Here is a 57,671-nt window from a genome sequence, read left to right as displayed (position 1 = left end):
AATCCGGTGCGCTGCCCCGGCGACGCCTGACCAGCTACCGCAAGCTGAGCCGGGAGAACGACTGGCTGGCGTCCCGCAGCGATGCTCGGGCGCGCGCCGAGCGCACCAAGGTGTGGAAGCAGATCAACAAGGACCAGCGCCGCATGTACAAGGAGCGGGGCGGCAAGCAACGCTGATCCGACCGGACCCCGTGCCACCTCACCCTGACCGAGGTGGCACGGGCCGATGGGTACCAACGAGCGGTCAGTAGGTTGGTGGGATGAATGCGAACCCGCTACCGACGCGCGGCCCCGGTGCCGCGCTGCGGTGGGTCGCGAACCAGGTGCGGGCGCTGCCGGGGGCGGTGGCCTATCTGCTGGTCGGAGGCCTGACAGCGGCGGCATCGATGTTCGCGATCGTCGGGTTGCTGCTCGTGGCCGGGGCCAGCTTCGGAGGCGTGGGCATTCCCGCGATCCCCGAGTACCTGCGGTTGATCCGGCCGCTCATCGACTTCGAACGGCGGCGGGCGGGCCAACGACTGGGTGCGCCCATCATGGTGGTGTATCGGCCGATGACCGGCGGGCTGCGGCAGCGGCTGCGGGCCGCCTTCGGCGACCCGGCGAACGGCCGGGACATCGCCTGGCTGTGCGTGCACGCGCTGCCCGGCATGGTGGTCGCGCTGTTCGCGCTCGGGTTGCCGCTGGGCATGCTGAATCAGCTGGCGATTCCGGTGTACTGGCGGTTGGTGCCGCCAGGCTCCCCAGTGGACAGCTTCGGATTCGTCGTCGATTCCTGGCCACTGGCCGCGTGCAGCGCCCTCATCGCGATTCCCTTGGCCGCCTTGGTACTCCGATTGCCCGCCGTGGCCCGCTGGCAGGCGCTGCTGGCACGCACCCTGCTCGGACCGGCCTCGGGCGCCGAACTCGCGGTCCGGGTGGCGGAATTGACCGCGACGCGCGCGGCCGCCCTGGATGCGCACGGCGCGGAGTTGCGGCGGATCGAACGGGACCTGCACGACGGTGCACAAGCGCGTATCGCGGCGGTGATCATGCAGCTGGGGCTGGCCGACCAACTGCGGCAACGGGATCCGGCCGCGGCCGACGATCTGGTCCGCAAGGCGCAGGAGACCGCGGAGGCCGCGTTGTCGGAACTGCGTGACGTCGTGCGCAGCGTGTATCCGCCGGTTCTCGCGGATCGTGGTCTGACCAGTGCGATTTCGGCGCTGGCAGCCCGATCCCCGATTCCGGTTGAACTCTTGGTCGGCGATGCCGAGTCGCACACCCCGCCGGTCGGCAGACGGCCGGCCGCGGTCGAGGCGGCCGCCTACTTCGTGATCACCGAGGCGATCACCAACGCCACGAAACATTCCGGGGCGCAGCACCTTCGGGTAGCGATCGGAGGCGAGCCGGACCTGCTCACCGTGGTCATATCGGATGACGGAATCGGCGGGGCTCGGGAGATCGATGGTGGCGGTCTGGCGGGGATTCGGCGGCGGGCCGAAGCGTTGGACGGGCAAATGACGCTGAGCAGCCCGGCGGGCGGGCCGACCATATTGCGAGTGGAGTTGCCGTGTGGATCGTGAGGGAATCGGTGGATGAGGTGGTGACATCATGCGGGTGGTGATCGCCGAGGACGATGCCCTGCTGCGCGAGGGGCTGGCGCTCTTGCTGAAGACCGCGGGCATCGAGGTGGTCGCGGCGGTCGACAATGCCGACGACTTCCTGCGGATCGTCACCGCCGACCGGCCCGATGCGGTGGTCGTGGATGTGCGGATGCCGCCCACGTTCACCGATGACGGGTTGCGGGCGGCGGTGCGGGCCAGGGAGATTCATCCCGGGCTGCCGGTGCTGGTGCTGTCGGCGTGGGTGGAGGACAGCTATGCGGCCGAACTGCTCGGGGACGGGGCGGGCGGGATCGGATATCTGCTCAAGGAGCGGGTCGGGAAGGTGGATCGGTTCCTGGATTCGCTGCGGCGGGTCGCCGAGGGCGGGACGGCCATGGATCCCGAGGTGATCTCGCAGCTGCTGGTGCGGCGCAAGACCGATGATCCGCTGGCGGCACTGACCCCGCGCGAGCGGGAGGTGCTGGCGTTGATGGCCGAGGGGCTCGACAATGGCACCATTGCCGAGCGCCTCGTGGTGTCCGAAGGCGCTGTGCTCAAACACATTCGGAGCATCTTCGCCAAGCTGGGGTTGTTCGCCGACGAGGTGGGGCATCGCCGGGTACTGGCCGTGCTCGCCTATCTCAATGCCGGATGATCCGGATGATCACTCGTCGCGGCAGGTGACGTCCGCGGCGGGCAGGGTGCCGTCGGCCAGGTAGGTGTTGAAGGCGTCGTAGACACAGGTGTTCGGGTAGCGGCCCAGGATCGAGTGGATGGCGACGTCCTGCAGTGTCACCATGCGGGAACCGGTGAGCACCTTGTGCATAGCGAGTGCGCCGCCGTAATTGGTGCGGGTGTCGCCGGTGGCCTGGATGATCAGATTCGGCACCGAATTCGCCAGGGCCGTGGGTGTTTCGATGGGCGGAGCCCAGAACGCGCAGGGCGTGATGTTGTCGGCCAGCGCGCCGAAGACCGGCTGGGTGGCGCGGGACGCCTCGAGATTGCGCCAGTACCAGGCGGGGTCGCGGGGCGCGTCGACATCGCCGCACAGGATCGCCATCTGCGGTGACAGGTCGCGAGGCTGGGAGCGCAGCATGATGCCCAACTTGCCCGTCAGATCCTGGTCCGGCTGCACCGGTTTGCCATCGGCGGCATCCGCCAGTTCCCGGATCTGCTGGGCGGCAAGGCCGTAGCCGTGCGGCGAATCGAAGGCGATGTACAGCACCAGCGGCAGCATGTGGGCGTTCACCTCGAAGTCGCCGATCCGGATCGGCTGGGCGGCAGCATGTTCGATCAACCGCTGCACCGATCCGCGCACCTCGGCGACGGTCGCGCCGAGGTGGTACTCACCGTCGCGCTCCGCGGTCCAGGCCGCCCAGGCGTCGAGCGCGGCCTCATTGGGCGCGCCCATGTCCTGCACCATGCCGACCGCACCGTAGCGATGCGGGTCCACGGTGCCGTCGAGCACCATGCGGTCGGAGCGTTCGGGGAACATCTGCATGTAGACCGCACCCAGGTAGGTGCCATACGACGTGCCGACATAGCTGATCTTGTCCTGGCCCAGCACCGCGCGGATGACATCCATGTCCCGGGCCGTGTTACGAGTCGTGAAGTGCGGCAGGCGATCCCCCTCCGCGGCGACGCAGCGCGCCGCCAGATCGGCCTGATCGGCGACGGATTCGGCGAAACTCTTGGCATCGGGTCCGGCGAACTGCAGCCCGAATCCGTGCGGCCAGTGGCAGTTCACCGCCGACGAGCGCCCGACGCCGCGCGGATCCATGCCGATCAGGTCGTAGCGGGCCCGCACCTCGGGAGTCATGGCCTTGCTGGTCTCGACGAAGTAGTCCAGGCCCGCGCCGCCGGGTCCGCCCGGGTTGGAGAGCACCACGCCACGCCGTTGCGCCGGATCGGTGGCCGGAATACGGGAGATGGCGACGGTGATCGTGCGGCCCTGTGGCTCGGCGTAATTCAGCGGCACGGTGACGTCGGCGCACTGCGCGCCCATGCCGTCCAGGCCGGGATCATCACAGGACTTCCAGGCGAGTTGCTGGTGGTTGTAGCGGTCCAGCGGTTCGGCCGCGCCCGCGTGATCGGACACGGCGGTCGTGGTGAACGCCACGGCGGCGATCAGCCCGGTGACGGCGACCGCGGTCAGGGCGCCGCGGGCGGGGGTCAGCTTTCGGAACACGGACAATCCCCTCATCGTGAGCAGAGCGCGGTGTCGAAGACCTCGAACACCGCATCGGAGCCGGCCTTGTCGGACGGGAGCTGATTGACGGTCACCACGACCGCGGTGCCGTCGGCGGCCACGGCATTGCGGGTCTCGAATCCGGGGATGCTGCCGCCGTGTCCCCACACCTCCGCACCGCAGGAGACGGGGTGCCGGATCAGGCCCAGGCCGTATCCGGCGCCGGGTTCGCGATCGAACGGGACCGTCTGCTTCATCTGTGCGAGCTGGGCGGCGGGCAGCAGCTTGCCGCCCAGCAGGGCGGTGAAGAAGCGATTCAGATCCGCCGGGGTGGCGACCATGGCTCCGGCGGTATCGCCCCAGGACGGGTCCAGCTCGGTGACATCGATGCGCTTGCCGTCGGCGGCTTCATATCCGCGCGGATGCGGGCCGCGGATGCCGGTCTCGCGGGCATCCGGAAAGTAGGTGTCGCGCAGGCCCAGCGGCTCCAGGATGCGGGCGCCGATCTCGGCCTCGGCCGATCGGCCGGTGACCTGTTCGATCAGCATGCCGAGCAGGATGTAGTTGGTGTTCGTGTAGACAGATCGTGTACCCGGCTCGAATTGCGGTGGCATGGCCATGGCGACGCGCACCAGGTCCGCGGGTTCGTAATGGGCCCAGCGGATTTCCTCGAGGTCGGCCTTCAGCTGCGGAGTGTCCGGTTTCGCGGTGAGTTCGGGGTCGCCGCTCGCGAGATAGTCGGGCACGCCGCTGGTGTGCTGCAACAACTGGTGGACGGTGATGCGATTGCCGTCATTGCCGTTGCCGCGCACCACATTCGGTAGGTAGCGCTCGATCGGCGCCTCCAGATCGATCTTGTCCTCGGCCACCAGTTGCATGATCACCGTGGCGACGAATGTCTTGGTATTGCTGCCGATTCGGACCCGATCACCGTCGGCGATCGGCGCACCGGTCGCGGTGTCGCCCGCCCCGGCGGTCAGCACCCGATGGCCGCCCGGCCCGTCGATGGTCACCTGCGCACCCGGGAATCCGTGCCGGTGCACGAGATCGTCGAGCAGCCGGGTCAGCCGCGGACCCACGCCGCCGGGCTGATCGTTCGACACGTCGTGGGTCGCGCAGCCCTGGACGACGAGCAGCGCCGCCAGCCCGATCCCGGCCGCCGCGGTCCGCGCACGATAGCGCCGCAATGCGCTCATGGAAGGCATTCCTCCTGTTCAGGCCGGGTTCTCCGGCCCTTCCAAGGCTAGGAAGACGGCAGCGCGCGGCCCATGCCCCGCACGCCCGAATCGTGGTGGCGTCCGCGACCGCGTCGGAGGTAGTGCCAGCACTACCCTATGCACCTTGTTGCATAGCGTGCATTTCTGGCCTACTGTCCGAGATGCGAGAGTTTCCGCCCCGCCGGGTCATCCGGGCGCGGATGATCGGATTCGGGGCGACCACAACGGAACGGGAGCGGAGCCATGACCGAAGCACCGAAGCAGCTGGCGGGCCGGACCATGATCATGTCGGGCGGGAGCCGCGGTATCGGCCTCGAGATCGCCAAGCGGGCGGCGGCCGACGGCGCCAACATCACCCTCATCGCGAAAACCGATGCGCCACATCCCAAATTGCCCGGCACCATCCACACCGCGGCGGCCGAACTGGAGCAGGCGGGCGGCACCGTGCTCAAGTACCTCGGCGATGTGCGCGACGACGAGGCGGTGGCGGACGCGGTGCGGCAGACCATCGAGCGCTTCGGCGGCATCGACATGGTGGTCAACAATGCCTCGGCCATCGACATCTCCCCCACCGAGCTGCTGCCGATGAAGAAGTACGACCTCATGCAGGACATCAACTGCCGCGGCAGCTTCCTGCTCTCCAAGCTCTGCATCCCGGCCCTCAAGGAATCCGCGGAGTCCGGGCGCAACCCGCACATCCTGACCCTGTCGCCGCCGCTGAACCTGGACCCGAAATGGGCGGGCATGGCGCTGGGCTACACCATCGCCAAGTACGGAATGTCGCTCACCACACTGGGTTTGAGCGAGGAACTGCGCAAGTACGGCATCGGCGTGAACTCGCTGTGGCCGCGCACCACGATCGCGACCGCGGCGGTCAAGAACCTGCTGGGCGGCGAGGAAATGATCGCCACCTCCCGCACCCCCGACATCTACGCCGACGCGGCCTACCTGGTCCTCACCTCCCCCGCCAAGGACACCACCGGCAACTTCTTCATCGACGACGATGTCCTTGCCGCACACGGCATCACCGACCTGGACAAGTACCGCGTGGTCCCCGGCGACGGCGAGCTCACCACCGACCTGTTCCTCTGAACCGCACCATCGCGTCGTCGACCCGGATTGGCGGACACGGGAATACGTGACGCCGATTCGGGTTGACCGCTCGCATGAGCATTGCCCTTGTCACAGGCGCGAATCAGGGATTGGGACGGGCGGTGGCGGCGCTGCTGGCGCGGCGGCTGGAGACCGGGTCCACCGTTTACGTCACCGGACGCAACGCCGAGCGGGTCGCTGAGGCGGCGAGCGCCATTCCGGGTGCGGAGCCGCTGGTTCTGGATGTTCGCGATGACGAGAGCGTCGCGGCCGCGGCTCGGCTGATCGAGGAGCGGCACGGCGGACTCGATCTCGTCGTCTCGAACGCGGCGGCCCGGCGCGACCCGGAACGCACCGACGCGGAGACGATTCGGGAATTCGTCGACACCAACAATCTCGGAACCACCCGGATGATTCGCGAATTCGGGCCGCTGGTCCGGCCCGGCGGGCGGTTCCTCGTGGTGGCCAGCGCGTTCGGCAGTCTGCGGTATCTGGACCCGAGCCTGCATCACCTGTTCGACACCGAGACACAGGATCTCGCGGATATCGACCGGGTCATGCTGGACTTCGCCGACCTGGTCGAGGCCGGGAAGGACCGGGATGCCGGGTGGCCCGCCTCCATCAACTACCCGTCCAAGATCGGGCAGGTCGCCTCGATGCGGATCTTCGCCCGCACGGACGGTGAACGGCGCGGCATCTTCATCGGGGCCGTGTGCCCGGGGCTGGTCGACACCGCGGCCTCCCGGCCGTATTTCGCCGACATGTCGCAGGCGCAGACGCCCGAAGCGGCTGCGGTGGACGTGGTTTCGGTGGCCGTGGATCCAATCGTGCCCGCCTTCGCGGGGCAGTTGGTGCAGCACCTACAGGTGATCGGCTGGACCGCCGAGGACGACGGCGGACCGGATCAGCCGCGACGCCGCTGAACGAAACATGGCCCGGGACACGGAGTCCCGGGCCATGATCAGGCGAATATCGCGCCCTCTAGTCGATTCCGTAGAGGCGTTCCCAGTTCTCGCGGCTGGTCAGCTCCGGCATGGCGGCGCGCCAGCGCTGCTGCAGGCTCGGCAGGTCCTTGCGCAGCTGCTTCAGTACGCGGTAGGCGCGCAGCAGCAGCTTGCGAGCGGTTTCCTTGTCCCGCACGCGGACTCGCACACCGGACTGCGAGGCATCGGTGACGACCACCTGGTTGAACAGGCCGACGTGCCACCAGTGGGCGTCCTCGCGGGTGACCGCAACCGGGCCCGGGATGACCCGGCCGAGCCACTGGTTCAGCGCGCGCTTGTAGAGCACCAGCAGCGGGTGGCTGGGCTCCCCGCCCGCCCGGCGAACGTGCAGGTGCGCGTTGGGAACCGGGGACGTGGCGGCCGGATGCTTGATGGTCTCCGGGTAGTCCGAGCGCGAGCCGCGGGCCTTGGCCAGCGCCTCGATACCGCCGTCGCGCAGGATCTCCGGGCCGCGCAGGTAGTCCTCGATGCCCTGCAGGGTGGTGTGCGCCAGGCCGTACTGCATGCCGACCAGGTACTCGCCGATCTCCCGGAAAAGCTGGCGGGTAACCGCTTTCGGGTCCAGATCGTGGTGCAGGGAGGACACGATGAGCGAGTTGCGCGAGGAGAAGTAGCGCGCCCAGTCGTCGAAGTCCTTCCAGTAGAAGTCGGCGTGCCACACCGCGGCGTTCGGGAGGGTGACGGTGACGAAACCGTTCTCCCGGGCGCGCAGGCCGTATTCGACGTCGTCCCACTGGAAGAAGATCGGCACCGGCAGCCCGATCCGCTTGACCACCTCGGCCGGGATCAGGCAGGTCCACCAGGCCTGGTAGCCGGCGTCCACCCGGCGTTCCTGGTGCTTCTTGAGCATGGAGGTGTTGCGCAGCGCCTTGGCCACCTTCTGGCCGTGGCGCAGCTTGCCCAGATTCGTCTCCTCCGCACCGACATTGAGGTAGTCGGGGTTGAACAGGAACAGCATCTGCGCGCCCACCAGGGTGGGTTCCACGGTCAGGTTGGCGAAGGCGTTGAGCCGCAACACGGTTTCGGGCTCGCACAGGATGTCGTCGTCCATGAGGATGACGTCGGCGTGCTCGTTGGCCGCGGACACCTCGTAGAGGCCGCGCGTGAAACCGCCCGCGCCACCGAGATTCGGCTGCCGGATGTAGCGCAGCTTGTCACCGAAGCGCGGCTGCGTCCGGGTGAACAGCTCCTGATCCTGCACCAGATCGGTGCCCTGGTCGACGACGTACACGGCGTCGATGAGCGACAGCACCGTCGGGTCCGAGGCCAGGGCCGCAACGGTATTCGCGCAATCCTGGGCCCGGTTGAAGGTGCAGATGGCGATGGCCACCGGGCGCACCTGCTCGGGTGCGGCCGCGGTCCACGCCAGATCGCTGACCACGGCCTCGCCGCCCAGCGCCTCGATCTCGAGCCAGATCGCCCCGCCGTCGACGTACATGTCCAGCGGCGCGCGCAGCACCACCCGGCCGGTCTCCTTCACCACGGCGGTGTCGACCACCCGGCGATGCCCCGCGATATCGGAGGCCGCCAGCCGGATCCGCACCTTGCCGGCCACCTCGAGGGTCATGCCCACCTCGACCTCGGTGACGCTGGTCCAGCGCTGCCAGTAGGCGGCGGCGAAGCGGCCGAAGTAGGTGTTGGTGTGGACCGACGCGCCCTTCTCCAGGCGCAGGGTCTGCCGTTCCCGGGTGACCTTGCCCTTGGCCACCGCGTACAGATCGTCACTGATCTTCGGCGCGGGTCCGGTGAAGATGCCGCGCGCCAGCACCAGCCGTTCCGGCGCGGCATGTTCCGCGCGCAGGGTCGCGGGCGCTTCCGCGTTCTCGATCGCCTTCGACTCAGCGCTCTTGCGGTCCTCGGTTTCGGTCACGGCCTGCCCAGCCGACGCATCCATGAATCCCTCGACATCCTTTGAATACTTAGACACCGGCTCATCCGACGTGGTCGCACCGCCACTGTCACGCTCGGCGGCCCGACAATATCAGTGTCAGGCGTTATTCGTTCCCGAGGCCGCATTGGTGAAGACGAATTTCCCGTACGCCCAGAATCGGAAGCCCATGGCCACCGCCTGACCGATGAGCGTGCCGGAAACGTTGTCCGCCAAGGGACTGTCCAGTCCGAGTACATAACGAGAGAATCCGAGGCACCCCAGCTGCAGCCCGATGGCCATCACATTCAGCGCCGCGTAGATCAGGATGTGCCGGGCCCCGGTCTCGCCGTCGTGGTCGGAGTAGGTCCACCACTTGTTGCCGAAATAGGTGACCACGGTGGCCACGCCGATCGAGATGATCTTGGCCAGCAGCGGCCGGTGGAACAGCGGGCCCTCACCGCCCAGGAAGACCAGCAGGTTGTAGGTGCCCGCGTCCACGACGAACCCGATCGCGCCGACCACCAGGAACGCGCCGCCACGCTGCAGCAGAGCCCTGATCTTGCCGGTCAAAGACGCATTCGGCGCGGATTCGTTCACCGCCGTGGACTCGTTCGCAGACACCGGCCGACGGTACCCCAACCCGCCGCACCCATATACCCGTGAAGGTCGGGTACCCTCCCGGTGTTCATATTCGCCTCCGATCAGAGGATTGACCGGGTGGACTCCACCGAGCTTCGTATTGCCGCCATTGTGCCGTGCCACAACGAAGAGGCCGCCGTCGCGAAGGTCGTCACCGACCTCCAGGCCGCCGTCCCGGGCATTGTCGTCTACGTCTACGACAACCTGAGCACCGATGCCACGGCCGAGAAGGCGCGCGCGGCCGGAGCGATCGTGCGCACCGAGAACCGCAAGGGCAAGGGCAATGTGGTGCGCCGCGCCTTCGCCGATATCGAGGCCGATGTCTACCTCATGGTCGACGGCGACGACACCTACGACGCGGCCGCGGCCCCCGAGATGATCCGGACCCTGCTCGAGGGTCCCTACGACCACGTGCTGGGCGTGCGCCGCGAGGTCGAGGCCGGGTCGGCGTACCGCGCGGGCCACGAGACCGGCAACAAGGTGCTCAACGGCGTGGTGGGCAAGGTCTTCGGCGAGAACGTCGAGGACATGCTCAGTGGCTACCGGGTCTTCTCGCGGCGTTTCGTGAAGTCCTTCCCGGCGGTGTCGCGGGAGTTCGAGATCGAGACCGAGCTGACCGTGCACTCGCAGCACCTGGGCGTCCCGCAGACGTCGGTGCCGGTCGGTTTCCGGGATCGGCCCGCGGGCAGCGAATCCAAGCTGCGCACCTACAGCGACGGCTTCAAGATCCTGCGCCTGATCATCGGCCTGGCCCGGCACGAGCGGCCGGTCGCCTTCTACGGCCTGTTCGGCACGCTGGCCTGGCTGGTATCGGTCATCCTGATCACGCCGATAGTGGTCGAGTTCTATCAGACCCACACCGTCCCGCGCTTCCCGACGTTATTCCTCGGCTTCACGCTGCTGCTGCTCGGCAGCCTGGCGTGGACCGCCGGCCTGATCCTGGACGGCATCCGCCGCTCCCGGCACGAGGCGGCCCGGCTGATGTACCTGCGTTACTCCGCGGTCGGCGAGGGCGACGCGGCCGGTTCGACGCGATGACCGTGGGGCTTGCCGGACAGAACCCCAACGGCAAAGCAGAATCGGACACCGTGGTTACCGAAGCGAACGAGAAACCGGATATCGCCGCGCCGGAGAAGATCCCGGCGCCCGAGCCCGAGCGCAAAGCCGGACTGCGGCGCGCGGTGATCGGCGTGGAACGGCGATTCGGTTCGGCCGCACTGGTTTTCATGCTGGTCGCGGGCATCTTCGGCGCGGTGTGGTCGGTGCTGACGCCGCCGTTCTGGGGCCACGACGAGATCACCCAGTTCGGCCGGGCCTATCAGGTCGCGCACGGCGGCTTCCTGCCGGAGAAGATCCACGACGATCGCGGGCCCGCGTGGGGCGGCGACGTGCCGGTCAGCATCGACGCGCTGATGAGCTACGCCTTCCACGACTACCAGGACAATCCGGATGAGCCGGAACCCATGGTCGAGGACCCGCACGCCTACGACATGCTGGGCGGCCTGGCGGTATCCGACCAGACCAAGCAGGTGTGGTTCACCAATACCGCCGCCTACTCCCCGATTCCGTACCTGCCGCCCGCCGCGGGCATTCGCCTCGCCGAGGCCCTCGACCTGAATGTCGGCGGCATGGTGCTGGCCACCCGCTGGGCCGGACTGCTGGCCTACCTGGTGATCGTCGGCTTCGCGCTGCGCGTGCTGCGCGGGCACCGGGTGCAGTGGCTGGCCTTCACCGTGGCGGTGCTGCCGATCGCGCTGTTCCAGGCCGGGACCGTCACCGCCGACACCGTCACCAACGCGCTCGCGCTGCTGCTGTCGGCGCTGGTGGTGAAGGGCCTGTTCCTCGGTCAGCGGCTGTCCAAGCCGGAGACCGTGGCCGCGCTGGCCACCACCATCCTGCTGCCCGTCTGCAAGCCGACCTACGTGCTGATCGCCATGCTGATCGTGCTGATTCCGGCGCGCCGCTTCGGATTCGGCGCCGCCGAGGGCACCGAGGGACGCGCACGCGTCGCGCCCTGGCAGCGCGTGCTGCCGTGGGCGGCCGCGGGCATCGGCGCGGTGTCGTTCGCGCTGTGGATGAAGATCGCCGCCCCGACCGGTGACGGTATGAGCCTGATGCGGCCCCGGAAGGATTGGGGCAGTGTGCGTCCGGGCGATCAGCTGCACGGCATCCTCACCGATCCGGTGCATTTCGTGCGCGTGTTCGGCGACAGCATCGCCCGCCGCGACCAGCACTGGTTCGTCCAGTTCTTCGGCGAGCTCGGCTTCTCCTACGTGGAGGTGCCCGCCCTCACCATCCTGGCCGGCCTGCTGGCATTCACCGTGAGTATCGGTACGGCCGAACGCTTCTCGCCGCGCGGCGCGAACCGGCTGAGCACCTGGCTGGTGCTGGCGACCGTGGCCGCCAGCGTGGCCATGATCTACGTGACGCTGTACATGTCCTTCACGCCGGTCGGATATTTCATCATCGACGGCGTGCAGGGCCGCTATTTCGTACCGCTGGCGGTGCTGGGATTGGCGGTGGTGCTGCGGTGGATGCCGCTGCGCCTCACCGATGCCGCCGGCCGGATTCCGGTGCGCGGCGCGGCGATCACCGTGGTGGCGGCGACCTCGGTCGCGCTGATCGCCGCGGTGGTCAAATACTCCACCCTGGTGTGGGGCTGACGGTCAGATGACCTTCTCGCCCGCCGCGGCATAAGCGGATTCGGTGGCGGCCTTCTTCGGCCGCCACCAGGATTCATTGTCGCGGTACCAATCGATGGTGGCCTCGAGGCCGCGGCGGAAATCGCGATAACGCGGTTCCCAGCCGAGTTCGGTGCGCAGCAGCGAGGGATCGATGGCATAGCGCAGATCGTGGCCCGGACGATCGGTGACGTGGTCGAAATCGTCGGGGGCGCGGCCGAACGCCTCCAGAATCAGCTCGATCACCGACTTGTTGTCGCGCTCACCGTCCGCGCCGATCAGATACGTCTGACCAATTCGACCGCGCTCCAGGATTTCCCACACCGCGCTGTTGTGGTCGTCCACATGGATCCAATCGCGCACCTGATGTCCGCTGCCGTAGAGCCGCGGCCGCACCCCGTCGATCAGATTGGTGATCTGCCGCGGAATGAACTTCTCCACATGCTGGTAGGGGCCGTAGTTGTTGGAGCAGTTGGAGATTGTGGCCCGCACCCCGAATGAGCGCACCCAGGCGCGGACCAACATGTCACTGGAGGCCTTGCTGGCCGAATAGGGACTCGACGGGTTGTAGGGCGTGCTCTCGTCGAATGCCTTGGGCGCGTCCAGTTCCAGGTCGCCGTACACCTCGTCGGTGGAGATGTGGTGGTAGCGCACCTGATGGCGGCGCACCGCCTGGAGCAGCGAGTATGTGCCGACAATATTGGTCTGGACAAAGGGCCACGGGTCGGCCAGCGAATTGTCGTTGTGTGATTCGGCGGCGAAATGCACGACCGCGTCCACCCCGCCGACCAGGCGGTCCACCAGTGCGGTGTCGGCGATGTCGCCGTGCACGAACTCGATTCGGTCCGCGACCGGGTCGAGCGAGGCGCGGTTGCCCGCATAGGTGAGTTTGTCCAGCACGGTCACTTGCACACCCGGACGCGAAGTCACGGTCTGGTGCACGAAGTTCGAGCCGATGAATCCGGCACCGCCGGTTACGAGCAGTCGCACACGCAAACCCTACGTGGGCCGGGCCGGGCACCGACGCAGGGTCGGCGAAGTTGCCTTCTCTACACCACCGAGGCCGTTGTTGTGCGCGGAATCGGACACGCGGCTGAAACATACGTACTTAATTGAAAGGCGGACGCTCGGTCCAAATGTCGGAATTTTGTGGCCTTACCGCGACATTCACTCGCAAATGGTCACGACTTTCCCTGCATTCAGTGTGACCTTCATCACACAATGGCGCACAAGTGACGGCGGCAGGGTTCATATATCTGCGCCAAAACCTTTACTACGCAGCGGATTTCCCCTAGCTTGCAAACCGCACGACCGGGATGGTGAACAAAATTTGAACGGACGGTCACGATGGGTTCACCGCTCGTTAGCTGTTCTCCATTTCGATTCGTGTTGTCCCCCCGAGCTCTTCGATGAGGTTTCAAGCAATGCTGATGAGGAAGTTCGCCGCCACCGCGGCACTGGTGACCGCCGCTCTGGCCGTCACCGCCGGCACCGTGAACGCGGCCCCCACCGCCGATGCAGACGCGCCGATCAACTACACCGCCACGAACAACGAGACCAACACCGTCATCCGCACGGATGCCGGCTCCATGGTCGTCGAGAACGGCAACTTCGAGATCAAGGCCGCCAACGGCAACATCGTCGCGGGTATCCCGCTGAAGATGCAGGTGGACGACTTCACCTTCCCGATCGCCGCGGAGATCTCGGGTCACACCGCGACCCTGACCCCGCAGATGGACATGGAGCACGCGGTCTACACCCCGTCCGATGTCAAGGACGTCGCGCTGCCGTACGAGGACCAGGCTCCCTGGAAGTCGGATTACGACCGTGAGCAGGCCGCCTGGAACCGCATGAAGGACACCATCGCCCTGGGCGCCACCGTCGGCACCCTGGTCGGCGGCCTCGGTGGCGCTGCCCTCGGCTGCTTGGTCGGTGGCACCGTCGGCGCCTCGCTGATCACCATCGGCTCGGCGGGCATCCTGGCCGCCATGTTCGTGCCGCTGCTGGGCGCCGCGGGCGCGGGCTGCCTCATCGGCGCGGGCGCCGTCGGCTTCATCGGCACCCTTGCCGGCCAGCTGTTCGTGACCGCCCCGGTCGCCATCGCCGCGACGATCCAGTACTTCATCACCATCAACCAGCCGCACATCGCTCCGGCTCCGGCCAAGTAAACAGCGCGCTGTACGTCGAAACCCCCGCCCGGATCATCCGGGCGGGGGTTTCGCTTTGTACCGGAACGGATTACGCCGTCCGCGCGATCTGCGCCGCCTCCAGCCGCTCGCGAACGAACCGGGCCACGTGAGCCAGCGCCGCGCGGCTCTCCGGCATGTTCGGGAAGATCGCCGGGAACGCATGCACCTGCCCGCGCCAGATCTCGAGGGTGGCGGGTACGCCCGACTGGGCCAGGCGCTGGGCCATGATCTCGCTGTCGCGGCGCAGCACCTCGTGTTCGGCGATGATCAGCAGGGCGGGCGGCAGACCGGCGAGCACATGGTTGACCGGCGACATCAGCGGATCCAGTCGGCCGTCGACCTCCGCGCCGAGCTTCACCACGGATTCCAAGGCGGACAAGGGAATCAGGGCGTCCCGACGGTAGTTGGGGTGGGCCCGCTTCTCGGCGCAGTCCAGATCGAGCGCGGGACTCAGCCCGACCAGCCCGGCGGGGACGGGGAGGCCGTTGTCGCGGGCGCGCAGGGCGGTGGCGAAGGTCATGTAGCCGCCCGCGGAGTCACCGGCGAACACCACGCGCGAGGCCGGAACACCATGTGCCAGTAGCCATTTGTAGGCGGTCAGGCAGTCGTCGACGGATCCGTTGATATCGGTCTTCGGCAGCTGCCGGTATTCCACGCTCACCACCGGCAGTCCGGTGCGCCGGGCCAGGGCGGCGACGACCGGGCGGTGGGTGTCGAGCCCGCACAGGAAGAAGCCGCCGCCGTGCATGTAGAGCACCGCGCCGTCGCGCAGTGACTTGCTCGCGCCGGCGGGGCGCACGATCTCGATGCGGAAGCCCTTGAGCCGCACTTCCTCCCGTTCCACGCCGCGCGGCATCGGGCGCAGTTTGGCGAGGCTGTTGATGACGGCGTTGACCACCGGCATGGAGCCCACCGTGACCGTCGCCCGGTCACCGGCGGGCCGGATCACGGTGCGGGAGAAGACTGTCAGGCTGCGCGCGGCGGCGCTGGTCCGGTCGGGGTTCTGGACGGGCGTGTCGTGAGTCATCGCGCACCTACCTCGTTGTTGGCGCGCCGAACCGTTCGTCCGGAGCATTCGAAACGCGGTTCGGCACCCGGCGCGCGAGAGTCGGCGCTGACATCTCACATAGCGTCATTTCAGAACACCATGAGAACGTGACCTACGCAACAGAAATCGCCAGATCGGTCCACCGGTAAACAGGCGTGATCGATTCGAGGTCCACTCGGAACCTGACCGCCGCGCTCCGCGATCGAACTGGCAGACTCTCGTGACATGCGCGGAATCATCCTGGCCGGGGGCACCGGATCGCGGTTGCACCCGATCACGCGCGGGGTGAGCAAACAGCTGGTCCCGGTGTACGACAAACCGATGGTGTACTACCCCCTGTCCACCCTCATGCTGGCGGGGATCCGGGACATCCTGGTGATCACCACCCCCGAGGACAGCGACGCCTTCGCCCGGCTGCTCGGCGACGGCAGCCAGTTCGGCGTCTCCATCTCCTATGTGGTGCAGCCGGAACCGGACGGGCTGGCCCGCGCCTTCGTGCTGGGGGCCGATCACATCGGCACCGACAGCGCGGCACTGGTGCTGGGCGACAATATCTTCCACGGCCCGGGCCTGGGCACGGGGCTGCAGAACTTCCACGATCTCGACGGCGGCGCGGTCTTCGCCTACCGCGTCTCCGATCCGACCGCCTACGGCGTGGTCGAATTCGCCGACGGCCGGGCCATTTCCATCGAGGAGAAGCCCGCCAAGCCGCGCTCCAACTACGCGATTCCCGGGCTGTACTTCTACGACAACGACGTGCTCGCCATCGCCCGCGATCTGAAGCCCTCCGACCGCGGCGAATACGAGATCACCGATATCAACCGCGCCTATCTGGAGCACGGCCGCTTGCACGTACAGGTGCTGGCCCGCGGTACCGCCTGGCTCGATACCGGCACCTTCGACTCCCTGCTGGACGCCGCCAATTACGTGCGCACCATCGAGGAGCGGCAGGGCCTCAAGATCGGTGTGCCCGAAGAGGTGGCCTGGCGGCTCGGCTTCATCGACGACGATCAACTCACCCGGCTGGCCGAACCGCTGGTGCGCTCGGGTTACGGCAACTACCTGCTGGGTCTGCTCGACCACGGCCGAACCTGGGAGTAGGGCATGCGGATTCGGGAACTGTCGGTGCCCGGCGCGTGGGAGTTCACCCCCGTGCTGCGCGGAGACGACCGCGGCGTCTTCTACGAGTCGTTCAAGGCCTCGGAGTTCGAGAAGGCCGTCGGGCGGCCCTTCGACCTGCTGCAGGTCAATATCTCCACCTCGGCGGCGGGCGTGCTGCGCGGCGTCCACTACACCGAGAACCCGCCCGGCCAGGCCAAATACGTGACCTGCGTGCGCGGGGCCTTCCTGGACGTGGTGGTGGATCTGCGCCGCGACTCCCCGACCTTCGGGAAGTGGGACGCGGTCGTCATCGACGATGTGGAGCGCAAGGCGGTGTATCTGGCCGAGGGCCTGGGCCACGCGCTGCTGTCGCTCGAGGACGATTCGACCGTCAACTATCTGTGCTCGCTGGAGTACTCGCCCGAATTCGACCGGGATCTGGACGCTTTCGATCCGGACCTGGCCATCGAGTGGCCGACCGTCGGCCGCAATGGTGAACCGCTCACCTTCATCCGCTCGGAGAAGGACGCCGCGGCCCCGCGCCTGGCGGATCTGAAGCTGCCGCGCTGATCCCGTGAACAACTGAGGCGCACCGCGATCCGCGGTGCGCCTCAGCGTCTTTCGGAAACCGGCCGGGCCCGTGTGAGCGGCAGGCCCGGCCGGTGGGTTCTCAGCCGACCAGTTCGACCTCCGGCTCGCGAACCTCCTGGCGGCGGGTCCGCAGCTTGGGGAGGAACACGGTGAGGGCGACCAGGGCTCCGACAATCGACACGCCGGCGGCGAATTCCAGGCCGGGACGGTAGGTGTCGAGCATGGTCTGCGGAGTCGGGTGGCTCGGCACGCTGGAGGTGACGATGGCGGTGGTCACCGCGAGCACGATGGCCGCGCCGACCTGCATGGCGGTCTGCAGCACACCGGCCGCCAGGCCCTGCTCGTCATCCTCGATACCGCTGGTGGCCTGAATATTGATGGCCGGGAAGCCGACCCAGCCGATGCCGACCAGCAGCACCGCGGGCAGCAGCACGGTCAGGTAGGCCGGGGCGGTGTCGATGCGCAGGTACAGCAAGTAGCCGACGGCCATGACCACCATGGTGATCGCGATGATCGGGCCGGTGCCGAAGCGGTCCACGAGCTTGTCGGAGACGAAGGCCGAGGCGACCACCAGCAGACCCACCGGCAGCAGCGCCATGGACAGCTTCAGCGGCGACCAGCCCAGGGTGTCCTGCAGGTACAGCGTGGTGATGAACTGCCAGCTGAAGTACGAACCGGCGACCGCGATGATGGCCAGGCTGGCCCGGACCAGACTGGGCTTGCGGAGGATGCCGAGGCGGACGAGCGGGTAGCGGACCTTGGTCTCGGTGTAGACGAACGCCGCGCCCAGCACCGCCACCGCGAGGAACGATCCGATGGTGCGGGCCGAACCCCAGCCGGCTTCCGGCGCGGAGACCACGGTGTAGACCAGCAGCAGCATGGTGGCGGTGGACAGCAGCGCGCCGAGCAGATCGTGGCCGCCCTCCTCGGCCGGCTTGTCCTTGGGGACCAGGAAGTACGCGGAGACCAGTGCGGCCAGGGCCACCGGCACCGGGAGCAGGAAGGTCCAGCGCCAGCCGAGGCCGGTCATCAGGCCGCCGAAGAGCAGGCCCATGGAGTAGCCGCCGGCGCCGAAGACGGTGTAGATGGACAGCGCCTTGTTGCGGGCCGGTCCCTCGGCGAAGTTCGTGGTGATGATGGACAGACCGGTGGGCGCGGTGAACGCGGCGGCCAGGCCCTTGATGAAGCGGGTCAGGATGAGCAGGGCCGGTGAGCTCACCAATGCGCCTGCGAGAGAGGCCAATGCGAAGACGGCCAGGGCGATCAGGAAGACCTTGCGGCGGCCCAGCAGGTCGGCGGTGCGGCCGCCCAGCAGCAGCAGGCCGCCGTAGCCGAGCACGTAACCGCTGACCAGCCACTGCAGGGTCGAGGTCTGGATGTCGAGTTCGGTGCCGATGGACGGCAGCGCGACGCCGATCATCGACACGTCGAGGCCGTCCAGGAACAGCACGATGCACAGGGTGATGAGCATGCCCCAGAGCCGGCCGGTCCACTGGGTGGAGTCGGCCGCATTGCTCACTGCGGGGCGGATCTCGGTGGAAGTCACGAGAAGCGACATTACATGCACGCGCATCAAATGCACAAGCATTTAATGCGGTTGCATGGTTCTGTCGAACGGACTAGGATGACCGCATGCCGAAGCCGACAGCGCCTGTCGACCGGCCCGTGAAGACGTCCTTCGAAACGTCTGGGCTGGTGGGGGAATGGCGCGATCTGCTGGCCCGGCACGCGACGACCTCGTGCGCTCTGGAAAAGGAGCTGCAGGGCCGCCACCACATCGGGCTCAGCGAATTCGAAACCCTCGACCGTCTCGTCGAAGCGGGTAGCGACAGCTACAAGATGAGCGATCTCGCCAATGACATCTACCTGAGTCAGAGCGCGCTCTCGCGCACCGTGGCCAGGCTCGAGCGCGACGGGCTCGTCGACCGCTCCCTGTGTACCGAGGATCGCCGCGCGATCTTCGTGTGCCTCACGGAAAAAGGGCGCGAACTGCATCAGCAGGCCGCGCCCACGCACCGGGAAGTGCTCGCCCAGAATCTGGGCTGATCGTCATCCCGGCATGCTTTTGGCCGGGATCCACAGCGAGCAGGGTGGATTCCGGCCAAAAGCGCGCCGGAATGACGGGGTTAGACGGCCGCGCGCAGCGTGTCGATCACCGGAAGTGCGTCCGTCGCTACGGAATTCACCGCGGCGATGGCGTCGCGGTAGCGCTCCACCTCGTGCTCCTTGTCCAGATACGAGGAGCCGGTGAGGGATTCCACGTACACCACCGGCGGTTCGGTGGGTTCGCCTGCGGCGGTGGGGAATTCGAGCAGGACGAAGCGCCCGGCATCCATGCCGTGGTGGTATCCGCACTCGGCGGGCAGCACGCGCAGCCGGACATTGGGCAGCTCGCCCAGTTTGCGCAGCCGGTCGAGCTGGCCGCGGGTCACGTCGTCACCGCCGATGCGATGCCACAGCACCGCCTCGGCGATCACCACATCCACCTGCAGCGGCGATCGGTCGCGGGTGAGCAGGGACTGCCGCGCCAGGCGCACCCGCACCCGGCGGTCCATCTGCTCGGCCGAGATGCCCGGGTAGGCCCCCGCGAACACGGCGCGCATGTACTGCTCGGTCTGCAAAAGGCCCGGCACCAGCTCGTTCTCATAGCTGGTGAACCGCGCCGCGGCCTCCTCCAGGCCGATGTAGACCTCGTAACCCTCGTCGATCACATCGCTGAATTCCGTCCACCAGCCGCGGGCCTTGGTCTCGCGGGCCAGCGAGGTGAGCGGTTCGATGGAGTCCTCGGGAGCGCCGTAGATCCGGCACATGGCCTCGACATCGAGGCTGCGCAGCGAGGTCTGCCCGGTTTCGATGCGCCAGATCTTGGCCTCGGACCATTCCAGTCGCTGTGCGGCCACCCGGGTCGTCATCCGCGCGCGATTGCGCAGGTCGCGCAGGTGTCGGCCGAGCTGCCGCCGCGGCACGGTCGATCCGGTAATCCCCTGCGGTAGAGCCATTCGTCCCCCTATACCAGTGTTGCGATCGCATTGTTGCACAGGAAAACTCAGCGATCCATGGACGCGGGACGCGGCCACCTGGATAGGATGTCCGCTCTCAGCCAGGCTACTTCCTCGACGACCGCTTGCGGAAGCGCCAGAACTGAACGGCCTGAACGTCTTTCGAGAGCTGATTGACCGGTTCGGCCACATCGGAGAGCGCCTGGAAGAGGTCGTCGGCCATATCGGAGATATGGGAGACCCGCGCGGCCAGCCGGGACGCGTTGAGCACGAATTCCAGCAGCAGGCGCACCGTCGCGGCGATGACCAGACCGAGTGGAAGGGCGAACACCACCGCGAACACGATGCCCAGCCAGGCCGAAATCCGCCACAGCCCTACGGTTCCCACGATCGGAATGGCGAACGCGCCCGCCAGGCCCAGCAGATACGCCAGCGGCAGCAGGGTGCGGGTGGCCGCGCGATGGAACTGCACGTCCAGCAGGGCGCGGGCGGCGTCCACGCTCCAGGAGCCGAAAGCGCTTGGGCTGGCGAACGGTTCGACCGGCTCCTCGGCTTCCTCCTCCTCGGCGATGCGACGGGACATCCGCCGGGTGGCGGACTCCTTGAAGGCGGCCCAGCGGCCCTCGGTGATGATCTCGTCGAACTCGTCGAATTCCTCGAGTTCGGCTGTGTTCCCACCCGATTGGTCGGTCATGCCGACGATCTCCTCTCCCGCAGACCTTTTCGGCGGATCCAGTGTCTCCGGTAACACCGGGGAAGGGCAGTGCGAGACAGTGTGGTGTAGAACACGTCATACCGGTGAGCGGCCGACCGCCCGGAAACGGGCCGCCAGCGCCCTTGACGATGTTGTCGCTGGCAGGACACGGTGCCGGACCTCCGGGTCACTTTCGGGCCATGGTCGTCAATGGGTCAAAACAGACTGGACACCCGCCGTCTGGGCACACAACCGGACTCGAGGTGAAAAAGAGGATGTAACGACCCGAACACCTCGTGCCGATACCCCGCACAGAGCAGGAACGAGATCTACCGGGGAATGGAGAATCCAGTGCGTACGACGTTTTCGTCAGCCGTTGCAGAATCTGCGCAGGACTACATCCGGCGTGGCTGGACGGTCGCCGAAACCGCCAATGGCATCTGCCTGGTCACCGACGAGGAAATTTCGGGCATCGAGGTCACCGGCGACACCGCCGCGTTCGTCCGCCGCTACCTGCGCGCCAACGGCCTGACCGGCCCGGTCATCGAGTTCCCGGGCGCCGAGCGCCGCGAGATCCACCTCGTGACCGGCCTGCGCAAGGCCGCCCGCGCCATCGAGGCGCTGCGCGAGTCGGGTGTCACCGTCTACACCGACGGCGCGGGCATCCCGCTGCCGCCGAGCAAGCTGTCGGCCGGTGCGGCCTGCTGGGGCGTCGCCCCGCACGAGGCCCGCTGGGTCCCGCCGGTGGTCGCCATCGCCGCGGCCGTGCGCGCCGCGGCCAAGGGTGCGCCGCAGGCCGCCCGCATCGCCTCCTGACAGCGACCGAATAAACGATCGGAAACCCGCGAGTGCATCCCCGGTGCTCGCGGGTTTCGCCGTATCCAGCTCGGAACGTTGCAAATTCAGAGAGAGCGGACATAAACGCTCGTCATTCCGGCATGCTTTTGGCCGGAATCCACAGCGCAAGGCGAGATCCCGGCCAAAAGCATGCCGGGATGACTGTGATCGGTGTTTCGCCGAATGCGGCCGCGGGCGATCATTGGGTATGACCCATGTCACGGACAGCCCCCGGACACTGCTACGCACCTGCCCGCTCTGCGAGGCCGTGTGCGGCCTCGAAATCACTTTGGACAGCGACGACCGCATCGCCTCGGTGCGCGGTGATCACGCCGACCCCTTCAGCAAGGGCTTCATCTGCCCCAAGGGCGCGACCCTCGGCCATCTCGACTCCGATCCGGATCGCCTGACCGCGCCCATGATTCGCGATCGCGCCACCGATACCTGGCGGGCGGCGAGCTGGGACGAGGCGTTCGGGGTGATCCGGGAGCGGCTGCCGCAGGTATCGGCGGCCCACGGCAACCAGGCGGTCGGGCTGTATCTCGGCAATCCCAATGCCCACACCGTGGCCGGGGCGCTGTACGTGCCACTGCTCATCCGGGCGCTGGCCACCCGCAGCCTGTTCTCCGCCAGCACCGCCGACCAGATGCCCAAGCAGGTGTCGAGCGGGCTCATGTTCGGCGATCCGCTCACCGTCGCGGTACCGGACCTGGACCGCACCGACTATCTGCTCATGCTGGGCGCGAATCCGCTGGAATCGAACGGATCACTGTGCACCGCACCGGATTTCCCGGGCCGGTTGAAGGCGCTGCGGCAGCGCGGCGGGCGGTTCGTGGTGGTGGATCCGCGCCGCACCCGCACCGCCAAGCTGGCCGACGAGCACCTGTTCGTGCGGCCCGGCAGCGACGCCTACCTGCTGTTCGGGATCGTGCACACGCTCTTCGCCGAGGATCTCGTGGATGTCCGCGTCGAGGTGAACGGGCTCGACGAGGTACGCGCCGCCGCGGCCGATTTCACGCCGGAGCTGGTCGCCGGGCGCACCGGGGTGCCGGCCGAGACGATCGTGCGGATCGCGCGCGAGCTGGCCGCCGCGCCGACCGCGGCCGTGTACGCCCGGATCGGCACCTGCACGGCCGAATTCGGGACGCTCACGCAGTGGCTGGTGGATGTCGTCAATGTGCTGACCGGCAATCTGGACGCGCCCGGCGGGGCCATGTTCGCCACCGGGGCGGCGCTGGGCATCGTGCGGTCGCGGCCGTTCCGGACCGCGCGCTGGGGCAGCCGGGTGCGCGGATTGCCCGAGGCCATGGGCGAATTGCCGGTCGCCACGCTCGCCGACGAGATCCTCACGCCCGGCGAGGGGCAGATCCGAGCCATGGTGACGGTCGCCGGCAATCCGGTGCTGTCCGCGCCGAGCGGTGCGCGCCTGGACGCCGCCTTCGCCGGACTCGAATTCATGGTGAGCGTGGACCGCTACCTCAACGAGACCACCCGCCACGCCGATGTCATCCTGCCGCCGCCGCGCATCGCCCAGTCCCCGCACTATGACTTCGCGCTGCTCAACTTCGCCGTGCACAACTACGCCCGGTACTCCCGGCCGCTGGTGCCGCTGGGCGACGGCGAGATGTCCGAGGCCGAGGTGATGGCGCGGCTGGCGCTGGCGGTCTCGGGTCAGGAACCGCAGCCGGGGCTGGATCCGCTCACCGTGGTCGACGAGATCGTTATCGCCGGGACGCTGCACAAGGCGGGCATGGCGGATCGGCGCGGGGAACTGCTCGGCGAGAACACCACCGAGCAGCGCTTGGACCTGATGCTGCGGCTCGGGCCGTTCGGTGAATGGGCTTCCGAGCCCGACGCAGCCGAGGAGTGGCGCGGTAAGCTGAATCTGCAAGTGCTGCTGGACAATCCACACGGCCTCGACCTCGGGCCGTTGCGGCCGCGGCTGCCCGGTGTCCTACGCACCGCGTCCCGGAAGGTGGAACTCGCTCCCGTGCAGTTGCTTTCGGATGTGACCCGGCTGCGGGAGCGGCTGGACGCCCAGGCGCCGGAGATGGTGCTGGTGGGTCGGCGGCAGCTGCGCTCCAACAACAGCTGGCTGCACAATGTGACGCCGCTGGTGGGCGGGTCGAACCGCTGCACGCTGCAGATCAATCCGGCGGACGCGACCCGGCTGGGACTCAACGGCCGCGCGGTGGTGAAGTCGGCGGCGGGCACGCTGACGGTGGAGGTCGAGCAAACCGACGACATCATGCCGGGCGTGGTGAGCCTGCCGCACGGCTGGGGACACGAGGACAGCGCGCAGTCGGTGGCGCGGGCGCACGCGGGCGTGAACGCCAATGCGCTGACCGATGATTCGCTGGTGGACGCGCCGTCCGGGAATGCCGTGTTCAACGGCGTGCCCGTGACGCTCACGCGGGCCTGACGCCGGTAGTCGAATGTCGGTCATCCGGGTCCTGCTGTGGCTGGTGCACGTCGGGCTGCCCGCGGCGGGACTCTGGCTGCTGGTCACCCGCCCGCAACTGGATCACCTCTATCTGCACAACGCGTTCCACTTCTGGCTGATCCTGGGCGCGGCCGCGCTCTCGCTGGGGCTGGGCGTGCTGCTGCTGCGGGCGGCGCGCGCCCACCGGGACATGCGGCTGGTGCTGGTTTCGCTGGTGTTCCAATTGAATTCGGGATTCCTCGGGCTGCACGCGCTGGCCACGCCCGGGGTCATCCTGTCCACGCCCAATGTGGGATTCACCGTGGCGGTGCCGGTGGGCATGGTGCTGGGCGGGCTGGCGGCGCTGGCGTCGGTGCCCGAGTACGGGCCGACCGCGCGGGCACACCGGTTCACCGAAGTGTTCGCGGCGCTGCCGATCACGATCATGGCGGCGTGGGCGCTGCTCTCGCTGACCCGGGTGCCGCCGTTCGACACCGTGCCCGATCCGTCCGAGGCGCAGGGGCCGCTGGTGGCGCTGGCCTTCGTCGGCGCGGCCTGTTATCTGGTCGCGGCGGGCGCCTACGCCTACCGGTATCTGCGCACCCGGGGCAGCCTGCTGCTCAGCGTGCTGACCGCGTTCGTGCTGCTGGCCGAGGCGCTGTTCGCGGTCGGATTCGGCCGCAGCTGGCGGGTGTCGTGGTGGGAATGGCATGTGCTGCTGGGCATCGCGTTCCTGCTGATCGCGGTGAGCGCGCACCGGAACTTCCGGCGTGAGGGGTCGGCGCGCGGGCTGTTCGACAGCATCACCCAGCGCAGCACCCTGACCGCCATCCAGCGCGATTACGCGCGGGCGCTCGAGGAGATGGTGCGGGCACTGGACGCGCGGGCCAGCGGCGGGGTCGCGGCCGGCGAGCCGCTGGGCGCGGTCGGGCAGGAGCTGGCCCGCCGGTTCGGGCTCACCGAGCGGCAGGTGGCGGTGCTGCAGCAGGGCGCGCGGGCGCTGGGTGACGAACGCGAGCAGGTGCGGCGGCTGGGCACGCTGGTCGCGGTGGGCGAGCGCGCCAATGTGATTCGCGGTGAGCGGCAGCTGCTCGCCGAGATCACGCGGCTGGCCAATGACGCGTTCGAACAGGACACCGTGCGCATCGGGATCCTGCGGCGCGGGCGGCTGACCTTCGAGGACGGCGGCCCGCCCCAGCCCTCGGCGTACACATTTCCCTTGACCGTCAAGGGAATCCGGGTCGGCGTCCTGGAGCTGACCCGTCCCGTGGATCCGCCCGCGGCCGCGCTGGGACCGGCCGAGCACGCGGTCGCCCGGTCCTTCGCCGCGCAGGCCTCGACGGTGCTCGAGAACGCGCGGCTGTATCAGCAGCTGGACGGACTGTTCCGGTCCTACATGTCACCGCAGGTGGTGACCACGCTGCTGGCGGATCCGGCGCAGGCGGGGCTGGGCGGGGAGATCCACGAGGTCAGCGTGCTGATGGCGGATCTGCGGGGCTATACGCCCTTCGCGGAACGGGTCGGGCCCGAACAGGTGATGCGCATGCTCAACACCTACTACGGCGCGATCGTGCCGGAGATCCTGGCCGAGGGCGGGACCGTGGTGCAGTTCGTGGGCGATGCGGTCATGGCGATCTTCAACGCGCCGGTGCGCCAGCCCGATCACGCGCTGCGCGCCGCCCGGGCCGGGCTCGCGCTGCAGCACGCCACGGCGGCGGTGCGGGAACGCGAGGAATGGCCGATGTTCCGGGTGGGGGTGAACACCGGGCCCGCCATCGTGGGCAATGTCGGTGCGCGGCAGATGCGCAACTTCACCGCCCTCGGCGACACCACCAATCTGGCCGCCCGGCTGGAGGGCCTGGCCGAGCCGGGCACGGTGGTGGTGGGCCCGCTCACCCGGGAGCGGCTGGGCAGCCGGGCCGAGGTGGAGTGCCTGGGGGACTTCGATATCAAGGGCAAGAGCCGGCCGGTCACCGTGTACCGGCTGGACTCGCTGAGGTGAGCGAGGACGACCGATGGCGGAATTCGAACTGCTGGAAGGACTCTCGCCGGACGAGCGGCGGCAGTTCCTGGCCGCCTGCACGCCGCGCCGGTTCCGGCGCCGCGACATCGTCTGCCACGAGGGCGATCCCGGCGACTGCGTACACCTGATCCTGGCCGGGCGGCTGCTGGTGCGGGTGACCACGCCGCTGGGTCACGCCGCCACCCTCACCATGCTCGGGCCCGGCGAAATGTTCGGGGAGCAGGCGCTTTTGAGCCCGGAGGCGCGGCGCACCGCGACCATCGTGGCCGTCACCGACGCCGAGACGCTGACCTTGAACCGGACCCAACTCGAACGGCTGCGCCGCGAATATCCGCAGGTGGAGCGGTTTCTCACCACCTCGCTGGCGGCGCAGGTGCGGCGGCTGTCGGCGGCGGTGCTCGAGGCGCTGTACCTGCCGGTGGAGACGCGGGTGCTGCGGCGGCTGGCCGATCTGGCCGCGCGCTACGGCGACGGGGGTGGGCAGCCGACGGTGATCCAACTGACCCAGGAGGATCTGGCCTCGATGGCGGGCACCACCCGGGCAACCGCGAACAAGGTGTTGCGGGAGCTGGAGGATCAGGGCGTGGTGCGCCTGGGACGCGGGGCGCTCACGGTGCTGGATCGAGCCCGCCTGGCGAAAAAGGCGCGCTGAAAAGACTTTTCGGTATTTAGGTTTCGAGTACCGAAGATCGGTCGCAACTAGGGGGATGACGACCGGAGTTCGCTGTCCAAAACTCTGCAAAATGGACAAATCAGGAATGCGAAATCCTCGCGCCCCCTGGGGATCTCGCATACCCGAGGCCCGTTACCGCGATCAGCATCCCCGCAGTTAAGGGACAAAGGTCCCTTGTGAACCCTTTCATCCGGGAGGATCCTCCGTCGGGAAGGTTTGCCCGGCAGCAGTCGAGGAGTCCCCACCAGGGCAGATCCGCCGGATCACGCATTCGGCACACGAAAATAGTTAAACCGTATAGGATTTCGGATGGCCGAAGTTCGTGGCCGAGCCTCTTCCATCCGGTATTCAGCTACCAAAGGGGGCGCACGATGCCCGGTATCAGAAACGGCAGCGACGGCGAACGGGAACTGCAGGAGCGTTACGGCACCGACGAACGGGCGCAGCGTTTCTACTCCGACCAAGTGCGAGATCGACTCAATACCCACATGATCGATTTCATTCGCCGGATGGATATGGCCTTCATAGCGACCTCGGACAAGCACGGGGAATGCGATTCCAGCTTCCGCGCGGGCACGCCCGGCTTCCTGCACGTGATCGACGATCACACCGTGGCTTATCCGGAGTATCGCGGCAACGGCGTCATGGCCAGCCTCGGCAATATTCTCGAGAACCCCCACGTCGGCATTCTCATGATCGATTTCGTGCAGGACCTGATCGGCCTGCACGTCAATGGCACCGCCCGCATCGTCGACGACGCCCTCATGCGCCGCTGCGTCCCCGACCTGCCCGCCGAGCCGCGCGGGCGCATTCCGGAGCGCTGGGTGGTGGTCGATGTGGAAGAGGCCTATATCCACTGCCGCAAGCACATTCCGCACCTGGTCCCGGCGCACCGCGAGGCACGGCAGTGGGGCACCGACAATATGCGCGCCAAGGGCGGTGACTACTTCCACGCGAAGGAAGAGAACAACGCCCTCGTGGAGTCCTGAATCCGGGCTATTTGATCTTGAAGATCACGGCCCGCTGCACGATGAAGTTGATCACGGTGGCGGTCCCCTGCGCGACGCAGAACGCGAAGAACATCCGCCACCAGGCATCCGGCAGGGCGTAGTAGCAGACCTGATTGATCCCCACCTGCAGCGCGAAGGTCAGCGCGTACAGGGCGATGACCGCGATGAATCGCTTGCGGCTCGGTTCCGCCTTGAAGGTCCAGCGCCGATTGATCAGATAGGCCGTGGTCGTGCCCGCGATGAAGCTGATCGACTTGGCCACCGGCAGCGGCAATCCGACCAGCTTGAACAGCAGGGTGTACAGGCCGAAGTCGACAATGGCCGACAGCCCGCCGGTGACCGCGAATCGGATGATCTGCGTCTTGAGATCAACGTCCGTACCGCCCGGTTCGTCGACCAGGGGCAGCTCGGGCGGGAGGGGCAGATGGGGTTCCGCGGTCACAAGGCAGAAGAGTAATGCCCGGGACAAAGGACACAAGCCTCGCGGCGGTTATGCCTGTAGCCTCTATGCCGATGTCCACGAAAGCTCAGACCACCACCACGGCCGCCGCGGAGCCCGCTTCCGCAGGCGAGAGCGAGCGGACCGCATCGCAGGGGACCTTCGACCTGCCGACGCAGAGCCGCCGCCTGACCGGTTGGGGTCGCACCGCAGCCACCACCTCGGAAGTGCTCTCCACCAGTGACCCGGAGCTGATCGCCAAGGCGGTCGCCATGGTCGCGGAGGACAACGACGCCAAGCCCGCGCACCTGCGCCGCGGTGTCATCGCCCGCGGCCTGGGCCGCTCCTACGGTGACCACGCGCAGAACGCCGGCGGCCTGGTCGTCGACATGACCGCGCTCAACCGCATCCACCGCATCGACCGGGACTCCCGGCTGGTGGACGTGGACGCGGGCGTGTCCCTGGACCAGCTGATGAAGGCGGCGCTGCCGTTCGGCCTGTGGGTCCCGGTGCTGCCGGGCACCCGGCAGGTGACCGTGGGCGGGGCCATCGGCTCCGATATTCACGGCAAGAACCACCACAGCGCGGGCAGCTTCGGCAATCACGTGCGGTCGCTGGATCTGCTCACCGCCGACGGCAAGGTGCAGACCATCGGGCCGAAGAAGAACGCCAAGCTGTTCTGGGCCACGGTCGGCGGCAACGGCCTGACCGGCATCATCCTGCGGGCGACCATCGAGATGACGCCCACCGAGACCGCGTACTTCATCGCCGACGGCATCAAGACCACGGGCCTGGACGAGACCATCGCGGTCCACAAGGACGGGTCCGAGGCGAACTACACCTACTCCTCCACCTGGTTCGACGCCATCAGCGCGCCGCCGAAGCTGGGGCGCGCCAACGTGTCTCGAGGTCGGCTGGCCAAGCTGGACGAGCTGCCGAAGAAGCTGCGCAAGAACCCGCTGAAGTTCGACGCGCCGAATCTGCTGACGGTGCCGGACATCTTCCCGAATTTCGCGGCGAACAAGTTCACGCTGGGCATGGTCGGCGAGGCGTACTACGCGCTCGGCGGCAACTACACCGGCAAGATCATGAACCTGACGGCGTTCTACCACATGCTCGACGTGGTCTCGGAGTGGAACCGGGCCTACGGTTCGGCCGGTTTCATCCAGTACCAGTTCGTGCTGCCGCCCGAGGCCCTCGATGAATTCACCAAGATCATCGTGGATATCCAGCGGTCGGGTCACTACACCGCGCTCAATGTGCTGAAGTTCTTCGGCCCGGGCAACCCGGCCCCGCTGAGCTTCCCCATGGAGGGCTGGAACATCTGCGTGGACTTCCCGGTCCGCCCGGGTCTCAACGAGTTCGTGCGCGAACTGGACCGGCGCGTCCTGGAATTCGGCGGTCGCCTCTACACTGCCAAGGATTCGCGGACCGACGCGGAGACCTTCCACAAGATGTACCCGCGGATCGACGAGTGGATCAAGATCCGCCGAAGTGTCGACCCCACAGGCGTTTTCATGTCCGATATGGCGAGAAGGCTGGAGCTTCAGTGATCAATGCGGTAGGGAACCCGCAATCCATTCTGCTGCTGGGCGGCACCTCGGAGATCGGCTTGGCGATCTGCGCCGAGTACCTGAAGAAGGGCCCCATGCGCATCGTCCTGGCCGCCCTGCCGGGTGACCCGCTGCGCGAGGAGGCCGTCTCCCAGATGAAGGCCGCCGGCGCCTCCGAGGTGCAGGTGCTGGACTTCGACGCGCTCGACACCGACAGCCACCCGGCCGTGATCGACGCGGCCTGGGCCGATGGCGATATCGACGTGGCGATTGTCGCGTTCGGCATCGACGGCGACGGCGAGATCTTCTGGCAGGACCAGCGCAAGGCCGTCGTGATGGCCCAGATCAACTACACCGCCGCGGTTTCCGTCGGTGTGCTGCTGGGCGAGAAGATGAAGGCGCAGGGCTTCGGCCGCATCCTGGCCATGTCCTCCGTGGCCGGTGAGCGCGTGCGCCGCTTCAACTTCGTCTACGGCTCCACCAAGGCGGGCCTCGACGGCTTCTACCTGGGTCTCGGCGAGGCGCTGGCCAAGTTCGGCCCGCGCGTCACCGTCATCCGCCCGGGCATGGTGCGCACCAAGCTCTCCGCGCACGCCAAGGAGAACGGGCTCACCGTGAACAAGGAGGACGTGGCCGTCCTCGCGGTGGCCGCCTCCGAGAAGGGCAAGGAAATCGTCTGGGCCCCGGGCACTTTCCGCTACGTGATGATGATCCTGCGCCACGTCCCGCGCCCGATCTTCCGCAAGCTGCCGATTTAACCAACTCTCGGGACTCTCAGGGGTAAACCCCTGAAACCCCGACACCCGGTACCAACGCCGCCCCCCGACAAGGGGGCGGCGTTTCCGTTATCCGATGGAACGGATGATGGTCTCGATATCCGAATACCGGGGCTTCCAACCGAGTTCGGCCCGGGCCTTGGTCGCATCGACGACCAGCGTGGCCGGTTCGGGCGCTGGTGGATTGTGCGCCAAGGGAACTCGCCGTCCGGTGACCCGCTCGACCGCGGCCACGACGTCCAGAATGCTTGTCCCCCGCCCGCTTCCGATGTTGTAGCACCTGAAGTCGCCCGGTTCCGGGGTCCGCTCGACGGCCGCGACGAACGCGGCCGCGGCATCCTCGACGTGCAGGTAGTCCCGCACGGCGGAACCGTCGCCGTTGATTCCCAAGGGCGTCTGGGTCATTGCGGCAGCAAGCACCCGGGGAATCAGGCGGGTGGGGTCGCGGTCGTCGCCGCCCGCGAGATTCGGCAGCCGCAGCACGACGGCTCCGAGCGCACCGTTGCGAGCCTGGGCCTCGACTGCCGCTTCGGCCGCCACCTTGCTGCTCGCGTACGGATGGGGTGGGTCGACGGGCAGGTCCTCGGTCATCGGCTGCCGTTCGGGTGAGCCGTAGACCGCGCAGGTGGAGGAGAACACCAGGCCCGGCACGCCTGCCGCGGCCATGGCCTCGAGCAGCGCGAGGGTGCCGCCCACGTTCACGTCGTAGTAGCGGACCGGTTCGTCGAAGGATTCCCGGGCGCGGGTGAGTCCGGCCAGGTGGCAGACCCGGTCGATACCCTCGACCGCGCGCGCCACGCCGTCGGTGTCGAGCAGGTCGGCCGGGCGGGTGGCCGCGGCCCCCGGTATGTCGGCCGTGCCGGGCCGGACCATGGCGATCGGCTCGTGGCCCGCCGCGTTCAGGGCGGCGACCAGGGCTCGGCCCAGATAGCCCGCCGCGCCGGTGACCAGTACGCGCACGCTCGGATCCCTTCCTTCGAGGAGGTTCCGACGATAGTGACTAGGCTGACGCGCGGTTCACGGAGACGGATGCGGAGGCTGGGTGCGGATGAGCGGACGGGCTGGCAGTCGACTGACCCCGATGGCGCGGCAGGCCGGTGGGGCGGCCGGGGAGGCCGTGCTCGCGGCACTGGTGGCGGCCGTGGTGGCGGCCATCGGGCTGAAGGCGTTCGCGACCGTGCAGTGGCCCGCGTTCAACTCCTCCAATGTCACCCGGTCGCTGACCACCGTGGGGCAGGTCGTGGCGCTGGCCATGCTGGTGGGCTCGGTCGTGCTGCTGCGGCTGCGCAAATGGGGGTGGCTGGCGAAACTGCTGTCGTGGGGCGGGATTTCGGCCTTCGTGACGGTGACGCTGGGGATGCCGCTGGCGGCCACCAAGCTGTACTTGTTCGGGATGTCCGTGGACCAGGAGTTCCGGACGCAGTATCTGACGCGGTTGACCGACAGTGCGGCGCTGCACGATATGAACTACATCGATCTGCCGCCGTTCTATCCGGCCGGGTGGTTCTGGATCGGCGGGCGGTTCGCGAGCCTGACCGGGATGGCCGGGTGGGAGGCGTTCAAGCCGTACGCCATCATCGGGCTGGCGGTCGCGGCGGCGATCGCGCTCGTGTTGTGGTCCAAGCTGATTCGGGCCGATTGGGCGGTGGCGGTGGCCGCCGCCACGACGGCGGTGACGCTGGCGTACGGGTCGCCGGAGGCCTACAGCGCGGTGCTCACGCTGCTGCTCGCGCCCGCGCTGGTACTGGCCTGGGGTGCGTTGCATCGGCCCGCCGAAGGCGGCGAGTCCACGCGGCAGACCGCCGGTGGCTGGGGTGCGGTGCTGGGTGCGGGACTGTTCCTGGGCTTGGCGGCGAGCTTCTACACCCTCTACTTCGCCGTCGCGGTCTTCACGGTGTGCCTCATGGCGCTGATCGCCGCCGGGATCGCGGCTCGGGCGCAACGCACCTGGCGGGCCGTGCTTCCGATCCTCGTGCGGCTCATCGGAATCGGTGTGGTCGCCGCGATCCTGGCGCTGGCCGTGTGGACGCCGTTCCTGCTGAAGTTCCTGTCCGGCAAGGCCTCCCTCGGCTCCGGTTCGGCATTCCACTATCTGCCCGAGAGCGGGTCGCGGCTGCCGCTGCCCATGTTCGATTTCGATCTGCTCGGCCTGCTCTGCCTGGTGGGAACGATCTGGCTGGTACTGCGCGCGGGCAGTTCGCGACGGGCGCAGGCACTCGGGATCGGGGTTGTCGCGATCTACCTGTGGTGCCTGCTGTCCATGGCGGCGACGGCGGCCGGGACCACGCTGCTGGCGTTCCGGCTCGAGTCGCCGCTCATGGCGCTCCTGGCGGCCGCGGGTGTGTTCGGATTCGCCGAGGGCGCGCGAGCGATCTACCAGGCGTTGAACGAGCCGGGCCGGTTCCGGTTGGCCGCCGCGGCGATCGCGATCGTGGGGGCGATCGGTTTCAGCCAGCAGATTCCGACGGTGCTGTCGACCGAGATCAACACCGCCTACACCGATACCGACGGAAACGGTGTGCGCGCCGACAAGCGCGCCCCCTCGGCGGTGTCGTACTACGGCGAGATCGACGCCAAACTGCTCGAGCAGACCGGTCGGCCGCGCGACAAGAGTGTGGTGCTGACCGCCGACACGAGCTTCCTGGCGGTCTACCCGTACTACGGATTCCAGGCTCTCACTTCGCATTACGCGAATCCGCTCGCCGACTTCGCCGCGCGCACCGCCGAGATCCAGCGCTGGAGCACGCTGAAGACATCGCAGGAGCTGACCGACGCGCTGAACCACTGCCGCTGGTACGCACCGGATGCCTTCCTGTTCCGGCGTTCCGGCGACGACTACACGCTGCGCCTGTCGCAGGACGTGTATCCGAACGACCCGAATGTGAAGCGGTTCACAGTGGCGTTCCCCAAGGAGCTGTTCACCGACGGGCACTACCGGATCACCGATATCGGACCGTTCACCCTCGTGGTGCGTGTCTGAACGAAACAACGAGACAAGGGTCACTTATCAACAGATTTCGCCCGTTTTCTGTGGATAAATACCCGTTCCTGTGGATAACTTCGGGACTTGCCAGTGCAATCTCAGCCGAACGCGGTAGCGTGGGCCGCTGATTGCCAGGCACCAAGGAGTTAGCGCGTGACACAGGGGCGGGTATCCGACCGGGGGGTCGAAGACGGTTCGGCGGTAGCGGTTCTCGACCGCCCCGCCCCGGAAGTGGCTCTCCCCAAGCTTTCCCGGCCGCGCCGGGTGGCCCGGCGCCTCCGTCTCGCCCGCGCCGATCTGATCATCGCCACCGGCTATCTGGCGCTGGCGGTGCTGGTGCTCTCCGGCCAGTGGCTGCACACCGATCGCGGATACCTGATCAAGAGCGGCCAGGACCAGACCATGTGGGAGTGGTTCTTCGCGGTCACCGCGCACAATGTCGCGCACCTCGAGAACCCGCTGGGCACCCTGCTGCAGAACTATCCCGACGGCGTGAACATGATGGCCAATACCGCCATGTTCGGCGTCGGGGTGCCGCTCACCCCGGTCACACTGCTGTTCGGGCCGACGGTCACCTTCGTGCTGGTGCTCACCCTGGGCCTGTTCGGCACCGCCTTCGCCTGGTACTGGCTGTTCTCGCGCGAGGTGGTCACGTCCAAGGCCGCGGCGGCGGTGGGCGGCCTGTTCTGCGGTTTCGCGCCCGCCATGATCTCGCACGCCAACGCGCACCCGAATTTCGTGGTGCTGGCTCTGCTTCCGCTGATCGCGCTGCAGCTCATCCGGATGGCCAAACGCGCTGGCGCGGCCGAGGAGGCCCGCAAGGCGCGGCGCAATCGCGACGCCGTCATTCTCGGCCTGCTGGTGGCGCTGCAGATCGCGCTGGGCGAAGAGCCGCTGCTCATCTTCGCGCTGTCCTTCGGGCTCTTCGCGGTCGTCTACCACCTGCACGCGCCGAAGACCGGCCTGCGCGCGCTGCGCGCCGTCACCCCGACGGTGCTGCTGGCCGCGCTGATCACGGTGGGGCTCACCGAGATTCCGCTGTGGTGGCAGTTCTTCGGCCCGCAGTCCTACCGTTCCATCGACCACGTGGCGATGCAGAACGATCTGAAGGCGCTGTTCCAGTTCCCGTCCGAATCGCTGGGCGGGCTGGTCTCGCACGGTCAGAACGTGGCCATCAACCCGACCGAGGAGAACTCGTATTTCGGCTGGCCGCTGTGGATTCTGGTCGCGGTGGCCGCGGTGCTCATGTGGCGCGAGCGGGTGGTGCGGGCGGCCGCCGCGGTGATCGTGGTGTTCACGGTGCTGTCGCTGGGCTCGACCCTGATGATCGGCAAGGTCGATACCGGTATCGCCCTGCCGTGGAAGCGGCTCGCGGATGTGGCGCTGCTGGATACGGTGCTGGAATCGCGTTTCACCATGGCCGCGATTCCGGCCATCGCCGTGATCCTGGCCCTGGCCGCCCAACGGGCGCTGGACTATTGGAAGGTGTCGGCGACCGACTGGCGGCCGCTGGCCCTGTTCGCGGCGTTGGCCATGGCCCTGCTGCCGCTCACCCCGACCATCCTGCCGGTGGTGCAGCGCCCGGCCACCCCGCAGTTCTTCACCGATGGCACGGTGCGGCACTACGTTTCGCAGGGCTCGGTGGTGGTCGTTCCGCCGCCGACCCCGCCGGATGCCCGCGCACTGCGCTGGCAGGTCGATTCCGGCTTCGAATTCCCGCTTGCCGGAGGCTATTTCGTCGGCCCGACCGGCGCCTCCAAGAAGGGCCGCTACGGTCCGGACGACCGGCCCACCGCCAGCCTGCTCATGCGGGCGCAGCGGTCCAACACGGTTCCGGTCGTCGACGATGCCACCCGCGCCCAGGCGCTCGAGGATCTGCGCTACTGGCGCGCCGATGTATTGGTGCTGCCGCCGACCGACAATGGCGACACCCTGCGGGCGACCGTCAACCAACTGCTCGGCTTCCCCGCCGAATACGTTGACGGCGTGTGGCTCTGGGATGTGCGCGGCAAGATCTGAGGGGCGGCTCAGCCTATTTTGCGATAGGTGACGAAGCCGCTGACCGACAGCGCGCGGGTGATCACCCCGTTGCTCAGCACCAGTTCGTGCGTGCCCTGGACCTGACAGCCGCTGCCGCCGGAACTGAGCGTGCCCGCGCCGAGGGTGATGTCGCCGGTGCCGGGAACGCCCAGCAGCCGGTAGTCGAAGACGCAGATCACCCGTCCGCCACTGGATATCGTCGAGGTCACCAGCGCCTGGTTCAGCTCGCCCTGCCGGATGCTGAGCCGATAGTCGTTGGCGTTGGAGTCGCTGGACCCGGACCATTCGCCGACGAATTCCGCGGGCACCCGGCCCGCCGGGATGGTGACCGGAGTGGTGGCGGCGGCCGTGGTCGTCGACGCCACCGACGCCATGGTCGGAATGGCCGCGGACAGCGGTGCGCCACTGGGGGTTCCGTGGCTCTCGAGCTCGGCGACCGCCCAGATCGCACTGCCGCCGATCACCGCGGCCGCCAGCACCACCGACAGTCCGATGATGACCCCGCGCCCCGTTCCCGACCCCGAGTACACCGGCTCCGGAGCCCGATGCCGGTGCGACACAGCGTCATCCACCGGGCCCGCGTTGCCGCCGTACCCGACGCGGTACGGCGACGGCTCGCCGTAATAGCCCGGCCGGAGCACCGTGGGATCGGTGCGCGGCGAACGCAGCAGCGTCGGATCGGTGCGCGGGCCGCGCAGCACGGTCGGGTTGGTGCGCAAACTCGCCGGCGGCGTCTCGACCACGGTCGACGTGGCCGGAGCCAGCCACGCCGCCCAGGCGGCATCGGTGAAATCGGTGCAGCTGGCGAATCTCTCGTCCGGATGCTTGGCCAGCGCGCGGTCGAAGACGGCGTCGAAACCCGGCGACAGGTCCGGCCGCACCTGCGTGACATGCAGGGGCGGGGTGCTGGTGTGCGCGTAGATCAGGCCCGCCAGATCGTTCGCCAGGAACGGCCGCGATCCGGTGAGCAGCACGAAAAGTGTGCAGGCCAAGGAGTATTGGTCGGTGCGCGGATCCAGGAAGCGCCCCGACACCTGCTCCGGTGAGGCGTAGGCGAAGGTGGCGGAGATATCGCCGGTCTTGGTGACATGGGTGGTCTCGTCGCGCAGCCGTGCGATGCCGAAATCGGTGAGCAGCGCGCGTTCCGGGCGGCCGTCCTCGGCCGGGGAGAGCAGGATGTTCGACGGCTTCACGTCCCGGTGCAGCACGCCCTTGCCGTGCGCGTAGTCCAGCGCCGAGGCGATGCCGCCGCCGATGCGCAGCGCCCGCTCCGGTGACAGCCCCGAAAGGCCGTCCGCGTCAGGGCCTTCCACGTATTGCATGGCGATCCACAGTCGCCCGTCGTCGAGCCCCCGGTCGTAGACCGAGACGATGTTCGGGTGATCGAAGCGGGCGGTGATGTCGGCCTCGCGTTCGAAGCGCCGCCAGCCCTCGGCGTCGGCGTTCACCTCCTCGCGATTGAACACCTTCAGCGCGGCCAGGCGCGGTAGCCGGGGGTGGCGGGCGGCGTAGACGGTGCCCGAGCCGCCGGCCCCGATCCAGCGCTCGATGACGTATCCGGCGATCTCCTCGCCCGGCTTCAGATCGGTCATGGTGGCGCACCTACCTACGTCAGCTCTGCGATACCTACTTCAGTGGAGCCCTTTCGAGCCAGTCGGTCAGGAGGCTGCCCACCGTGTGCCCGGGCCAGCGCAGCACCATGACGAAGCGGGAGCGCGGATCACCGTCCGGAAAGCTGACGGCGGCGACCGCGCGATGGGCCTCGGTGTCGGTGGTGTCGCGGTCCACGGCGGCCGCGGTGGTGACGGTCAGCTCGCCCGCGACGTCGTCGTGGGTGACCCCGGTGGTGTGGGCCTTGTTGTCGAAGAACAGCTGGGCCACCGATTGCCCCGGGCGGGTGTCGAAGTCGAGGACGTCGAAGTGCACCTGGCCGGTGGTGTCGTCGGCATTGCAGCGCACCCGGTGCGCGCCCTGGGCCGCCTCGCCCGCACCCGGATCGCCCGGCCGGCACGAGCCGCCCTGCCAGCCGACCGCGGTGCCGGTGGAGGCGAGCTGGCCGATCAGGCTGGGGAAGGCGCGGGCGATGGCGGCGTCGTCGCGACCCCAGGACGAGATCACGGTATCGGCGCTGGTGTACGTGATCAGCCCGCTCACATCGGTTTTGCGGCTGACCCGGCCATCGGCGAGCAGGGTGAGGGTGGTCGGGCCGTTGGCCTTGCAGGCATTGGCCGGTTCCCGCACCACGGTCTGGGAGGTGCCCACGATCAGCCGGTCGCCGTCCTTGGGCACGGCGTCCAGGGGTGCGGAGAACTCGCAGTGGAACGGATTGCCGTTGGGGAGAACGCCGTCCACGCGATTGGACAGCACCGGATCGCCGACCTTGGCCTGCTGGACGGTCAGCCGGTAGTTGGTCTGGCCCTCGGTGGCCAGCCAGGTGCCGACGAATCGGTCCGGTACCAGGCCGCCGGTGGCCGCCGGTGGCGGCGGATCGCTCTGCTGCATGGCGAATCCGACGCCCGCGGCGGTGACGGCGGCCACCGCCACCGGGATCAGGATGCGGCGGTGTACGAGGTGCTGCCACAGCGGTTTCCGGCCACGGGACGGTTTGGGCGTGATCGGCTGCGGCAGCAGCCGCGCCGGGGCGGTATGCGCCAGCGCGGGATCGGAGTAATAGGCCGTGGTGGCCGCGTACGCGAAATCGGCGCAGCTCTCGAAGCGGTCCGCGGGATCCTTGGCCATGGCCTGATCGAAGACCGCGTCCATCGCCGCGGGGATCTCGGGATTCATCTCGCTGACGCGCAGCGGCCGCTCCTGGGTGTGGGCGTGCACCCAGCCCAGCGGATTGTCGGCGCGGAACGGCCGCTGGTCGGTGAGCAGCACGAAAAGCGTGCAGGCCAGGGAGTATTGATCGGATCGCGGTCCGACCGGTTTGCCGCTCACCTGTTCGGGTGATGCGAAAGCGAAAGTGGCGGAGATATTTCCGGTATGGGTGAGTTTGGTGGTCTCGTCGCGCAGCCGGGCGATGCCGAAGTCGGTGAGCAGGGCGCGCTCGGGGCGGCCGTTGTCGGGATCGGCGATCAGGATGTTGGAGGGCTTCACATCCCGGTGCAGCACGCCCTTGCCGTGCGCGTAGTCCAGCGCGGCCCCGATCTCGGTGGCGATGCGCAGCGCGCGCTCGGGCGAAACATGGTGCAGCTCAGCGGCATCCACCCCGTCGATGAACTGCATGGAGATCCAGAACAGGTCCTCGGCGACGCCGCGGTCGTAGACCTGCACGATATTGGGGTGATCGAAGTGCGCGGCGATATCCGCCTCGCGCTCGAAACGCCGCCAGACGTCGTCATCCCCCATGACATCATCGCGCTTCAAGATCTTCAGTGCTGTGAGCCTGGGTAACCGCGGGTGCCGCGCCGCATAGACGACGCCCGACCCCCCGGCCCCGATTCGCCGCGCGATCACATACCCGGCGATAACTTCGCCAGGTCGCAGCTCGGTCATGCTTCCTCTTTGTCTTTCCGGCCCGGCCCCACGCCCAGTTCGGATAAGAACCATCATAGAGTCGATGCTCGTGCGCGCAGACTCCCGAGCGTTTCACCGCATCCGCATCATCGCCCTGGTCTCCGGTCTCCTCGGATTCCTGCTGGCGGTGATCACGCCGATCCTGCCTGTGAATCAGGATCGGCCGACTCTGCATTGGCCGCAAGGAGATACGGCCGACGTCGACGCCCCGTTGGTGTCGTATGTGCCGCTGAACCTGGATCTCACGCTGCCCTGCCAGGTGCTGCGCGACCTGCCGACCGGCACGCTGTTCTCGACCGTCCCGGCGGCATCGGGGCAGGCCGAGTCGAAGGGCCTGGTCGTCAAGGTCACCGACGAGCCCGAGCAGGGGCGCACGGTATCGGTTCTGACGCGGCTGATTCCGCTGCTGTCGGCGCCGGTGACGGAGATCGAGAACTGCACCGCGATCACCGTGCACTCGGACGCCACCGAGACCCGGGTCGAATTCACCGGCGTCAACCGCAAGGACGGCACGCCGTTCGTCGGCCGGGTCGGCGGCGACACCCGGCCGCAGGTGGTGGGCCTGTTCACCGACCTGAAGCGGGATCAGCTCGGAACGGCCAGTGCCACGGTGAATATCGACGCGCGCTTCACCTCCAGCCCGAACTGGATCAAGCGGCTCGCGACCATCGGCGCGGTGGTGTTCACGCTGCTGGCCCTGCTGGCGCTGCACTTCCTCGACACCTCCGACGGCCGTAAGCCGCGCCGGTTCCTGCCCGCACACTGGTGGCGGGTCCGGCTGGCCGACGTCGCGGTGATCGGCACGCTGCTGGTCTGGCACGTCATCGGCGCGAACACCTCCGATGACGGCTACATCCTGAATATGGCTCGGGCCTCCAAGGTTTCGGGCTACACGGCCAACTACTACCGCTGGTTCGGGGTGGCCGAGGCGCCGTTCGGGTGGCCGTACGAGGTGCTGGCGTGGATGACCCGGATCAGCGATTCCAGCCCGTGGATGCGGCTGCCCGCGCTGCTGGCCGGAATCACCTGCTGGCTGGTGATCAGCCGGGAAGTGCTGCCGCGCTTGGGTTCGCGGGTGCGCCGCGACAATGTCGCCATCTGGACCGCCGGACTGGTGTTCCTGGCCGCCTGGATGCCCTACGACAACGGGCTGCGGCCCGAACCGCTCATCGCGGCGGGCGCGCTGCTGACCTGGTGCTCGATCGAACGGGCCATTGCCACCGGGCGGCTGCTGCCCGCGGCGATCGGCGTGCTGATCGCGGCCTTCTCGCTGGCGGCCGGGCCGACCGGCCTGATCTGCCTGGCGGCGCTGTTCGCGGGCGCGCGGCCGGTGCTGATGATCATCATCAAGCGCGCCAAGGGCGGCGACACCGAGCCGGGGCGGCAGGGCTCCTGGCTGCTGCGCTACGGCGCGCTGCTCGCGCCCGGCGTGGCGGCCGGAACCCTGGTGCTGGTGGTGGTTTTCGCCGATCAGACCCTCGCATCGGTGATGGAGGCGACCCGGGTGCGCACCCTGATCGGGCCGAATGTGGCCTGGTTCGACGAGCGCACGCGCTGGGACTCGCTGCTCATGCTGTCCCCCGACGGGTCCCTGGCCCGCCGGTTCGGGATCCTGGCCATGCTGCTGGCCCTGGGCGTGTGCGTCATGGTGATGCTGCGCAAGAACGGCCGGATTCCGGGCACCTCGCGTGGGCCGTCGGCGCGGATCCTGGGCATCATCTTCATGTCGCTGTTCCTCATGATGTTCACGCCCACCAAGTGGACCCACCACTTCGGCGTGTACGCCGGTCTGGCCGGGTCGGTGGCGGCGCTGGCCTCGGTGGCGGTGGGCGTCAACGGGATTCGCTCGCCCCGCAACCGGACGCTGTTCACCGCGGCCGTGTTCTTCCTGCTGGCCATGACCTTCACCGGACCCAATGGCTGGTGGTACGTGTCCAGCTACGGCGTGCCGTGGTTCGACAAGGCACCGCTCATCGCGGGCAAGGGCTTCTCCACGCTGTTCCTCGGCCTGGCGGTGCTGTGCCTGCTGATCGCGGCCTACCAGCACTTCCGGGAGCCGTACACGAAGCCGAAGCCGGTGCGCGGCTTCGACAAGTTCGCCACCATGCCGCTCACCATCGCGGCGGCCGCGCTGGTGCTGTTCGAGGTGCTGTCGCTGGCCAAGGCGGCCGTCACCCAGTACCCGGCCTACTCCATCGCCGAGTCGAATCTGCGTGCGCTGAAGGGTGATTCGTGTGCGCTGGCCAATGAGGTGCTGGTCGAGACCGACACCGCCGATTCGCTGCTGCGCCCGTGGACCGGCTCGGACGCCGACGGATTGGCCGCGGAGAATACCGGATTCACGCCCAACGGCGTCGCCTCCGACCTGACCGCGGATGCCGAGGAGACCGTCACCGGCGGCGCGAACTCGGTGAACGACAAGTCCTCGGGCAACAAGACCTCCAAGACCACCGGCGCGGGCACCGGCGGCGGCAAGAGCGAGGAGACCGGCATCAACGGCAGCTCGGTCGCCCTGCCCTTCGGACTGGATCCGATGAAGACGCCGATCGAGGGCAGTTACACCGAGGGCGAGCAGCAGGTTTCGAAGCTCACCACGCAGTGGTACAACGCCGAGAAGCTGAACAGCGTGCGCGATGATCCGGCGTACAAGGTGCTGATCGTGACGGCCGCGGGTCGCATCAAGTCCTTCAACAAGGACGGTGTCGAGACCTACGGCCAGGACCTGCTCGTGGAGTACGGCACCCGCGACGCCGCGGGCAATGTCACCAATACCGGACAGATCCGGCCCATCGATATCGGCCCGAGCCCGTCCTGGCGCAACCTGCGCGTCCCGCTGGACCAGATTCCCGCCGGTGCCAATGCGATTCGCCTGGTCCTCAACGACGCCGACATCACCCCGCGCCAGTGGCTGGCGGTCACCCCGCCGCGCCTGCCCAAGCTGGAGACGCTGAATTCCCTTGTCGGCGACAAGGCTCCGGTCCTGGAGGACTGGCATGTCGGCCTGGCCTTCCCGTGCCAGCGCCCCTTCGATCACCACGACGGGGTGGCCGAGGTGCCCGAATGGCGCATCCTGCCCGACCGGGTGGGCCAGGACGCCTCCAATGCGTGGCAGGACGATATCGGCGGCGGTCCACTGGGCTGGACAGGTTTGCTGCTCAAATCGCAGACCCGGCCGAGCTATCTGAACCACGACTGGAGCCGGGATTGGGGCTCACTCGAGCAGTTCACCCCTTATGTCCCGAATGCGAATAAGACCCCGGCCCTGGACGTGACCGTCCAAACCCGCTCCGGCCTGGCCAAGGATTCCCCGATCAAGGCCAAGTAGCAGCCGCGAAAAGCCCGCTCGAAGCACTGCTTCGGGCGGGCTTTTTCGATGATTTCGACCATGCGTGTCGCGGCGCGGCAGTGAACACCGCCACTCCCAGCGAGTACCGATACGATCAGCAACCGTGCCAGACGCCTCCGCAGTCCTCACTAAGCCGAATCCCTCGGCGACCGCACCTGTGACGCAGCGCGATTTCCGCATCGCGAAGCTCATCGCCATCGTCGCGGGCGTGCTCGGCGCGCTGTTCGCGCTGGCGACCCCGTTCCTTCCGGTGCAGCAGACGCAGGCGGAGGTGAGCTGGCCGCAGGGCGGTTCGCTCGATCCGGTGCAGGCGGCCCTGGTGTCGCAGGTACCGGTCGACGTGAACGTCAGCATTCCGTGTTCCGCGGTCCAGCAATTGGATCCGCGCGGCGGCATCCTGCTGGCAACCGCGCCGCCGCAGGGCAAGGGCGCAGACCTGGAGGCCATGTTCGTCCGCGTGTCCGGCGACAGCGTCGACGTGCTGGACCGGAACGCCGTGGTGGCCACCGCGACCCGGGCCGAGATGAACGAGTGCTCGCGCCTGGTCATCGCTTCCGACGACAAGCAGACCACCGCCGTCTTCGAGGGCGTCACCCGCACCGTCGAGAAGCCGACCGCCGACGGCGGCCGCGAGCTGGTCACCGCGCCGGTCGAGGGCAAGCTGCTCGGCGATCTGCGCCCGCAGGTGGTCGGCGTCTTCACCGATATGAAAGGCGCGGTCCCCGACGGCCTTTCGTTCCACATGACGGTGGACTCGCGCTTCTCCTCCTCGCCGACCGTCATCAAGCTGGTGGCGATCATCGCGGCGGTGCTGCTCACCCTGCTGGCCATGGGCGCGCTGGCGGTGCTGGACACCAGTGACGGCCGCGGGCACCGGCGCATCCTGCCCGCCCACTGGCTGAAGCCGACCTGGGCGGACGGCGGCATCATCGGCACCCTGCTGCTGTGGCACTTCGTGGGCGCCAACACCTCCGACGACGGCTACATCCTGACCATGGTGCGCGCGGCGCCGCACGCCGGATACATGGCCAACTACTTCCGCTGGTTCGGCGTGCCGGAAGCGCCCTTCGGCTGGTACTACAACGTCATCCAGGCCTTCGCGCAGATCTCCACCGCCAGCCCGTGGGTGCGAATTCCCGCGCTGCTCTGCGGCATCCTGTGCTGGCTGGTGATCAGCCGCGAGGTGGTGCCGCGGCTGGGCAACGCGGTCGCCAAGTCGAAGGTCGCGCTGTGGACCGGCGGCCTGGTGTTCCTGGCCTTCTGGCTGCCCTACGACAACGGCCTGCGATCGGAGCCCATCGTGGCCCTGGGCGCGCTGCTGACCTGGGTGTCCATCGAACGGGCCATCGCCACATCGCGATTGCTGCCCGCCGCCGTGGCGGTACTCGTGGCGGCGTTCACGCTGGCGGCCGCGCCGACCGGTCTGATGTGTGTGGCGGCGCTGCTCGCGGGCATCCGGCCGCTGGTGCGGATCGTGGTGCGGCGGCGCAAGCAGTTCGGTGACGTGGCCCTGCTGGCGCCCATCGCGGCGGCCGGATTCCTGGTCCTGGTGGCGGTTTTCGCCGATCAGACCTTCGCCGGAATCATGGAGGCCAACCGGGTGCGGCAGGTGACCGGGCCGAATCTGGCCTGGTACGAGGACTACCTGCGCTACTACTACCTGTTCGTCGAGACCGTGGACGGTTCGCTGGCCCGCCGGTTCGCGTTCCTGCTCATGATCCTGTGCCTGATCACCACCATGCTGGTGCTGCTGCGCCGGCGGCAGGTGCCGGGCATCGCGAGCGCGCCGACCTGGCGGCTCATGGGCGTGGTCTTCGGAACCATCTTCTTCATGATGTTCAACCCGACCAAGTGGACCCACCACTTCGGTTCGTACGCGGGCATCGCGGGCTCGCTGGCGGCGGTGACCGCGGTCGCGGTGTCCGCCACCGCGCTTCGCTCCCGCAAGAACCGCTCGGTGTTCCTGGCCGGGCTGCTGTTCACCCTCGCCGTCGCCTTCTCCGGCATCAACGGCTACTGGTACGTCTCCAGCTACGGCGTGCCGTGGTTCGACAAGCGGGTGTCGCTGCACGGGTTCCAGTCCAACACCTTCATGCTCATGCTCTTCGGGCTGGCGCTGGCCGTGGTGGCCTGGCAGTCGCTGCGCGAGGGCTACGCCAAGCCCCTGGAGAACGGGAAGACCCGGCGCGGCAGGCGGATCCGCAAGTTCGCGGCCGTACCGCTCACCGTGGTGGCCGCGCTCATGGTGGCGTTCGAGGTGCTCTCGCTGGTCAAGGGCGCCGCCACGCAGTACCCCGCGTACTCGCTGGCCCGCTCCAATTTCGATGCCCTGGCCGGGAAGTCCTGCGGCCTCGCCAATGACGTGCTGGTGGAGCCGAAGGTCAACGAGGGCAACCTGCCCCCGATCATCGATCCGGCCCATCCCCCGCTCAACGGCGATCCGCTGGCCGGGGAGAACCCGGTCGGCTTCTCCCCCAACGGCGTCGCCGACAAGCTGGACGCCGACAGCGTCGAGGTGAAGCCGGGCACCGGCAATACCTCCACCCAGACCGTCGGCCCGGCCTTCGAGAAGGGCCAGAACGCGGGCACCGGCGGCGGCAAGGGCGCCGAGGGCGTGAACGGCTCCACCGTGGCGCTGCCGTTCGGCCTGGACCCGGCCACCACCCCGGTCATGGGCAGCTACCAGGACGGCGTGCAGCAGCCCGCCGAGCTCACCTCCAGCTGGTACCAGCTGCCCGCGCGCAGCGACGACTCACCGCTGATCGTCATCTCGGCGGCGGGCCGCGTCATGTCCTTCGACGACACCGGGAACATGACCTACGGCCAGGACATCTTCCTGAAGTACGGCCACCGCAACCCGGACGGCAGCGTCACCGAGCTGGGCCAGTACCGCCCGCTCGATATCGGCCCGGCCCCGTCCTGGCGCAACCTGCGCATCCCGCGCTCGGCGCTGCCCGACGACGCCGACGCCGTGCGCATCTACGCCCGCGACCCGATCCTGATCGGCGACCAGTGGCTGGCCTTCACCCCGCCGCGGGTGCCGAAGCTGGTGTCGCTCAACAGCTATCTGGGCGGCGAGCAGCCGATCCTGCTGGACTGGGCGGTGGGCCTGCAGTTCCCGTGCCAGCACCCGTTCGATCACCGCGACGGCGTGGTGGATTCGGCCCCGCGCTTCCGCATCCTGCCGGACCGGCCGCTGGCCATCAGCTCCACGAACACCTGGCAGGCCGAGGAATTCGGCGGTCCGCTGGGCTGGGCGGAAATGCTGGGGTCCTCCAAGACGGTCCCGACCTATCTGAAGGACAACTACGCCCGCGACTGGGGTTCGCTCGAGCAGTACAACCCGTACTACGCGAACTCGTCCGACCCGACGAAGTTCCCCAAGCCCGCGCAGATCGACACCCACGTGGTGGATCGCTCCGGGCTCTGGTCACCGGGCAAGATGCGGGTTTTCTGACCCTGGACATGCTGTAACCGGTGGCCGCCCGCGACATTGCGGGCGGCCACTGTCGTTGTAGGACTTACCGATTCGAGATGGTGAGCGGCTAATGCTTGGCGTCTACGTGGGCAACCCATTCGTAGACGGGCAGGTTCCCCTCCGAGGTCTCCTGCCACCGTGACGTCACTTTGAAGCGCTCGTACCCACCCCCGTACGCGACTCGCAGTTCGATACCCGGCGGAGTGATCCGGACGATCCGCGTTTCGAGGCCATCCGGCCCGCCTTCGAGTAGCGCCATCGGTGAGGTACTCATAGCTGAAGGCTCTCACATCTGCGCGGGCCACCCGATAGATTCAGCGCAATCGGCGAGCCGCCTGAACAAGCCGAGCGGGTGGTTTCAGGCCGGGCCCATCAACGGCTCACGCGAGGCCCAGCATGGCCATCAGGCTGCTCAACAGGCCGCCGACGATCGGGATCGAGGAGACGCTGCCGCCGCCGCCCATGCCGCCCGCCGGGACCGCGGTGACGCTGATGCCGATGCTCGCGGCATTGCCGCTGGTGCTGCTCCCGTCGTCGCTCGCGACGATCTTGGCATTGCCGGCGACGGTCGGCGACCACGAGATCGTCGCGACGCCCGAGTTCACCGGGGAGGTGCCCAGTAGGGTGAGGCTGCCGGAGGAGTCCCCGACCCAGAAGCTCACGACGGTGCCCGCGGCGGCGCCGTAGTCGGACGCCGTCAGGGTGTAGGTCGAACCGATATGCGCCAGCGCGGTCCCGGCCGAGATGCCGGTGACCTGCGCGGACGCGGACGGTGCGGCGGACATGACCGCCAGGGCGGTGGCGGCGGTCGCCACGCCGCCGAGGATCGATCGCCGAATTCGACGGGTAGCCATACTGCTTCGCTCCCAAGGCTCGCATTTCAGAATTGAAATGCGAGTTTTTCACAACTAGAGCGGCAGCAGGTGGTGTTTTCGGGGATTGCGCGGAATGTTCTTGTCGCGCAGCACGTGCAGCGCGCGGCGGATTTCCAGTCGCGTGGTGGCGGGCTCGATGACCGCGTCGATATAACCGCGCTCGGCCGCCACCCACGGCGTCGCGATGGTGGCGTTGTAGAAGTCGATCATCTGCTGGCGCATGGCCGCGCGCTGCTCCTCGGGGGCCGCCTCCAGCGATTTCGCCCCGATGAGCGAGACCGCGCTCTCCGCACCCATGACCGCGATGCGCGCGGTCGGCCAGGCCAGATTGATATCCGCGCCCAGCTGTTTGGAGCCCATGACCGCGTACCCGCCGCCGTAGGACTTGCGGATCACCACCGTCACCTTGGGGACCGTCGCCTCCACGAAGGAGAAGATGAACCGGCCGCCGCGCTTGATGACGCCGATCTTCTCCTGTTCCACCCCGGGTAGGAAGCCCGGCGTATCCACCACGAAGACCAGCGGAATCTCGAAAGCGTCGCAGAGCCGGACGAAATGGGCCGCCTTGTCCGAGGCCCGGGCATCCAGCGCGCCCGCGTAGACCATCGGCTGATTAGCCACCACGCCGACCGTGCGGCCGTCCACCCGGGCGAAACCGCAGATCACATTGCGGCCCGCGGATTCCCCGAATTCGTGGAACGCGCCGTCGTCGAAGATGCGCAGCAGGATCTCGTGCATGTCGTACCCGGCATTGTCGGCGTCGGGCACGATGGCATTGAGCTCCAGATCCGATTCGGTGAGTTCCGGTTCCAGACCGGGATTCACGATCGGCGGCAGTTCCTGGCAGCTGGACGGCAGGTAGCTCAGATAGTCGCGCACCCACTCGAACGCGGCGGCCTCGGTCTTGGCCACGTGGTGGATATTGCCGTACTGCGCTTGGGAATTCGCGCCGCCGAGTTCCTCGAGGCTGACGTCCTCACCGGTGACCTCGCGAATCACCTTGGGGCCGGTGACGAACATATAGGCCTCTTCGGTGGCCACCACCACGTCGGTATTGATGGGCGCGTACACCGCGCCGCCCGCGCAGCTGCCCAGGATCATGGAGATCTGAGGCACCAAACCGGACAACGGTTCCTGGCGTCGGCCCAGCTCGGCGTACCAGGCCAGCGAGGTCACCGCCTCCTGCACCCGGGCGCCGCCGGAGTCGTTGATGCCGACCACCGGGCAGCCCACCTTGGCCGCGAATTCCATGATGCCCGCCACCTTGCGGCCGAACATCTCGCCGACCGAACCGCCGTACACGGTCTGGTCGTGCGAGAAGACGGCCACCGGGCGGCCGTCCACGAGACCGTGGCCGGTGACCACGCCATCGCCGTAAAGGGCGTTCTTGTCGCCCGGATTGCGCACCAGCGCACCGATTTCCACGAAGGTGCCCGGATCCAGGAGCATATTGATGCGGTCGCGGGCGGAAGGAATGCCCTTCCGGGCCCGCTTGGCGATACCCGCATCGCCCGCCGGTTCCCTCGCTACGTCGAGCTTGTGTCGAAGGTCGGCGAGCTTTTCGGCGGTCGTGCTCACTGGTCTCCTTTCGGCAAAAACCTACTTTCGCAGAACCCGTGACGCGGTGGTGCTATTTCCCTGCTGTGGTGTCGATCTCCGCGAGCTTCTTGGTGAGATCGGCGCCGATGGTCGCGATGCGCGGCTCATCGATGATCTGAAGGTGATCACCCGGAATGTGGATGACCTCCAGATTCGGAATGTGCTCGGACCAGCCGCCATTCGGGCGGCGCTCACCGAAGCGCGGCTCCAGCTCGATGATGCCGTCGTGGTAACGGTCGGCCAGGTAGAGCGTCACGTCACCGTCGTAGTTCGACAGCTCGACCTTCTGCAGTTCCCGGCCCTCGATGAACGAGGTGCGCTGGTGTTCCATCACACCGCCCGGAATGTTCGCACCCGCGAACTTCACGAGCTCCATGATGATCTGGATCTGGTCCTCGTCGGAGGCCGCAGCCAGCTCCTCGAGCTGTTCATCATCGAGTTCGCCGTTGAAGCCGTAGGTCTTCTGGGCGAAGGCCTGGTATCGGCGCATGCGCGCCAGTCGCTCCTCGGGCGTATCGTGCTCCGGCTCAACCGGAATCGCCAGATCGATGAGGCCCACCAGGCGAACGTCCGAACCCTCGGCGCGCATGAGCTGCGCGACCGTCAGTGCGAATACGGCACCCAGCGACCAACCGTACAAAACGTACGGTCCTTCCGGCTGACGCTTGCGAATCTCCGGAATGTACTGGCGCGCACGCTCTTCGATGGTGCCGTCGACCCGCTCGAAACCGTACATCGGGGTTCCGGCCGGAATCCGCTTCAAGAGCGGCTCGTACACCAGGGTGTTGCCGCCCGACGGGTGGAACACGAAGACCGGCACGGCATTCGAACCGGCCTCCTTGGCGCGCAGCGTGCGGACGAAGCCCTCGACATCGTCGCTGTGCTCCTGGTACTCCGCGACCACATCCGAGATCTTCTCGATGGTCTCGCAGGCCCGGATCCGCTCGGGATCGATCTGCGCCTTGGCGCGCTCCGACAGACGGGCGACCAGCTTGTCGAAGGTGACATCGTCGAGCTTGGGCAGCGGGTTGAAGATGCCGCCCGCCGACTTGCCCGTCACCAGCGCCCAGGTCGCGAAGACCAAACGCTCCGGCGCATTGCGCGGGGGAACGTTGTCGGCGTCGGTCTCGGCGATCGGCGCGGCCGACTCGTGCTCGGCCGCAACCTCTTCGATCGCCTCGGCCTCGGCCACCACATCGGTGGTCTCGGTCTTGGGCAGCAGGGCCGCCGGATCCTTGCCCTCGGCCATGGCGGTGCGGGCCGCGGTGATGAAGTCCGCGTCGACCGCGATGTCCTCACCCGCGGCCTGGCGCGCGGCGATGTCCTCGAGCTGATCGCGGTGCTCGATGGCGTAGCGCAGCACCTTGCCGACCTCGAACAGGCTGGCGTCGCGCACCGCCTGGATCTGCAGCTGCGGGATGTCGAATTCGTATTCGACGCGGTTCTTGATCCGCATGGCCATCAGCGAGTCCAGACCCAGCTCCATGAGCGGGATCTCCATCGGCAGGTCCTCGACCGCGTAGCCCATGGACTCGGCGACGATGATCGCCAGCCGATCCTCGATGGTCTGGGTGCCGTTCGGATCCCAGCGCTCACCGGCGACCGTCTCCACCACCGCCACCTCGGCCGGGGCGGCGGCCGCGACCGGCTGCGCCACCACCGATTCCGGCAGCGGCGCGCCGGAGGTGACGACCGCGTCGAAGAGCGGCCGGAAGACGTTGCCGTCCTTGGCGTGGACCGACACCGACGCGCCGCCCGGGTGCGGGGTGAGCGTGGTGGTCAGGGTGCCGGAGGCCGGAATGGCCTCGTGCGCGACCGACGCGCCGACGGTGACCTCCGAGAGCACCTGCGCGGCAGCGGCATTCACCAGTGCGGCGAGGTCGGTGACGGCGGAGGCCTGCACCTCCCACACGTGCCGGCCGTCGGGCAGCGCGACGTGCGCGCCGGGGACGCGGCCGTTGCCGGACCCGCCGCCGAAACCACCGGAAACCCTGGGCCAGTACTGCTTCCGCACGAACGCGGTGCGCGGCGCGTCACCGTACGCACCGGCGGGCAGCAGCGAGGGCAGGTCCACCTTGTGGCCGTGCACGTACAGCTGAGCCAGCGCGGAGATGACGGCCGCGGCCTCGTCCTCCTTGCGCTTGAGGGTCGGGATGAGCGCCGCGTTGTGCACGCCCGCCGCGAAGGTGGTGCCCATGACCTGCATGAGCGCAACGGAATTCGGCGCCAGCTCCAGGTAGGTGGTGATACCGGTGTCGACGGCCTTGCGGATGGCGTTGGTGAAGTACACCGAGCCGCGCATGTTCATGACCCAGTAGTCGACGTCGTGCACGGGCGCGTGGCCCGCCTTGTAGACGCCGTCCCGGTGCACCGTCGAGTACAGGTCGCGCTTGAGCTTGGTGGGCTCGATGCCCGCCAGCTCGGCGGCCAGCTCGCCCAGCAGCATGTCCATCTGCGAGGTGTGGCCGGCGCCGCGGGTCTGCAGCACGCGCGCGAACTTGCCCTCGGCCTCGGCGCGCGCCACGATCGCGTGCACCTGATCGGGCATGCCGCCGATGACCGTGTTGTTCGGCGCGGCGTACACCGCGACCTCGATATCGGGGAACTCGGTCTCGACGAGCTTGGCGACCTCGTCGGCCGAGTACTCCAGCAGCGCCATATTGCGCACCTGGTCGTCGGTGAGCATGGCCTCGCCCTCGGCCATCAGCCGCGAGCGGGCGCAGATCACGCGCACCGCGTCCTCGAGCGGCAGACCGCCGGAGATGTACGCGCCCGCGACCTCGCCCTGGGAGTGGCCGACCACGCCCTCCGGCTCCGCGCCGTGCGCGCGCAAGACAGAGGCCAGACCCACCTGGATGGTGAAGGTGCCGACCTGGCCGGTGCCGATGTCCCAGTCCATGGAGTCGTCGAGGATCATCTCCTTGACCGAGTAGCCGGCCTCGTCGACGACCAGCTCGTCGACCTGGTCGACGGCCTTGCGGAAGATCGAGTTCTCCAGGTAGAGCTGCTTGCCCATCTTCCGGTGCTGCGCACCGAAACCGGCCATCACCCACAGCGCGCCCAGCGGGGCCGGGGAGTCGGCGGTGTAGACGCCGTTGCCGGGCTTGCCCTCGGCGATGGCCCGCAGGCCCGCGATGGCTTCCTCGTGCGTCTTGGCGACCACCACACCGCGCGAGCGGCCGTGGTTGCGCTTGGCCAGCGTGCGGGCCACATCCTCGAGCGGAGTCGCCTGTCCCGCTTCGGATTCCAGCCAGTCGGCCAGATCCTTGGCGGCGCGCTTGCGGCGCGAGGGCAGGTAGCCCGAGACCGGGATGATCATCGGCAGCGGCTCGGTGCGGTTGCCCCACTCCGGTTCCGGCACAGCGGCTTCGGTGATGGCCTCGGCCTCGGCGATCACATCGGTGGTCTCGTCGTCGAGGTCGGTGGTCTCCGGCAGCTCGGGGGTGGCCGGGGTGGGCACGTATTCCTGGACGACCACGTGCGCGTTGGTGCCGCCGAAGCCGAAGCCGGAGATGCCGATGACGGCCTTGCCGCTGTAGCGCGGGAATTCGGTCGGCTGGTCGGTGACCTTCAGGTGCGCCTGGTCGAACGGGATGAACGGGCTCGGACCGGCGTAGTTGAGGTGCGGCGGAATGACGTTGTGCTGCAACGCCATGACCACCTTGGCGAGCGCCGCGGCGCCGGCCGCGGCCTCCAGGTGGCCGAAGTTGGTCTTGGCCGAACCCAGCAGGGCGGGCTTGTCGGCGTCGCGGCCGCGGCCGATGACGCGGCCCAGCGCGTCCGCCTCGATCGGGTCGCCGATGGGGGTGCCGGTGCCGTGCGCCTCGATGTAATCGACCTGGGACGGCGGGATTCCGGCATCCCGGTAGGCCTGGCGCAGCACGGCGGCCTGGGCGTCCGGGTTCGGGGCCAGCAGGCCGTTGGAACGGCCGTCGCTGTTGACCGCGGAGCCCTTGATCACCGCATAGATGGTGTCGCCGTCGCGCTCGGCGTCGGCGAGGCGCTTGAGCACCACCAGCGCCGCACCCTCGGAGCGGACCATGCCGTCGGCATCCGACGAGAAGGCCTTGATGTGACCGTCTTTGGACACACCGCCGTTGGCGTCGAAGGCGATCGTCGCGGCGGGCGACAGCAGCACGTTGGTGCCACCGGCCAAGGCCAGATCGGCCTCTCCGTTGCGCAGCGCCCGCACCGCCTGATGCACCGCCACCAGCGAGGACGAGCACGCGGTGTCGATGGCCACCGACGGGCCACGGAAGTCGTAGAAGTAGGAAACGCGGTTGGGGATGATCGCGGAGACGCTGCCCATGACGCCGTAGCCATCGGCCGACAGCGGGGTGTTCGCGTCGCCGTTGCCGACCGCCATGCCCGCGATGATCATGAATTCGGTGCTGGTCGAACCGATGAACACGCCGACCTGCTCACCCTTGAGGGTGTTGGCGGGAATCCGGGCGTGCTCCAAGGCTTCCCAGGTCAGCTCGAGCGCCCACCGCTGCTGCGGGTCCATGCGCTCGACCTCGACCGGCGAGTGCGCGAAGAACTCGGCGTCGAAGCTCTTGAGGACGTCCTGATCCAGGTAACCGCCCTTGATATTGGTCTTGGCGAGCTGCTCCACCAGGCGCGGATCATCCATGAACTCCGACCAGCGACCCTCGGGTAGGTCGCGGATCGCGTCGCCGCGATTGATCAGGAATTCCCAGGTGGATTCGGGCGTATCGCCCGCACCCGGCAGCCGGGTGGACAGGCCGACGATGGCGATGTCGTGCGCCTCGCCGGGCTGGAAACCCTGGGTGTAGAACGAGTCGTCGGCCGCCTCGGCCGGAAGTTCGGGCTCCCCGTTGATGATTCGCTCCGACAGCGACGCGATGGTCGGGTGCTGGAACACGATGGTCGCGTTCAGCACCACCCCGGTCAGCTCCTCGATATCGCCGCCGAGGGCGAGGGCGTCGCGCGAGGCCAGGCCGAATTCCTCCATCGGCCGGTCCACGGTGATGTTCTCGAGCGGCTGGCCGGTCGCGCCGGAAACCCAGCGCCGCAGCCACTCCTGCATCTCCGCCACCGACATATCGGTGTTCGCGGGCTTGTCGGTCGTCTGGGTCGGGTCGATGCCCTCGTTCTCAGCCATCAGTTCCTCAAGCTACCTGTCTGCGTACGGTGCGCGGCGTGAATCCGGGTGGTGATCCATGCATGAATGGCGCGAGCCGAACCGGCTCGCGCCATCCATCTGTGAGACGGTCGTCTCACTCCTCGTCTGGTGCATCGGGGAAGGCCTGCTGCGTGTAACCACCACGCAGTGTCCCTCCGATGTATTCAGCCTTGCAGGCACGACGCGCGATCTTGCCGCTCGAGGTGCGCGGGATCGACCCGGCCGGAACGAGGAGGATGTCACGCGCGGTGACACCGTGCCGGGAGGAGATGGCCGCGCGGACCGCGTCCGCGATGGGGCCCGGATCGGCCTTGCCCGCGCCCGGACCACGCTCGGCCACGATAACGAGCTGTTCGCTGGCATCGTCGGGGTCGAAGCTCAGGCCCGAATGGCTGTCCTGGGCAAAGACTTCGGCGGGCAGCTGGTTGGCCGGCACCGCGAAGGCGGCGACGTAACCGGCGCGCAGCATGGTCGAGGCTTCCTCGGCGGAGTGCTCGAGATCCTGCGGGTAGTGGTTGCGGCCGTCCACGATCACCAGGTCCTTGACGCGGCCGGTGATGTAGAGCTCGCCGTCCACGTACACGCCGTAGTCGCCGGTGCGCAGCCAGATGCCGTCGTCCGGAACGCCTTCGGCGTGGCTGCCCTCGGGCAGGCGGCGGGCCAGCTTGTTGCGGAAGGTGTTCTGGGTTTCCTCGGCGCGACCCCAGTAGCCGATGCCGATGTTGTTGCCGTGCAGCCAGATCTCGCCGACCTCGCCGTCGGCCACCTCGCGGGCGCCCTCGGGGGAGTCGATGGACTCGCCGTCCACGATGGTCGCCCACTGCGACAGCGCCACATAACCGCAGGAGACCTGTGCGATGGCGTTCTCGGCGCCCGGCTCGACCTTCACCACGCGACCGGCATTGAGCTCGTCGCGGTCGACGTAGATGACCTTGGCCTCGTCCTCGTGCCGGGTCGCCGACACGAACAGGGTGGCCTCGGCCATGCCGTAGCACGGCTTGATGGCGGTCTTGGGCAGGCCGTACGGAGCGAAGGCCTCGTTGAACTTCCGCATCGACTTGGTGGTCACCGGCTCGGAGCCGTTGATCAGGCCGAGGACATTCGACAGGTCCAGCGACTCGCCGGCCTTGGGCAGACCGCGCACGGCGGCGTGCTCGAACGCGAAGTTCGGTGCGGCCGCGAAGGTTCCGGCGCCGTCGGAGACGGCGGCCAGCTCGTTGATCCAGCGCGCGGGGCGACGCACGAACGAGGCCGGCGACATGATGGTGATGTACTTGCCGCCCACGGCGGGCAGGATCACCGTCAGCAGACCCATGTCGTGGTACAGCGGCAGCCAGGTGACGCCGCGCGAATTCTCGTTCAGGTCAAGCGCGTTCACCATCTGCAGCACATTGGTGCCGACACCGCGGTGGGTGATCTCCACACCGGCGGGCACGCGGGTGGAGCCGGAGGTGTACTGCAGGTAGGCGATGTCGTCGACCCGGATGTCGGGGCGCACCCAGGACTCGCCGACGCTGTCGGGGATGGCGTCGACGGCGATGATGCGCGGGCGCTGGGCCGCGGGCAGCGACCGGAAGAACTGGCGGACACCGGCGGCGGAGGAGCTCGCCGTCAGGATCGCGGAGGGCGTGCAGTCGCCGAGCACGGCGTGCAGGCGATCGGTGTGGCCCGGCTCGTCCGGATCGAACAGCGGCACGGAGATGGTGCCCGCGTAGATGGCGGCGAAGAAGGAGATGACGTAATCCAGCCCCTGCGGAGCCAGGATCGCGACCCGATCGCCCCGCTTGGTCACCTGCTGCAGTCGGGCGGCCACCGCGCGCAGCCGCGTGCCGAACTGACTCCAAGTGAGGTCCTGGTACTCACCGTCGCGCTCGCGTGAGTAGTCGATGTAGCGGTAGGCCAAGTCATTGGCGTCATTACCGTGGGTGTGCTTCTCGACGTAGTCGACGAGGGTGCGTCCCTCGGGAATCGTGATGTTCCCCGTTTCGTCGAGGTAATCGTCGAAAGTCTCGTCCATTCCTTCTTCTCCTCCGAGGCACACGCGGCATGAGACGGCATGCATTGCCGCTGTTACCTGTGAGGCCCCGACTCTCTTCGCCCGCGGGAGCTCCATGCGAGAGCCAACCTGCAGAATTGTGTTGCGGTCTGCGCGGTGACCGTCTATTGGCTAGATGTTCTCAAACCAGGGACATGTTACAGAGGGGCTGCGCGGCCATGCTTCGGAGCGGCCGAACATCTCCCAGCTCACACCTCTGGGCTACTGCTTCACCGGCGCGAATGCCTCCAAATAGGTGGGGAGCGCCCCACATAGGACACAACAAGGACAAGGATGTGAGTTGCCGCACGTGCCGGGTCCCGGCTGTGTCGCAACCCGGAGCACTTTACCGGGTGACCCCGAAACTGGGGGGTCGGTCGGTGGGGCTCACACCCCGGGCGGAGTACCCATGAACCATGGTGCGCCGCGACACTTGAAGATCTCTGAGCAAAGACTTACGAATGTGCCGGGTGGGGAGCGTTTTCCACCAGACCCGAGGCCCAGTTCACGGTCCACTGGGTGGCGGTGGTGCCGTTGTCGTCCACCTGGTAGCCGTTGTAGAGGCTGTGCACCGGATTGCCCGCGGCGCGCACCAGGATGTTGACGCTGCCGAGAATATTGGCGGGGCTCAGCGCCTGGCGCGGCGAATCGCAGATCAAATCGCCTGCGGCACAGATGGTGAAGGTGCGGTCCGCGAGTTTGCCGAAGCCGCCGCGCGGTCCGGTCATGGTGATGCCGGGGACGTTCAGGCCCTTGAGCGCCACCTCCGCGCCCACGCCCGGCGGGGTCGGTCCGATCTCGGTGGCCTCGCCCGGAGCGCCGACATCGCGGCGGCCGTCGGCGATGGTGGTCACGCCCAGCACCAGATCTTCCGGTATCGGCCCCTTGCCCGCGCCGATCTGTGCGGCGAGATCGCCGACGATCACCGCGCCCTGGGAGAAGCCCGCCAATACATATGTGGTGAGCGGACATTTCTTGTAGGTCTCGGCCAGATGGTCGGCCGACTTCTTGGCGCCCTCGGAACGGCTGTTGTTGTAAGAGGATTGGCCGTCCGGCGGAATGGCGACCGGATTGGAGAACTGCGCCACGTACGGCGTGGTGTAGACCTCGAGCCGCTCGTTGGGGAACTTGGCCCGAATCGGGTTGGAGATGTTCAACATCAGCGACGCCGGGTTCGCGCTCGGGTTGTAGGGGTCGTCATTGCTGTTCGACTCCCACGTGCCCGGCACGGACAGCAGCAGCACGTCCGGGCAGTCGGCCGGCTGCGAGGTCGGACGGTGCGGGCCCGGCGGCTTGGGGCCGGGCAGGCGCAGCCGGCCCGCCAGCAGGTACCACAGCAGCAGCGCCACCACGACCACGATCACGATCGCGGCGATGACGAGCAGCAGGCAACCCGCCGGGCGCGGCCGGCGTCGTCCGTTTCGGCGTCGGGTCGTCACTTGTTGCAGTAGCTCTTCGAGGCGACGTCGTAGTAGATCTTGCCCGCCTGCTCGACCGACATCTTGGACGGATCGAAGGACGGATCGGAACCGGCGATGGCGGTCACGTAGGTGATGATCTGATCCTGCGGGGCGTTCTCGGCCTTGCCCTGGCAGACCAGATTGGCCGCGGTGATCGCGATATCCGAGGAGCCCGGGGTGATGCCGGCCTTCTTCAGCTCGTCGATGAAGCCCTTCTCCTTGTCCGACAGGGCGGGCGACCCGTTCGGGGTGGTGAGGAACTGGCTCGGCACCGGCTGCGGGCGCTCGGGCGAGGTGGTGGCGGTCGCGGAATCCGGCGCGGGCTGCGGGCTCTGCTGATCCGTGGACGGCGCGCCGGCGGCGGGCGTCGTGGTCGCGGCGGCCGGGGCCTTCGTGGTGGTCAGCGTGGGCGTGCTCTTGGCGGTGGAGTCATTGCTACCGCACGCGGCGAGCAGTCCGGCGGCGGCGCATGCGGCCACCACGCCGAATACCTTTCCACGGGTTCCGTGCATCTATTCGCTTCCTATATCTGTCCAAGGGCAAAAGGTCGCCCCCAGGCTAG

General features: G+C 68.0%; 42 protein-coding genes (1 of these 42 running past the window's edge). 22 read left to right on the top strand and 20 right to left on the bottom strand.

Going from position 1 to position 57,671, the window contains the following annotated elements:
* From rsgA to ON43_RS00830, 3 genes are all read left to right on the top strand, one after another.
* On the top strand, window positions 1-176 hold the 3' end of the coding sequence (gene rsgA / locus ON43_RS00840; protein WP_040802394.1) for a ribosome small subunit-dependent GTPase A. The gene continues 931 nt to the left of window position 1, outside the view; only the last 176 of its 1,107 coding nucleotides appear in the window; its start codon lies beyond the left edge, outside the window; its stop codon occupies window positions 174-176.
* An 83-nt stretch (window positions 177-259) separates the two neighbouring features.
* Entirely contained in the window at window positions 260-1,561 is a 1,302-nt protein-coding gene (locus ON43_RS00835; protein ID WP_051177721.1) for a sensor histidine kinase, read from the top strand.
* 28 nt (window positions 1,562-1,589) lie between these two features.
* The gene (locus ON43_RS00830; protein WP_040802391.1) at window positions 1,590-2,237 is read left to right on the top strand and encodes a response regulator; all 648 of its coding nucleotides are present in this window, start codon (window positions 1,590-1,592) and stop codon (window positions 2,235-2,237) included.
* Window positions 2,238-2,246: 9 nt separating this feature from the next.
* Here the strand turns inward: ON43_RS00830 and ON43_RS00825 are convergent, their stop codons facing one another.
* Window positions 2,247-3,770: an alpha/beta fold hydrolase gene (locus tag ON43_RS00825; protein ID WP_245568425.1), complete on the bottom strand. Its 1,524-nt coding sequence runs from the start codon at window positions 3,768-3,770 to the stop codon at window positions 2,247-2,249.
* Between the two features lie 11 nt (window positions 3,771-3,781).
* Window positions 3,782-4,966: a serine hydrolase domain-containing protein gene (locus ON43_RS00820; protein WP_040802386.1), complete on the bottom strand. Its 1,185-nt coding sequence runs from the start codon at window positions 4,964-4,966 to the stop codon at window positions 3,782-3,784.
* Window positions 4,967-5,230: 264 nt separating this feature from the next.
* Here ON43_RS00820 and ON43_RS00815 point away from each other — a divergent pair, with 264 nt between their 5' ends.
* Entirely contained in the window at window positions 5,231-6,079 is an 849-nt protein-coding gene (locus tag ON43_RS00815) for an SDR family oxidoreductase (RefSeq protein ID WP_040802385.1), read from the top strand.
* A 74-nt stretch (window positions 6,080-6,153) separates the two neighbouring features.
* Window positions 6,154-7,002, top strand: coding sequence for an SDR family NAD(P)-dependent oxidoreductase (locus tag ON43_RS00810; protein WP_040802384.1), 849 nt, complete (start codon window positions 6,154-6,156; stop codon window positions 7,000-7,002).
* 58 nt (window positions 7,003-7,060) lie between these two features.
* Here ON43_RS00810 and ON43_RS00805 read toward each other — a convergent pair whose 3' ends face one another.
* Both ON43_RS00805 and ON43_RS00800 read right to left on the bottom strand, forming a co-directional pair.
* Entirely contained in the window at window positions 7,061-8,977 is a 1,917-nt protein-coding gene (locus ON43_RS00805) for a glycosyltransferase (RefSeq protein ID WP_051177719.1), read from the bottom strand.
* Window positions 8,978-9,070: 93 nt separating this feature from the next.
* Window positions 9,071-9,574: a GtrA family protein gene (locus ON43_RS00800; protein WP_245568424.1), complete on the bottom strand. Its 504-nt coding sequence runs from the start codon at window positions 9,572-9,574 to the stop codon at window positions 9,071-9,073.
* A gap of 96 nt (window positions 9,575-9,670) precedes the next feature.
* Between ON43_RS00800 and ON43_RS00795 the strand changes: the two genes are divergently transcribed.
* Both ON43_RS00795 and ON43_RS00790 read left to right on the top strand, forming a co-directional pair.
* Entirely contained in the window at window positions 9,671-10,630 is a 960-nt protein-coding gene (locus tag ON43_RS00795; protein WP_040802382.1) for a glycosyltransferase, read from the top strand.
* A 50-nt stretch (window positions 10,631-10,680) separates the two neighbouring features.
* A complete protein-coding gene (locus ON43_RS00790) occupies window positions 10,681-12,255 on the top strand; it encodes a DUF2142 domain-containing protein (protein WP_245568423.1) in 1,575 nt (524 codons plus the stop codon).
* Between the two features lie 3 nt (window positions 12,256-12,258).
* Here the strand turns inward: ON43_RS00790 and rfbB are convergent, their stop codons facing one another.
* Window positions 12,259-13,263 (bottom strand): dTDP-glucose 4,6-dehydratase, encoded by a 1,005-nt coding sequence (gene rfbB / locus ON43_RS00785; RefSeq protein ID WP_040802381.1) that lies wholly within the window; start codon window positions 13,261-13,263, stop codon window positions 12,259-12,261.
* 434 nt (window positions 13,264-13,697) lie between these two features.
* Here rfbB and ON43_RS00780 point away from each other — a divergent pair, with 434 nt between their 5' ends.
* Entirely contained in the window at window positions 13,698-14,441 is a 744-nt protein-coding gene (locus ON43_RS00780; protein ID WP_040802380.1) for a DUF8020 domain-containing protein, read from the top strand.
* Window positions 14,442-14,511: 70 nt separating this feature from the next.
* On the opposite strand, the gene ON43_RS00775 is transcribed toward ON43_RS00780, so the two are convergent.
* On the bottom strand, window positions 14,512-15,489 hold the full coding sequence (locus ON43_RS00775) for an alpha/beta hydrolase (RefSeq protein WP_040802379.1): 978 nt from the start codon (window positions 15,487-15,489) through the stop codon (window positions 14,512-14,514).
* A gap of 246 nt (window positions 15,490-15,735) precedes the next feature.
* On the opposite strand from ON43_RS00775, the gene rfbA reads away from it, so the two are divergent.
* Window positions 15,736-16,611 (top strand): glucose-1-phosphate thymidylyltransferase RfbA, encoded by an 876-nt coding sequence (rfbA, locus tag ON43_RS00770; RefSeq protein WP_040802378.1) that lies wholly within the window; start codon window positions 15,736-15,738, stop codon window positions 16,609-16,611.
* A gap of 3 nt (window positions 16,612-16,614) precedes the next feature.
* Window positions 16,615-17,181, top strand: a complete 567-nt coding sequence (locus ON43_RS00765) for a dTDP-4-dehydrorhamnose 3,5-epimerase family protein (RefSeq protein ID WP_040802377.1) — start codon at window positions 16,615-16,617, stop codon at window positions 17,179-17,181.
* A 100-nt stretch (window positions 17,182-17,281) separates the two neighbouring features.
* Here ON43_RS00765 and ON43_RS00760 read toward each other — a convergent pair whose 3' ends face one another.
* Window positions 17,282-18,760, bottom strand: coding sequence for an MFS transporter (locus ON43_RS00760; RefSeq protein WP_040802376.1), 1,479 nt, complete (start codon window positions 18,758-18,760; stop codon window positions 17,282-17,284).
* 74 nt (window positions 18,761-18,834) lie between these two features.
* Here ON43_RS00760 and ON43_RS00755 point away from each other — a divergent pair, with 74 nt between their 5' ends.
* The gene (locus ON43_RS00755; RefSeq protein WP_051177715.1) at window positions 18,835-19,248 is read left to right on the top strand and encodes a MarR family transcriptional regulator; all 414 of its coding nucleotides are present in this window, start codon (window positions 18,835-18,837) and stop codon (window positions 19,246-19,248) included.
* Window positions 19,249-19,328: 80 nt separating this feature from the next.
* Here the strand turns inward: ON43_RS00755 and ON43_RS00750 are convergent, their stop codons facing one another.
* Window positions 19,329-20,201, bottom strand: coding sequence for a helix-turn-helix domain-containing protein (locus ON43_RS00750; protein ID WP_040802375.1), 873 nt, complete (start codon window positions 20,199-20,201; stop codon window positions 19,329-19,331).
* 106 nt (window positions 20,202-20,307) lie between these two features.
* Entirely contained in the window at window positions 20,308-20,895 is a 588-nt protein-coding gene (locus ON43_RS00745) for a DUF4282 domain-containing protein (RefSeq protein WP_040802374.1), read from the bottom strand.
* Window positions 20,896-21,246: 351 nt separating this feature from the next.
* Between ON43_RS00745 and ON43_RS00740 the strand changes: the two genes are divergently transcribed.
* From ON43_RS00740 to ON43_RS00720, 5 genes are all read left to right on the top strand, one after another.
* Window positions 21,247-21,711 (top strand): hypothetical protein, encoded by a 465-nt coding sequence (locus ON43_RS00740; RefSeq protein ID WP_040802428.1) that lies wholly within the window; start codon window positions 21,247-21,249, stop codon window positions 21,709-21,711.
* A gap of 229 nt (window positions 21,712-21,940) precedes the next feature.
* Window positions 21,941-24,154, top strand: coding sequence for a molybdopterin-dependent oxidoreductase (locus ON43_RS00735; protein ID WP_040802373.1), 2,214 nt, complete (start codon window positions 21,941-21,943; stop codon window positions 24,152-24,154).
* A 13-nt stretch (window positions 24,155-24,167) separates the two neighbouring features.
* On the top strand, window positions 24,168-26,156 hold the full coding sequence (locus tag ON43_RS42070) for an adenylate/guanylate cyclase domain-containing protein (protein ID WP_051177712.1): 1,989 nt from the start codon (window positions 24,168-24,170) through the stop codon (window positions 26,154-26,156).
* A gap of 13 nt (window positions 26,157-26,169) precedes the next feature.
* The gene (locus ON43_RS00725; RefSeq protein ID WP_040802372.1) at window positions 26,170-26,829 is read left to right on the top strand and encodes a Crp/Fnr family transcriptional regulator; all 660 of its coding nucleotides are present in this window, start codon (window positions 26,170-26,172) and stop codon (window positions 26,827-26,829) included.
* Window positions 26,830-27,221: 392 nt separating this feature from the next.
* Window positions 27,222-27,839 (top strand): pyridoxamine 5'-phosphate oxidase family protein, encoded by a 618-nt coding sequence (locus tag ON43_RS00720; RefSeq protein ID WP_040802371.1) that lies wholly within the window; start codon window positions 27,222-27,224, stop codon window positions 27,837-27,839.
* Window positions 27,840-27,846: 7 nt separating this feature from the next.
* Here the strand turns inward: ON43_RS00720 and ON43_RS00715 are convergent, their stop codons facing one another.
* Window positions 27,847-28,302, bottom strand: coding sequence for a GtrA family protein (locus ON43_RS00715; RefSeq protein WP_083913061.1), 456 nt, complete (start codon window positions 28,300-28,302; stop codon window positions 27,847-27,849).
* A 71-nt stretch (window positions 28,303-28,373) separates the two neighbouring features.
* Between ON43_RS00715 and dprE1 the strand changes: the two genes are divergently transcribed.
* Together dprE1 and dprE2 are read left to right on the top strand one after the other, a co-directional pair.
* Window positions 28,374-29,852, top strand: a complete 1,479-nt coding sequence (gene dprE1 / locus ON43_RS00710; RefSeq protein ID WP_083913065.1) for a decaprenylphosphoryl-beta-D-ribose oxidase — start codon at window positions 28,374-28,376, stop codon at window positions 29,850-29,852.
* Window positions 29,849-30,610, top strand: coding sequence for a decaprenylphospho-beta-D-erythro-pentofuranosid-2-ulose 2-reductase (dprE2, locus tag ON43_RS00705; protein ID WP_040802369.1), 762 nt, complete (start codon window positions 29,849-29,851; stop codon window positions 30,608-30,610). Before dprE1 ends, dprE2 begins: the two co-directional genes overlap by 4 nt.
* Before the next feature lie 87 nt (window positions 30,611-30,697).
* Here dprE2 and ON43_RS00700 read toward each other — a convergent pair whose 3' ends face one another.
* Window positions 30,698-31,588, bottom strand: coding sequence for an NAD-dependent epimerase/dehydratase family protein (locus ON43_RS00700; RefSeq protein WP_040802368.1), 891 nt, complete (start codon window positions 31,586-31,588; stop codon window positions 30,698-30,700).
* Window positions 31,589-31,676: 88 nt separating this feature from the next.
* Between ON43_RS00700 and ON43_RS00695 the strand changes: the two genes are divergently transcribed.
* Both ON43_RS00695 and ON43_RS00690 read left to right on the top strand, forming a co-directional pair.
* The gene (locus ON43_RS00695) at window positions 31,677-33,608 is read left to right on the top strand and encodes a galactan 5-O-arabinofuranosyltransferase (protein ID WP_083913060.1); all 1,932 of its coding nucleotides are present in this window, start codon (window positions 31,677-31,679) and stop codon (window positions 33,606-33,608) included.
* A 156-nt stretch (window positions 33,609-33,764) separates the two neighbouring features.
* Entirely contained in the window at window positions 33,765-35,630 is a 1,866-nt protein-coding gene (locus tag ON43_RS00690; protein WP_174416430.1) for a glycosyltransferase family protein, read from the top strand.
* Between the two features lie 8 nt (window positions 35,631-35,638).
* Here ON43_RS00690 and ON43_RS42065 read toward each other — a convergent pair whose 3' ends face one another.
* Window positions 35,639-37,243: a serine/threonine-protein kinase gene (locus tag ON43_RS42065; protein WP_051177710.1), complete on the bottom strand. Its 1,605-nt coding sequence runs from the start codon at window positions 37,241-37,243 to the stop codon at window positions 35,639-35,641.
* A gap of 34 nt (window positions 37,244-37,277) precedes the next feature.
* Window positions 37,278-39,149: a serine/threonine-protein kinase gene (locus ON43_RS42060; RefSeq protein WP_157513860.1), complete on the bottom strand. Its 1,872-nt coding sequence runs from the start codon at window positions 39,147-39,149 to the stop codon at window positions 37,278-37,280.
* 64 nt (window positions 39,150-39,213) lie between these two features.
* Between ON43_RS42060 and ON43_RS00675 the strand changes: the two genes are divergently transcribed.
* Window positions 39,214-42,495, top strand: coding sequence for an arabinosyltransferase domain-containing protein (locus ON43_RS00675; RefSeq protein ID WP_051177707.1), 3,282 nt, complete (start codon window positions 39,214-39,216; stop codon window positions 42,493-42,495).
* 124 nt (window positions 42,496-42,619) lie between these two features.
* The gene (locus ON43_RS00670) at window positions 42,620-45,973 is read left to right on the top strand and encodes an arabinosyltransferase domain-containing protein (protein ID WP_040802365.1); all 3,354 of its coding nucleotides are present in this window, start codon (window positions 42,620-42,622) and stop codon (window positions 45,971-45,973) included.
* A gap of 88 nt (window positions 45,974-46,061) precedes the next feature.
* Here the strand turns inward: ON43_RS00670 and ON43_RS00665 are convergent, their stop codons facing one another.
* The 7 genes from ON43_RS00665 to ON43_RS00635 form a co-directional block, all read right to left on the bottom strand.
* Window positions 46,062-46,268, bottom strand: coding sequence for a DUF5988 family protein (locus ON43_RS00665; RefSeq protein ID WP_051177705.1), 207 nt, complete (start codon window positions 46,266-46,268; stop codon window positions 46,062-46,064).
* 106 nt (window positions 46,269-46,374) lie between these two features.
* Window positions 46,375-46,848, bottom strand: coding sequence for a hypothetical protein (locus ON43_RS00660; protein ID WP_157513859.1), 474 nt, complete (start codon window positions 46,846-46,848; stop codon window positions 46,375-46,377).
* A gap of 54 nt (window positions 46,849-46,902) precedes the next feature.
* A complete protein-coding gene (locus tag ON43_RS00655; RefSeq protein ID WP_040802363.1) occupies window positions 46,903-48,447 on the bottom strand; it encodes an acyl-CoA carboxylase subunit beta in 1,545 nt (514 codons plus the stop codon).
* A gap of 52 nt (window positions 48,448-48,499) precedes the next feature.
* The gene (pks13, locus tag ON43_RS00650; RefSeq protein ID WP_051177703.1) at window positions 48,500-53,593 is read right to left on the bottom strand and encodes a polyketide synthase Pks13; all 5,094 of its coding nucleotides are present in this window, start codon (window positions 53,591-53,593) and stop codon (window positions 48,500-48,502) included.
* Window positions 53,594-53,708: 115 nt separating this feature from the next.
* A complete protein-coding gene (gene fadD32 / locus ON43_RS00645) occupies window positions 53,709-55,631 on the bottom strand; it encodes a long-chain-fatty-acid--AMP ligase FadD32 (RefSeq protein WP_040802362.1) in 1,923 nt (640 codons plus the stop codon).
* Between the two features lie 473 nt (window positions 55,632-56,104).
* The gene (locus ON43_RS00640) at window positions 56,105-57,088 is read right to left on the bottom strand and encodes a cutinase family protein (protein WP_040802361.1); all 984 of its coding nucleotides are present in this window, start codon (window positions 57,086-57,088) and stop codon (window positions 56,105-56,107) included.
* Window positions 57,085-57,621, bottom strand: a complete 537-nt coding sequence (locus ON43_RS00635) for a DUF732 domain-containing protein (protein WP_040802360.1) — start codon at window positions 57,619-57,621, stop codon at window positions 57,085-57,087. The genes ON43_RS00640 and ON43_RS00635 overlap by 4 nt, the downstream gene beginning before the upstream one ends.
* Window positions 57,622-57,671 lie beyond the last annotated feature (50 nt).

The sequence above is a fragment of the Nocardia concava NBRC 100430 genome (genome assembly GCF_000308815.1).
Lineage (GTDB): Bacteria > Actinomycetota > Actinomycetes > Mycobacteriales > Mycobacteriaceae > Nocardia > Nocardia concava.
The sequence above is the reverse complement of the archived record's forward strand: the minus strand, read 5'-3'. Positions and strand labels throughout refer to the sequence as shown.

Excerpts from the sequence above, each read along its gene's own strand:
- ON43_RS00815 (WP_040802385.1), top strand. The coding sequence starts at position 5,231 with ATGACCGAAGCACCGAAGCAGCTGGCGGGCCGGACCATGATCATGTCG.
- ON43_RS00635 (WP_040802360.1), bottom strand. The coding sequence starts at position 57,621 with ATGCACGGAACCCGTGGAAAGGTATTCGGCGTGGTGGCCGCATGCGCC.
- ON43_RS00660 (WP_157513859.1), bottom strand. The coding sequence starts at position 46,848 with ATGGCTACCCGTCGAATTCGGCGATCGATCCTCGGCGGCGTGGCGACC.
- ON43_RS42065 (WP_051177710.1), bottom strand. The coding sequence starts at position 37,243 with ATGACCGATCTGAAGCCGGGCGAGGAGATCGCCGGATACGTCATCGAG.
- ON43_RS00820 (WP_040802386.1), bottom strand. The coding sequence starts at position 4,966 with ATGAGCGCATTGCGGCGCTATCGTGCGCGGACCGCGGCGGCCGGGATC.
- ON43_RS00725 (WP_040802372.1), top strand. The coding sequence starts at position 26,170 with ATGGCGGAATTCGAACTGCTGGAAGGACTCTCGCCGGACGAGCGGCGG.
- ON43_RS00780 (WP_040802380.1), top strand. The coding sequence starts at position 13,698 with ATGCTGATGAGGAAGTTCGCCGCCACCGCGGCACTGGTGACCGCCGCT.
- rfbA (WP_040802378.1), top strand. The coding sequence starts at position 15,736 with ATGCGCGGAATCATCCTGGCCGGGGGCACCGGATCGCGGTTGCACCCG.
- fadD32 (WP_040802362.1), bottom strand. The coding sequence starts at position 55,631 with ATGGACGAGACTTTCGACGATTACCTCGACGAAACGGGGAACATCACG.
- ON43_RS00675 (WP_051177707.1), top strand. The coding sequence starts at position 39,214 with ATGCTCGTGCGCGCAGACTCCCGAGCGTTTCACCGCATCCGCATCATC.
- ON43_RS00805 (WP_051177719.1), bottom strand. The coding sequence starts at position 8,977 with ATGGATGCGTCGGCTGGGCAGGCCGTGACCGAAACCGAGGACCGCAAG.
- ON43_RS00750 (WP_040802375.1), bottom strand. The coding sequence starts at position 20,201 with ATGGCTCTACCGCAGGGGATTACCGGATCGACCGTGCCGCGGCGGCAG.
- ON43_RS42070 (WP_051177712.1), top strand. The coding sequence starts at position 24,168 with ATGTCGGTCATCCGGGTCCTGCTGTGGCTGGTGCACGTCGGGCTGCCC.
- ON43_RS42060 (WP_157513860.1), bottom strand. The coding sequence starts at position 39,149 with ATGACCGAGCTGCGACCTGGCGAAGTTATCGCCGGGTATGTGATCGCG.
- ON43_RS00695 (WP_083913060.1), top strand. The coding sequence starts at position 31,677 with ATGAGCGGACGGGCTGGCAGTCGACTGACCCCGATGGCGCGGCAGGCC.
- ON43_RS00745 (WP_040802374.1), bottom strand. The coding sequence starts at position 20,895 with ATGACCGACCAATCGGGTGGGAACACAGCCGAACTCGAGGAATTCGAC.
- ON43_RS00735 (WP_040802373.1), top strand. The coding sequence starts at position 21,941 with ATGACCCATGTCACGGACAGCCCCCGGACACTGCTACGCACCTGCCCG.
- ON43_RS00830 (WP_040802391.1), top strand. The coding sequence starts at position 1,590 with ATGCGGGTGGTGATCGCCGAGGACGATGCCCTGCTGCGCGAGGGGCTG.
- ON43_RS00665 (WP_051177705.1), bottom strand. The coding sequence starts at position 46,268 with ATGAGTACCTCACCGATGGCGCTACTCGAAGGCGGGCCGGATGGCCTC.
- ON43_RS00775 (WP_040802379.1), bottom strand. The coding sequence starts at position 15,489 with ATGACTCACGACACGCCCGTCCAGAACCCCGACCGGACCAGCGCCGCC.
- ON43_RS00720 (WP_040802371.1), top strand. The coding sequence starts at position 27,222 with ATGCCCGGTATCAGAAACGGCAGCGACGGCGAACGGGAACTGCAGGAG.
- ON43_RS00765 (WP_040802377.1), top strand. The coding sequence starts at position 16,615 with ATGCGGATTCGGGAACTGTCGGTGCCCGGCGCGTGGGAGTTCACCCCC.
- pks13 (WP_051177703.1), bottom strand. The coding sequence starts at position 53,593 with ATGGCTGAGAACGAGGGCATCGACCCGACCCAGACGACCGACAAGCCC.
- ON43_RS00755 (WP_051177715.1), top strand. The coding sequence starts at position 18,835 with ATGCCGAAGCCGACAGCGCCTGTCGACCGGCCCGTGAAGACGTCCTTC.
- dprE1 (WP_083913065.1), top strand. The coding sequence starts at position 28,374 with ATGTCCACGAAAGCTCAGACCACCACCACGGCCGCCGCGGAGCCCGCT.
- ON43_RS00810 (WP_040802384.1), top strand. The coding sequence starts at position 6,154 with ATGAGCATTGCCCTTGTCACAGGCGCGAATCAGGGATTGGGACGGGCG.
- ON43_RS00760 (WP_040802376.1), bottom strand. The coding sequence starts at position 18,760 with ATGTCGCTTCTCGTGACTTCCACCGAGATCCGCCCCGCAGTGAGCAAT.
- ON43_RS00835 (WP_051177721.1), top strand. The coding sequence starts at position 260 with ATGAATGCGAACCCGCTACCGACGCGCGGCCCCGGTGCCGCGCTGCGG.